Raw genomic sequence first — 57671 nt, forward strand, 5'->3', positions numbered from 1 at the left:
TAAGGCCGACGGGAGAAGCATTGTTAAGGAACTCGGCAAAATGACCCCGTAACTTCGGGAGAAGGGGTGCCTACGAAAGTAGGCCGCAGAGAATTGGCCCAAGCAACTGTTTAGCAAAAACACAGGTCTATGCAAAACCGAAAGGTGAGGTATATGGGCTGACGCCTGCCCGGTGCTGGAAGGTTAAGGGGAGAGGTTAGACGCAAGTCGAAGCTTTGAACTTAAGCCCCAGTAAACGGCGGCCGTAACTATAACGGTCCTAAGGTAGCGAAATTCCTTGTCGGGTAAGTTCCGACCCGCACGAAAGGCGTAATGATTTGGGCACTGTCTCGACAATGCACCCGGTGAAATTGAAATACCAGTGAAGATGCTGGTTACCTGCGCCAGGACGGAAAGACCCCATGGAGCTTTACTTCAGCTTGATACTGGGATTCGGTGCTGCATGTACAGGATAGGTGGGAGACTAAGAAGTAGGAACGCCAGTTCTTACGGAGTCGCTGTTGGGATACCACCCTTGTAGTACTGGATTTCTAACCTGTAGCCGTGACCCGGCTAGGGGACAATGTCAGGCGGGGAGTTTGACTGGGGCGGTCGCCTCCGAAAGGGTATCGGAGGCGCTCAAAGGTTCTCTCAGAATGGTTGGAAACCATTCGTAGAGTGCAAAGGCATAAGAGAGCTTGACTGTGACACCGACGGGTGGAGCAGGTACGAAAGTAGGACTTAGTGATCCGGTGGTATAAAGTGGGATTGCCATCGCTCAACGGATAAAAGCTACCCTGGGGATAACAGGCTTATCACTCCCAAGAGTTCACATCGACGGAGTGGTTTGGCACCTCGATGTCGGCTCATCGCATCCTGGGGCTGTAGTAGGTCCCAAGGGTTGGGCTGTTCGCCCATTAAAGCGGTACGCGAGCTGGGTTCAGAACGTCGTGAGACAGTTCGGTCCCTATCCGGCGTAGGCGTAGGATATTTGAGAGGAGCTGTCCTTAGTACGAGAGGACCGGGATGGACTGACCTCTGGTGTATCGGTTGTTCTACCAAGAGCATGGCCGAGTAGCCAAGTCGGGACGGGATAAACGCTGAAGGCATCTAAGCGTGAAGCCCCCCTCAAGATAAGATATCCCATAGCATAAGCTAGTAAGACCCCTTAAAGACGATAAGGTTGATAGGACAAAGGTGGAAGTGTGGTAACACATGTAGCTGATTGTTACTAATAGGTCGAGGGCTTAACCTAAAAGGTTTGTTTAAACTTTTTTCTGAGTTGACAATGTCAACATCATTTATTACAATGTAGAAGTATTCCTCGATAGCTCAATGGTAGAGCACACGGCTGTTAACCGTGGGGTTGTTGGTTCGAGCCCAACTCGGGGAGTTATTAACAAGAATAACCATGATATGAATGATAAAATTGTTAATTGACAAGAATTAAATTATATGTTAATATTATTAGCACGGCTCCATGGTCAAGCGGTTAAGACACCGCCCTTTCACGGCGGTAACAGGGGTTCAAATCCCCTTGGAGTCATTTGTAAGATTGATAGTTAACTAAAGTGGTGAAAGCTACTATCGGTCTTATCTTTGTGAAAAAAAGATACTCTATTGAACATTGTGCCGACGTGGCTCAATTAAACGTAAAGTGAATACGCCGACGTGGCTCAATTGGCAGAGCAGCTGACTTGTAATCAGCAGGTTATCGGTTCGAGTCCGATCGTCGGCTTTTATGGCTTTTGATTTTCAAAAGACATGGACCTTTAGCTCAGTTGGTTAGAGCAACCGGCTCATAACCGGTCGGTCCCGGGTTCGAGTCCCCGAAGGTCCACTAGAGATAATTATACAAAGGATTATCTTACAGGAAATAAAAGAATTTGGCTCAGTGGCTCAGTTGGTTAGAGCGCCGCCCTGTCACGGCGGAGGTCGTGGGTTCGAGTCCCATCTGAGTCGTTGTAATCGAAAAGATTACACGACAAAAAATACTCAATATGTATTTGTTATCGAGTCATAAAGACCAGTTAAATTGGGATCTTAGCTCAGCTGGGAGAGCATCTGCCTTACAAGCAGAGGGTCATAGGTTCGAGCCCTATAGGTCCCATTCAACCGAAAGGTTATGCCGGCGTGGCGGAACTGGCAGACGCACAGGACTTAAAATCCTGCGGGACTAATCTCCCGTACCGGTTCGATTCCGGTCGCCGGCATTATCTTTGAATTTTTCAAAGATAATCAGTATGAAAATTTCATACTATGTACGTGTAGCTCAGCTGGATAGAGCGTCTGGCTACGGACCAGAAGGTCGCGTGTTCGAATCATGTCACGTACATTAGTGCCTGTAAATGCTGAGTTTACAGGCTTTTTTCATTTTATTGACATGATCTCATATCAAAATGGAAACCCTTGTGTCAGGTGTTGTGGTGTGGTTCTTAGGAACCCCTAGATACTAGATGCAGGGATATTTTTATTTAAATGTGTCACAGATATTTTAAAAAAATCGTCCAATATATTAAAATACCACTGTTCATTTATCTATTTTAAAGAATTCATTATCATAATAATCATCAATCTGTCTTGTCTAAGAATCCAAACGCTTACCCCTCAATAATTTAAATAGAACCTTATGGTTTAACTTAAAATTAGCTATCATAATCACTATATTCAGATTTAGAAACCTATTATTCTTGTATACCATAAATAGTATGCTATAATTAATAAGTAAGGGAAAAACAGTAAGTATTTCTCTAAGGGAGTTTCTTGTGTTATTTCGATAGTCAACAATTTATTGGCTATTTTTTTCTGCCGTCATAAACCAAATAAAATTATATTTACTAGACATAACTTGTACTAGTTAGTCATAGATTTACTTACGAATACCTTCAAGGACAACTTTAATACTACCCGCTTTCTTTAGTACATATAATATATCGAGGTGATAATCATGAGTAGTTGTACTGATATACTGTTGATAAGCTCTGTAGCATGTCGAATTGCAGAATGTCTTGATGACAACGAATTAGCATTGCTTGCAGCTGACTTGTTATTTTTAAGTGATGCACTTAATGCTATTGCGGTACGTAGAGCGGTTTGTAAGGATATCTGCGAAAAGAAAGCCGCAAACACAGCGAAGAATAGTAAAGATAGTAATGCTAATAGCGGCAATAATAATAGTAACAATAATAATAGTAACAATAATAATAGTAGCGAGAATAATGGTAGTAATGATAATAGAGGTAACAAAGGTAATAAAGACGGTAATGGTAATAAAGTAGGTAAAAATAATAAAGACAGTAAAAGTAATAATGGTAATAGCGCTAGTAGCGGTAGTAGTATAAAACAAATCAGTGATGAGAAAAACGTTATTACACCGGTAAAAAGAGAACAAAGCTCCGAAATGAAGACTAGTGGGAGTAGTAATATGAAAGCTACATTCACTAAAAATGATAATTCTATGAAGATGGGCGATAATAAAATCGTTGATATGTCAGAGGATATTAATCATAGTAACAAGAAATAGAATGATAGGATGAATGCAATTTCGATTCGGACCTTTATAAATAAATTACAAGAAGGAATATGTACATAATTCTTAGAAGTATACTTATTAAGTAAATTAGATAGACATTAATTCACATCAATGTCTATCATGAGTAAAAATTATATATAAAATATTTTGCTCAAAAATAATTTAAAAAATCTGATAGCAGAGATTAATGAGTATTGGTACTGCTGCTGAGCAAATAATACCATTGATTACAGATAATACTACGGTTTCTTCATTGGTATATCGAATTAACATAGGTAGGGTAGTATCTTCACTGGTAGCTCCTGCAGGAGCTATACAGGTTGGAAAATTCAAATACTTTGCTATGAGTGGGATACTAAAGAAAGAAAATATTTCTCTCATTAAATTACTTAAGAAAGTAATACTACCAAACGAAGCACCTGCGAACTCGCTTACCATAACACCAGATAAGCTATACCAACCTAATCCACTTGCCATAGCTGTACTGGTGTTCATAGAGATTCCAGTGATAAAACTACAAATAATACCTCCAAGTAACGATCCAATTATGATACCAAAAGGAATAATAAAAACTTTAACATGATATTCTTTAATTTTCTGTATAATGCCACGATTTAATCCGATGCTGATAGCTACTAAAAACATAAGTAAATAAAGGATATAATGAGTATGTTCTGTAACAAAATTAATGATTGTTATATCAATGCCGGATAATCCATAAACAATTCCTATTAACAGGGCAATTACGGTAAGTAGAACCATAATTAGTCCTCCTTTTCTTTTAGTTTCTTTTTCATAAATAATCTGGTTAATAAGTAAACAATTAAAGTAGAAAAGACTGTTGGAATAAAAAAGTATAGAAAACTAGTTAAACCAAGTGTTGATATCTCTTGAAGAAAATGCTCTCTTTTACCAAGCATAACCCCCATAGAAAAAATAATTAAAATGGTGCATACTATTTGCATTTTTTCATTCTTTTTTTTATGTTTCTCTGGAAAAAACCTTGATCCAATGAAAATTCCAATTCCCATAATAATGAGAATATCCATAATATAGCCTCCCTTCTATAATAAAGTCCTCTTTTAGAAAAAATCAAGAACAGATAATGATATGGATAAGAATAGAGAATTTTAACCTCTCTAAAGCCCACGAATCCTAATACAAACGTATATACTATAACAAATATTTTAACTTCAAGCAAGAGAAACGAATGATACGAAAGATATAAACAGTACTTGCTTATAATTTGGTGCTTCTATATAAATTTTAAAAATGAATCCTATTAAAATTAGAACTTTGAGTACTAAGAAGTTAAAATTTAGATAAATACATCAACACTTTGACGAATTAGCGTATAAAACTACGAGAAAGTTTTGATTTTTTGATGCTTCTATCAATACTACTGGATAATTTTTATCTGCTAGGAAATAGCTATGAATCTTGACTTTATAAATTGTTTGTGATATATTAAACCGTATCCGACATTGGTACAGATTACGTGTAATGACAAAATTCCTAACAGGTTACTTACTAGATTATATTACTTGAATTTAAAACCTGCAAACAGTATGTTTACAGGTTTTTCATTATAATTAGCTGCATTAAATTTTGTATAAGTGAATGTAATTCAATTGAACTTTGGTAGGATTAGGAAATATTATCATAAATTTAAACTAGAATTAGATAATTTATTAACGAAGTCTTTATTTGACTTCTTAAGGCTTTTTTAAGGATGTTAGGCATTTAATCTCCTAAGAAAAAGTTGGTTTAATATTTCATAATATGGATGACGATACAAATAGTTAAACTAAGTTGTAAGTAAGCCAATATCAGAGGTTTCTTTGATATTGGCTTTTTTAAAAACGTAGGGACCTTTCGTCATTTTTTTATGCGAGCCAATGAATGTATAGTTCAATTCTGAGGTAGGAATAATTAAATAAGGGCTAAAAATATATAAGAGATAACATCTTGAATTATATTTTTATATAAAAAGACAGGAAGAAAGTGAGGATTGCTATGAAAATCAATCAGGAAAAGTGGAATTTGCCATCTTATATCAGGGATATCTTAACCGAGAGCAAACACGTATACTATCCACGTTCGAAGAAGGAGCTGATACATATGGCTTTTGGTGGAGAAGATGTGGACACTTATGAGGTGGCTTATGATGTACCGGGCAAGGGCAACATTGTAGAAGCAACGGTTACTCGTTGTAAAAATGGTATTGTAGTAAATTATCCGGACGACTATATGCGTAGACGTGACCCAGATTGTCTATTAGTTGCCGATAAAAATGATACAGACAAGCCTAAGTACGATGATGTTTACAATCAAGATTTTGAGCCACTTCGTCAGGAAACATTCCAATGGTTAAAAAAGCAAAAGCTTATTGTGTTTGCTTTTAAGTCCGGTGGTGAGGAATATGGTTATGATACCTTATTGGTTTCTCCAGCAAATGCGGGATTTTTTGCTTGTGCTGTTGCAGATTTACAGGGCTTTACCAGTATGCATGACATATCGGAGGACTTCAATCCAAAGGCAGTCATTTTCTTAGCACCTCCATTCCGTCATACCCATTTTGATGGTAAACAAATTGTAATTCACAATCGTTTAACAGGAATTCATGAGTTGTTTTCCTATAACTTATATCCAGGCCCAAGTGCGAAGAAGGGTATCTACGGCGTTTTACTTAACATTGGTGAAAATGAAGGTTGGACAACCGTTCACGCGTCTACTGTTAAGGTTATTACCCCATACGACAATGAAATTGTTATTATGCATGAAGGTGCATCTGGCGGTGGAAAGAGTGAGATGATCGAGCATGTTCACCGTGAGATGGATGGTCGTATTTTACTTGGTAAAAATACAGTAACTGGTGAGAAAACATTTATTGAATTATCAGAATCATGTGAATTAAGACCTGTTACCGATGATATGGCAATTTGCCATCCAAGGATGCAAAACGATAGTAAGAAACTTGTTGTTAAGGATGCAGAGCAAGGTTGGTTCTTACGTTGTGATCATATTAAGAGTTATGGTACTGCTCCTCAGCATGAAAAGATTTTTATTCATCCACAAGAGCCGTTGGTATTTTTAAATATTCAAGGTGTGCCAAATTCTACCTGTCTTGTTTGGGAACATACATTAGATTCTAATGGAAAACCTTGTCCAAACCCAAGAGTAGTTCTTCCAAGACGCTTGGTTCCGAATGTAATTGATGAGCCTGTAGAAATTGATGTTAGAAGTTTTGGTGTTAGAACACCGGCTTGTACAAAGAAGAACCCTTCTTATGGTATTCTTGGTATGTTCCATATTTTACCTCCAGCACTTGCTTGGTTATGGAGATTGGTTGCACCAAGAGGATATAACAATCCAAGTATTACTTCTTCCGAAGGTATGACAAGTGAAGGTGTTGGTTCTTACTGGCCATTTGCAACTGGTAAAATGGTGGAGCAGGCAAACCTTCTTATGGAGCAGATATTAAATTCAAGTCATACTCGTTATTTACTCATTCCGAATCAACACATCGGTGCTTATGAAGTTGGATTTGTACCACAGTGGGTAGCAAGAGAGTATATAGCTAGAAGAGGTAGTGCAAAATTTAAACCAGAGCACTTAGTAGAAGCTCGTTGTTCAATTCTAGGATATGGACTTGGATCACTTAAGGTAGATGGTCAGTACATCCGTAAGGCATTTTTACAACCAGAAATGCAGCAAGAAGTTGGTATCGAAGGCTATGATGCTGGTTCTAAGATACTTCTTGATTTCTTCAAGGAGGAAGTACAGAAATTCTTAACTCCTGAACTTCATGAGATGGGTAGAAAGATAATTGAATTATTACTTTCTGATGCTTCTGTTCAAGAGTACAATGATTTATTGCCAATGAGATATTAATAAAACAGTTATTTTACTGTTTTAATATAGGTACCCTAAAAGAGCGGGTGCAAATGGAATATTCTAAGGAGAAGCCAATCAGCTTTCGGAGGATTTCGTTTGCACTCGCTTTTAACATGATAAGGAAAGTTCGCGAATGTCTTTCCTTGTTTTAGATAAATATATTCTTTGCATTTTTAATTATAGTTCTGTTATAATCATGCTATTATAGTCTGAATAAAACAAAATAAAGTAATCTTTATCAATGGGAGTCTTATGAAAAAAATATTAGTTGTTGAAGATGATCTAAATATTAATAACATGCTGAGAGAAGCCTTAGAGGAAGCTGGTTATGAGGTGGTTCAGGCATATTCGGGTACAGAAGCCATGCTAAATGTAGGCATGACAGAGTTTGATTTAATTCTTTTGGATTTAATGTTACCGGGCATGTCAGGAGAAGAGTTTTTAAAGCTGTTCAATAAAAAAGAACGGACGCCTGTTATTGTGCTATCTGCAAAGGACGAGCTGGATAGTAAGGTGGATGTCCTATCATGCGGAGCAGATGATTATATTACGAAACCATTTCAATTAAAAGAATTACTTGTTCGTATTGAAGTAGCTCTTAGGCGAGTAAATCGAAATATAGAAAAATCGCAGGATGAAACAAATCAATGTCTTTCTCATAAAGACTTATTATTGAATCGTAGTTCTTATGAAGTTAGATTAGCAGGAAATTTGATATCACTTACCAAACAGGAATATAAGATATTAGAACTTTTACTTCTCCATCCAAACAAGGTGTTTAGTAAGCAGGAGATTTATAATTATGCATGGGAAGAATACTTTATCGGTGAGGATAAGACAATCAATGTTCATATCAGTAATATCCGCATGAAGCTAAAAAAGGTTACAGAAGACGATTATATTGATACGGTCTGGGGAATAGGATTTAAACTCAGTAAATAGTCTTTAAACTTAGTAAATACTATCTTTACCATTTCTTTAACTTTCCTTTGCGATATGTTTATAAAGATTCTTTAAGATAATACTTGAAAAGAACATTGCTTTATAACAGAAATATTGAAACAGAGAGAAAGAGGAGGAAGAGTATGAATGATATATTGTTAAGGTCATCCGTTCTAACAAAGAAGTATAAAAATTATGCTGCTGTTAATCAGGTAAACCTAACGATAAAGCGAGGTGATATCTATGGCTTTATCGGTAGGAATGGAGCAGGTAAAACTACATTTTTAAAAATGATTAGCGGACTTGCAAAACAAACCTCAGGTAATATAGAGCTATTTGGTGCGGATTGTAATAAGCAAAAGGAGCTATTTTCCAGGATTGGGGTTTTAATTGAGGCACCGGGATTATTTCCGAATATGACTGCGTTTGAAAATCTAAAGATGAAGTGTATCAGTCATGGGATTCAGGATGATAATTATATTCATGAAATTATTGAGCTTATAGGCTTAAAAGATGTAAATAAGAAAAAGACAAAAAATTATTCGCTTGGTATGAAACAGAGACTTGGAATTGGTATGGCATTGATTGGAGATCCGGACTTACTGGTACTTGATGAGCCAATCAATGGTCTTGATCCTCAAGGGATTGTTGAAGTGAGAGATACAATTCAACGGTTAAATAAAGAGCGTAATATGACAATCATTATTTCGAGCCATATCTTAGAAGAATTGTCAAAGATAGCGACAAGATATGGGATTATTGATAAGGGGGTACTCCTTCAGGAGTTAACCTGTGAAGAGCTTATGGAGCGTTGCAGTGAGCGTATACAAATTACCTTGACTGGCGTGAAGGAAGCATGTACAATTCTTGAAGAAAAATTAGGAATTAAAGATTATAAAGTGATTAATCCATCAACCATCTATGTATTTGAGCATCTAGATAATCCTGCACTCATTAATATGACACTTTGTAATAATGGGGTTTTGGTCTCGTCATTTCATGTTGCTAATGATGATTTGGAGACCTATTTTATCAATTTAACAGGAGGTGTTAGTCATGCTTAAAACAATCAAAATGGATCTGTACCGTATGTTCCGCAGTAAAAGCTTTTATGTTACTCTATTCATCACTTTCATTCTTGTTGTTGTATCGGTAATAACAATTAAGATTGTACTAAATAATGATAACCTAAAAAATATATACGATCAGGGCATGGATGTATCGGATTCTGTTATAGTTGGAATAGGTACGGGTCCGATGAACGTGGATAGTATTGAACTTACACTGGGTGACTTATTTAGTTCATCCGTTGGAGGTGCATCATTAGCTGTTGTAGCTGTCATATTTGCTATTATTTTTGTCTGCTCAGAACATAACAGTGGTTATATTAAAAATGTAATTAGCAGAAAAGGATATCGCGATTATTTTACAATTTCAAAAGCTATTTGTATGGCGATTTATCTATTGATTACCTTGTTAGGTGCTGCTATTTTAATCGGAATTTCTTCCTCCCTTTTACTCGATACTTTTAGGTTAGGTAATATAAGTGAGTTTGCATCTTATTTTTTCACCCAATATTTACTTCATTTTGCTTTAGTTATGTTGGTGATTTTTCTATGTAATTTATCTAGAAATATGGCAATCAGTATGGCGGTTGGAATCTGTATTTGTTCTGGAATGTTAGCATTATTAACTGGTCTATTGGATCGTTTGAAATTAAATATCGTTTTTTCAAACTATTTAGTCACTACTAATATGAAGTTGTTACCGATACCATATGATGCAACAATCTATACAAGAGCTATCTTGGTATCCTTAGTCGTTACAATTGTATTTGGAATTTCCAGTATTATCTTAATGAGAAAACAAGATGTGAGATAGGTAAAAATCAAATATTAAAATATCGATTAAAAGGCTTATAGAAGGGTCTTAAAACTATTGGTTGAAAGGATTAAAATAAGGACAGATAAGTGAAAAGGAGGAGAAGTTAGAGGATGACATGGATAATAGTGATTGCTTTATGTATTGCAGTTGGATATTTCATTGCTGTCCTTCAATATAAAAAGCAAATTCGTACTTGGAACCAGAATCTTTCCTTTATCTTATCTAATAATTCTAATATGCGATTAGAACAGTTAGTTCCGTCGAAGGATGTTTCGAAGTTATTGGATTTATTGAATGAGTTAATGCAAAGACATAGAAAACTTAAGGTAGAGTATGAAGTGAAGGATGAGGCATTTAAACAATTGATAACAAACCTATCTCATGACATACGCACACCGCTTACTTCGCTCGACGGATATTTTCAGTTATTAACAAAAGCGAAAGAACCTGAGGTACGGGAACACTATATTACTATCATCGAAGGTCGTATCAGACAATTGTCCGAGATGCTTGACCAATTGTTTCTCTACATGAAATTACAGAATGATTGTTATGAACTTTCCATAGAGAAATGCAATCTTAGCCAGATTCTATGTGAATGTATACTTGATTTTTATGAGCAATTTACGAACCGGGGAATTGAGCCTGTGATACATTTACCAGAAGAAGAGATGATAATGCTTGGTAACCCCTCGGCTCTTATCCGTATCCTTCAGAACATGATTAAGAATGCTTTAGAACATGGAAATGAGCATTTTCAGATTACCTTGGAGAAAGAGGAAGAAATTGTAGTTACATGTAAAAATGGCTATGCCAATGGAGAAGAAGTCGACTTTTCTTTAATCTTTGAACGTTTCTATAAAGCTGATAAAGCACGGACAAGAAGTTCTACAGGATTAGGCCTTGCAATCGCCAAAGAATTAACTGAAAAGCTTGGAGGAAGTATAGAAGCCATCAATGAAGGGACTGAGTTTTTAATTAAGGTTCATTTTCCGGTTGGTTAGAAAATTCTGTAGGAATCTAAGGTAGTCGGTAAATTAATTATTATAAAAGGTATTAGTTAAGTATTATGCCCTTTATAATAATTATGTATTAAATCGATAATATTGGTATCATAGAAATGTATTTAGATATTAATCAAATTTATACCCGAGATTGTATAATCAATTTAAGGTTTATAAGAAGAGGCTATACCAACTATATGAAAGATATCTAGTTAAGAAATAGTTTTTTAAGAAAACAAAACAGGTACAAAGTGATTTCATAAAAAAATTTTGAATATCACTTTGTACCTGTTTTCATGTTGATATAATATTATTGGCTAAAATAGCCTATTAAATCTTAGTTGACCAATTACTACAATCGATAACTTTTGTAGCGAAATTTTCATAAAAATCTGGCTCATGACAGATTAATAAGATGCTTCCTTTATATTCGCTAAGAGCACGTTTCAATTCGTCCTTTGCCTCCACATCTAGATGGTTCGTAGGTTCGTCAAGGAGCAAAATATTAGTGTCTCGGTTGATTAGCTTACAAAGTCTAACTTTTGCTTGTTCTCCACCGCTTAATACGCGTACTTGGCTTTCAATGTGCTTTGTTGTAAGTCCACATTTTGCAAGAGCAGAACGTACTTCATACTGTGTCCAGGATGGGAATTCACGCCAGAGTTCTTCAATACAGGTATTATTTTTCGCACCTGTCATCTCTTGCTCAAAGTATCCTTGATAAAGGTAGTCGCCTAGGGTTACATTACCGCTTAAGGAAGGTATAATTCCTAAGATACTCTTCATCAATGTTGTTTTTCCGATACCATTCGCACCTTTTAAGATAATTTTATCGCCGCGCTCCATAGAAAGAGTGATTGGCTGTGATAGTGGTTCATCATAACCAATAACCAAATGCTCTGTCTGGAAGATGTAACGGCTTGCAGCACGAGCTTCTTTAAAATGAAACTCTGGCTTTGGTTTTTCTTTAGCTAGCTCAATAACATCCATCTTGTCTAGTTTTTTCTGACGAGACATTGCCATGTTACGGGTAGATACACGCGCTTTATTGCGGGCAACAAAGTCTTGTAGTTCGCTAATTTCTTGTTGTTGCTTTTTATAAGCAGCTTCTAATTGTGATTTTTTCATTGCGTAAACTTCTTGGAACTTATCATAATCTCCAACATAACGATTTAATTCACCGTTTTCCATATGATAAATAAGATTAATTACACTATTTAAGAATGGAATATCATGTGAGATTAAGATAAATGCGTTTTCATACTCTTGTAAATAGCGCTTAAGCCATTCAATGTGTTCTACGTCCAAGTAGTTTGTAGGCTCATCGAGAAGTAGAATGTCTGGCTTTTCAAGAAGTAATTTACCTAATAAGACTTTAGTTCTTTGACCACCGCTTAGGTCAGTAACGTCTTTATCCAAGCCAATATCGGTAAGTCCAAGAGCTCGTCCGATTTCTTCTACCTTGGAGTCAATAATATAAAAATCATGAGCGTCTAAAAGGTCTTGAATCGTACCGAACTCCTCCATAAGCTCTGCCATCTTTTCATCGGAGGCATCCGCTAATTCATTACAGATGGAATTCATTTTAGATTCTAATTCAAATAAGAAGTTAAAAGCAGATTTTAGTACATCGCGGATTGACATTCCTTTTTCTAGTACAGAATGCTGATCAAGATAGCCAACGCGAACATTTTTTGACCATTCAATCGTACCTTCATCTGGCATAAGTTTATTGGTAATAATATTCATAAAAGTAGATTTACCTTCACCATTTGCTCCGATAAGCCCAATATGTTCCCCCTTTAACAGACGGAAGGATACATCGTGAAAAATCATTCGCTCACCAAAACCATGATTTAGGTTCGATACATTTAATATACTCATTCTGACCTCAATTCTGGCGCTTTAGCGCCTTTTTATAACAATAGTAATCTATAAACAAATTACCGGTTGAAAAATCTCGTTCATTCAACCTAAAGCTCCATATATAACGAATTCAGTAGGTGCAAAACATGTACATTATAGACGATATAGAGGCAAATTTCAAGAGATTTCTCTTTAGCAAGCTTGGGCTATAGTAACATTTTTGTTAAATTATTAAGTTTGAATTATTAAAAATTTAATGGGATATTAATGAAACCATCATTTACGGGAGATTCTAGTTGTGATAGAATGTTTTTTATTAAAGGAGATAACATATGACAATACAAGAATTTTTAAATCAATTAAGAGATAGCTTGGATGGCGAACTCCCTTACAATGAAATTGTTTCTAATATAAATTATTATAGAGATTATATGAATTCGAAAAAGGGGGAGCAGTCGGAAGAAGAAATCACTGCGGGTCTAGGTGACCCTCGTCTGATTGCAAGAACTATTATTGAAACTTATCAGATGAATCATGATAATAAAGTACATTATCAATCTTATAGCTATTCTGATGGAGGGAATTATCAATCTACGAATTCCTCAAATACTAATTATGATCGAGATAGAGACAGAAAGAAAGAACGGGACCATTCCGTATTTAAGACAATAGGTATTCAGGGTTGGCTTGGTTGTCTGGTTAGTTTAATTATTTTATTTATTGTATTAGGTGCTGTATTCTGGATTGGTGCTATTGCTTTTAAGGTATTTATAAGATTTGTACTTCCTATTATTTTAATTGTTGCAGGAATTTCTTATCTTAGCAATCGATTTAAAAAGTAATGAGGAGAAATTTAGTAATCATGAAAAATTGCAAAAAAGCAAGGCAAAGTACGAATCTCGGACTTTTCCTTGATATGAAAAAATGGAGTATTGCAAATCAGCTAATTTTAGCTTTTTGCGATACTCCATCTAAATATTGGATGATTAAAGTGGTAGAATTGTCTTTTTATATTCCTCATTTATAACTTGTGCAACGGAATTATAAATTGCAGAGAGTCCACAAAATATACCAACATAACCTGCAATGGTATGAATACTGTGTGAATCTGTAAAATTAGCTGCAGCTAATAAGAAAAATAATAATGCTAATGAACCAAATACAATACGTGATGCTATATTATGTTTCAAGGTACCGATAAACATAAACAAGGTAAAAATCCCCCACAGAAGTAGATAATATCCAAGGCTGATAGAATCAGAAGAAGCTATAGACTTGGTTGGATTCATCCAGATCAGTATGAGTGACCACCAAAAGAATCCGTAAGCTGTAAATGCGGTGGCTCCAAACGTATTATTTTTCTTAAACTCCATAATACCAGCTATTATTTGAGCTGCTCCTCCGAGAGCAAATCCCATTGCTACGGTAACAATGGATAGCGGTATAATACCTGCATTATGTAGGTTAAGTAAACAGGTTGTCATTCCAAATCCTAGCAAACCAAGTGGAGCTGGATTGGCAATCGTTGCTTTTGTTTCTGTTGACATAGTGTCCTCCCATTAAGTTGTTAAGGTGATAATTAAACATAGATTGCTATTGTAGCATGAGATTTACTAAATTGCAATTAGGAAAATTAGATTATGGCCATAGATCATAAGAAGTATAAAAAAAGTGAAAGATCTGAATCAAGGAGGGGTATATATAAAGTGAAAGAGTTGAATCAAAGAGATATATATAATGAAGATCTGAATCAAAGAGAGATATATATAAAGTGAAACAGCCAGTAGGGGAGCTACCGGCTGTTTCGTTGAGGGGAGTATAAATAATTAATAAGGGGTTATATAGCGTATCAAAATTATGTAAGCTTGCTAAGTAGTTTCCTACTTACTTCGTATTCATAATTACTGATACAATTTCAATGATACTACATAAAAAGGGAAAAATCAATAGATAAATAAATCTTTTTTTAATTTTAGAACTGCTAAATATTTCCTTAATAGAATAAAAATGAAAAAGATAGAATTGTGTATTATTTTGTAAGAGATGATAAGAAATAATAAGAAATAATAAGAAATAAGGGTTAAAATCTAATCCTCATCAATGAATAAATATCAAAAGATTAGACATACTAACTCATGTAGTTATAATAAATAATTTTTAATAGGAGGACATACTATGTCATCAGAAAATAATAGCAGAAATGCAAACAGCAATAATGCAAACAGCAATAATACAAACAGCAATAATACAAACAGCAATAATACAGGTTCTAATAAGAATTCTCAGAATTCCCAGAACGCACAAAATACTCAGAATACCTCAAAAAATTATTCTGGTAGCTCCAAGAATACACAAAACAATCAGAACTACAGATAGTTATCAATAAACAAATATTATTTTGTAGGACAGAGAGTTTCTTATAAAAAATTTTTATAAGAAATAATTGTAGTGTGTATTCTATTTATTTTGCCTAGGATGTAGTATTGTAAGACGATAAATCTTATTTTACTACATCCTAGGCATTTTTTTGTCAGTATGACACCTAAAACAATCACCATTTCAGTCGAATGGAATACTATATTGTAGAAAGTTTTTTCTTTGTATTCTATAACAAAGGCGGTGTATGGTATGTATTTTGAAGGCGTGCGGTTAGATGAAATTAGCCGTTATATTGATAGAAAGGATGCTATAATTGTAGACTTAAGAAAAAAAGAAGATTATGATAAGGGTCATATTCCAAACGCTGTTAGTGTACCATATACTTCGTCAGAGGAACTTGCAGAAAAAGTTAGATATTTTAAAGTGATTATTTTATATTGTTACCGAGGAAATTTAAGTATGTTAGCAGCGAGAGATCTTAGCGGGATACAAGGAAAGGTTTATCATATTTGCGGAGGTATTCATGCCTATCCGTATCGTTTGGAACGTTAGTGATATAATTACATTGACTGAAAGAGAAAAGAGAATTACAATGAGACCAGTGGTTTTTAGAAAATCAACGAAAGCAGTGGAATTCTCGACTGTTTTAGTTGGTTTTCTATGCGCTATTTATAGCGTATTGTTTAAAACAATTGGAGGTTAGAATGAGTCGATACGAATATATTGCTCCATGTCATTTTGGTTTGGAGGCAGTACTGAAGCGAGAAATTACGGATTTAGGTTACGAAATCGTCAGTGTAGAAGATGGACGAGTTATTTTTGCTGGAGATGAGACCGCAATCTGTAGAGCGAATATGTTTTTAAGAACAACAGAAAGAATTCTTATAAAAGTAGCGAAATTCAAAGCGGAAACCTTTGAAGAATTATTTCAAAATACAAAGGAGGTTCCATGGGAACAGTACATTCCTAAGGACGGTAAGTTCTGGGTCGCAAAAGCTACATCAATTAAGAGTAAATTATTTAGTCCTACCGATATTCAATCTATTATGAAAAAAGCTATGGTGGAAAGATTAAAGGGCGTATATAAGGTGGAATGGTTCGAGGAGAGTGGTAATGAATATCCTGTCCGTGTTACCTTTATGAAAGATGAGATTACCATTGGTATTGATACATCTGGTGTATCACTTCATAAAAGAGGATACCGTAAGCTAATATCCAAGGCGCCAATCACAGAAACTTTGGCAGCAGCACTCATTATGTTAACTCCATGGAATAAAGACTGCGTATTAATCGATCCATTCTGCGGTAGTGGTACATTTCCTATCGAAGCAGCCATGATTGGAGCTAGAATAGCTCCTGGTCTTAATCGTTCCTTTTTAGCGGAGAATTGGACGGATTTGATACCAAAGAAGGCATGGTATGAAGCAGCAGAAGAGGCAAATGGTATGATTCTTCATGACATCGAAATGAATATCCAGGGATATGACATTGATGGAGAAGTAATTAAGGCTGCAAAGCAAAATGCTGAGGTTGCAGGAGTGGATCAATACATTCACTTTCAAAAACGTTCTGTTAGTGAGCTTAGCAGTCCGAAAAAATATGGGTTTATAATAACTAACCCACCATATGGAGAGCGTTTGGAGGATAAATCAGCAATGCCTCCTATTTATCATGAGATTGGACAAGCAATGAAACGCTTAGATACTTGGTCTAGCTACTTAATTACAAGTTATGAAGATGCTGAAAAACACATTGGACGTCAGGCTGATCGGAATAGAAAAATCTATAATGGTATGTTAAAAACTTATTTTTATCAATATATGGGTCCAAAACCACCGAAACGTTAAGAGTCTAATATAAAAAAGTAAAACAAGGACTGAGGTATAAAGTTCTCCATCTTCCAATGAGAAGAGACTTTTTGCCACAGTCCATTCTTTTACTTAGATATGTTTTGTTACCCAATCTTCGATATCTTTCATAATTTCTTCTGCATTCAATTCATTTAATAACTCGTGTCTACAATCTTTATACATAATACAATCTACCTTTTGAAAACCCAAACGCTTATGTAACATAAATAATCGCTCTACATCTTTACCATAACGACTGACTGGATCTTTCGTTCCACTTGTAAAAAGGATTGGTAAATCTTTACGAACTAATTTTATTCGTTTTGGCAACCCTGCATGGTAATCTAAGTTAGCAAGATCCTCATAGAAACTTATGCTGCATTGAAATCCACAGTACGGATCATGAATATAGGCACCAACATTCGGATTATTACGAGATAACCAATCAAAATTAGTACGTTCAGAAAGAGAGGTGTAGTGTTTCGTTTCAAACATTTGTTTATTTAAGAAGGGGGAATAATGTCTTGCGCCCTTAAATTTCTTTATTGTATGTGCACATGCAATACCAATTCTCGATTTAGTTCGTGGATTAAAAGCTGTTCCTATTAAAACAGCACAATCTAAGTCTTTAAAAAATTGCAGTACATTTCTTGATACCAGAGAACCCATACTATGTCCAATTAAGATTAATTTGTTCGTACGGTTATTTTCTTTTAGATAAGTTAAGACGTTTAGAGCATCAGAGATTAATAACTTATACCCATCGTCATCCGCTATATAGCCAAGGTCCTCAAGTTTCTGATCCATACCATGACCTCTATGGTTATATCGATAAACGTCATAACCACAACTGTTTAGATAGTCAGTAAAAGTTTGATAGCGCTTATGGTGTTCTGCCATACCATGAAGTAACAATATAGTACCTTTTACAGGCTCTGTTTGGCATAACTGAGGATAAAGAACTGTTTCATATCCATCTTTTTGAACTACAATAGTACTTGTTGCTTTCAATTCAAGATCTCCTTTCTTACCTAGGAAATTAGTAGCATAAAAACATAGAATACGTACTTTGTCTACTTATTCTATTATAAGTTGATTATGAAAAAAAGGCAATAAAATCCTAGTAATTTACTTACGGATAATAATAATTAGAAGGTATAAGAGAAAAAAATGGAATGAAAAGAATTTATGTTTAATATAAAAAAATGTTAATGAAAGCGGTTTCATGCCGATATATAGATAAAGTTAATTAAATTAGCTATTTATAGTGTTAGGAGGAACAAAAGTGCCAGAAGATAGGATATTGAAGCGCGCAGCAGCTTACAGTGTTTTGCTCATGGCCTGTGTATTACTAATTCCTTTTGTACTTAAACTAGAAAAGGGAAAAGTAACGTACGCTGGTGTATTTCCTATGCTTCCAACAACGATTTCTACTATGCTTCCAATCGGTGAGAAAGAAAGTTTAAAATACCTATCACATCAAGAGGATTCTGACTGCAAACAAAATATCAAGCAGCAGATACCTGGTGGTATTTCAGAGAATTTAAAGGAAAGGCTAGGTAATAACTTTATTGTAGTAGAAAAGCCTTGTCATTTATCAAATTCTGCTATGGTTGAATTAATCGATGAGGCCGTGGATCGAAAAATCCGTTTTATTATTACAGATTCTTATGAAATAAAGATAGAAGATAACCAAATTCATCGAATGTATCAAGGTAACTATTATAAAGGAAAGCCAGAATCTGAGGCTCCAAAAGCAACAACGGTTCCTGAAAATCAAAAAGAGCAATTGGTGGAGAATCAACCTCTAACTTCTGCATCAGCAGGAAAAGAAAAAGTAGATAGCGTTACTTCAGACAATACCAAAGATACAGCCAGTAACCAAGCTTCAACGACTGGATCAAACGAAAGTTCACCGGAAAAAGAGGAATCAGAGAGTATAACTTTCACTGATTGTATAAAGAGTATTCAAATAAACAGTTATGCTTATCCTGATAATGAGAGTTTTAAGACCGAGATAACATTGGAATTAGACAAAACCTATGCTTATGTATTATTTGAGGACGATCACAACTACTATATTTCCCTAGTGCGTCCGAAAGATATTTATGATAAAATCATTGTTGTAGATGCTGGACATGGTGGATATGATTCTGGAACTTACTCAAGGGATTTCGTTTACCATGAAAAAGATATGAACCTTTCTATGGTACTAGAGCTAAAAAAATTATTAGACAAAGAGGACATTAAGGTTTATTATACCAGAACCACGGATCGTGGACTTACTCTAAATCAGCGAGTAACCCTGGCTAATGATGTGGAAGCAGACCTTTTCTTAAGTTTTCATTGTAATGCGAATGAGGAACGTGGTGTACACGGTACAGAGGTGCTTTATAATGAGAAACAAAATGATTGGACGAGGATGAATTCCAAGAGCTTTGCAACTCTTTGCCTTGAGGAAGTTTTGAATGAAATTGGTTTAGAAGATAGAGGATTGGTTCCACGTAGCAAAGATGTGTATATCGTAGGTGAAGCAAATGTACCAGTTGCATTAGTAGAAGCTGCATTTATGTCAAATCAAGGAGACCTTAACTTCTTAGCTAGTAAGGATGGAAAACAAAAGGTTGCGAAGGGTGCATACAATGCGATATTATCTGCTTATAAGGAATTAGAGCAGGAAGATAAGGGACAAAAGACAGTAATGAGATAAGTGTGAAAGAACAAAGTTCTTTCACACAGAAGTTTGTGCCTGCGTCGTCCTCGGCACAAACTTCCGGCCTACTACTAAGCAGGCATGGTTTCAAGTGTGAAGAGAATTTCTAAGGCGCTAAAAAACACCGCCTAAGAAATTCTAAAACTTCACACTGGTTCATGCTTCTTTTTTATGACAAGGAAAAGTTCGCGAAGCGTACTTTCCCTTATATATGCTTGTGCTATATCTTGTGCAGATGCGATATTTAATGGGTGTTAGATATTAGAATAGAATTTAAAAAGTAAGGAAGCTAACGATGAGAAAGATTATTTTTGCAACATCCAACGAAGGAAAAATGAGAGAAATAAGGATGATATTAAAAGACTTGGATTATGAAGTAGTATCCATGAAAGAAGCTGGAATAGATATTTCAATTGAAGAAACCGGAACAACATTTGAAGAAAATGCTATAATAAAAGCAAAGACAATTATGGAAATGACGGGAGAAATTGTTTTAGCTGACGATTCTGGATTAGAAGTTGATTATCTTGAGAAAGCTCCTGGTGTTTATTCAGCACGTTATCTAGGAGAAGATACCTCCTACGATATTAAGAATAATCATATCTTATCTTTGCTTGAAGGCGTAGCAGAAGAGAAACGTTCCGCCCGGTTTGTATGTGTCATTGCATGTGCTTGGCCTAACGGAGAAATTAAGGTAAAAAGAGCAACCATTGAAGGAAATATCGGATATGAGATAGCTGGTGAAAATGGATTTGGTTATGATCCAATTTTTGTTGTGCCAGAATACGGTTGTACTACTGCAGAATTAACTGCAGAGCAAAAGAATACAATTAGTCATAGGGCAAAAGCGTTAAATGCAATGAAGGAAGAATTATAGGTTTAGGAGAGCGCGCATGAATATACTAATTGTAAGTGATTCCCATGGAAGATATACTAATTTAGAGAGAGCTATAAAAAAAGTTTCTCCTATTGACATGCTAATTCACCTTGGAGACTATGAGGGTGATGCATCCTATATCAAAGAGATAGCTGACTGCCCAGTTGAGATGGTATCCGGAAATAATGATTATTTTACCGACATACCACGTGAAAAATTTTTAGAAATCGGGAAATACTATGTAATGTTAACCCATGGACATCGGTATGGAGTAAATTATGGGACAGAGCAACTAAAAGAAGCTGCTGTATTAAATGGCGCAGATATTGTAATGTTTGGACATACTCATCAACCATTGATTGACTTGAAAGATGATAGCCTCGCTGTCATTAACCCTGGTAGTATTACACAGCCTAGACAAGCTGGACGAATACCAACGTTTATCCTAATGGAGATTGATTCAAAAGGAGAAGCGCATTATACACTGAATTACATTGAAGATAGCCTATAAGATATCACGAAATAGCAAGTGGTATAAACTGGATGAAAAATCTTATAAAAAAAGTGTTGACATTCACCTTTTTGTCATATATAATAACTCTTGCGTCTGACAGAGAACACTTCTTAAAGATGCGCAACAGAATATGATGTGTGGTTTTATTTACCGGGGTGTGGCTCAGTTTGGCTAGAGTGCTTGATTTGGGATCAAGAGGTCGCAGGTTCGAATCCTGTCACCCCGATTGAATAGCAAAACACGCATGCGGGTGTAGTTCAATGGTAGAACACTAGCCTTCCAAGCTAGATACGTGGGTTCGATTCCCATCACCCGCTTGATGTTTGGCATAACATCGAAAACATATGCTAAATGTGCTAGTAGCTCAGTTGGATAGAGCATCGGCCTTCTAAGCCGGTTGTCGGGGGTTCGAATCCCTTCTGGCACATTTTTTCTTTCTAAAAGAAAAAATTTGTGGTGGGTATAGCGCAGTTGGTTAGCGCGCCAGATTGTGGCTCTGGAGGCCAAGGGTTCGAATCCCTTTATCCACCCTAGCAACAATGAGTTGTAAATATTAATTCTTTTTATAATAAAAGATTTTAATAGTGGGCTATCGCCAAGCGGTAAGGCACAGGACTTTGACTCCTGCATTCGCTGGTTCAAATCCAGCTAGCCCAGCTGCTAAGTGATTAGCAAAGATGGGATATTAGCTCAGTCGGTAGAGCACTTGACTTTTAATCAAGGTGTCCCGGGTTCGAATCCCGGATGTCTCATGACAGAGCTAGAAAAAATAACTCTGTGGGAAAGAGCAATAAGAATTGCTAATACATGCGGATGTGGCGGAACTGGCAGACGCACTAGACTTAGGATCTAGCGGGCAACCGTGCAGGTTCAATTCCTGTCATCCGCATTAGTTTTTCTTTGTGTATTTCCTAGAAATACATACTTTCCAAAAAAAGATGGCATGTCTTTTATATTGCCTCGGGGTGTGGCTCAGTTTGGCTAGAGTGCTTGATTTGGGATCAAGAGGTCGCAGGTTCGAATCCTGTCACCCCGATTACTTAAATATCGTAAATGGTAAGAGGCGAAAGCCTCTTTTTTTCTGCTCAGCGCTAAGTATTGGGTGAAGTTTCAATGGAATTCGTCTGATACAAGGCGCAGAGCTATTTTTTATCTTGAATAAGTATCTTAGTTTCTCTTGTTGGATAGTGAATCCTATCAATTCCAGTTATTATCTGATATAATAAAAGATGGTAATTATTTTGTAATACAGTAGTATGCCAATTAAGGAGGTTTTATTATGGCAAAAGTATATGTATTTTTAGCAGATGGATTTGAAGAAATAGAGGCTCTCACTGTAGTAGATTTACTACGTAGGGCAGGAGTTGATGTAACTACAGTATCAATAACTGAAAATAATCTTGTTCATGGGGCTCATGGAATTGATGTTATGGCCGATATATTATTTAAGGATGATTTATCAGAAGCTGATATGCTGGTTCTGCCTGGCGGTGGATTAGGCACAAGAAATTTATTAGACCATGAAGGACTTAAGGATTTACTTATAGACTACGAAAAAAAAGGTCGTTACTTAGCGGCAATTTGTGCAGCCCCATCGATATTAGGGACGCATGGATTATTGAAAGGAAAACGTGCAATCTGTTATCCGGGATTTGAGGATAAACTTACAGGTGCTGTTGTAACGAACGATAAGGTTGTCGTAGATGGGAAAATTATTACGAGTAAAGGAGCTGGTACTTCAATAGAGTTTTCTTTAGAGCTAATAAAGATTCTTTGTGGAGAGGAAGCATCCAACCAGATATTAAACGGAATCCAGTATCAGTAGTAACTAGTAGTGATAGGCCAAGGATGGCGAAAATCAGTTGTTTTAGAGCTTGTTATATTTAAGTATTCGTTATCCTTAGTACAAACTTCATATGCGCATGGTAAGTGCAGGAATGGGGGATAAGATGAAAGAAATAAAAGAGGAATACAGTTATATTGTTAGTAGGAACAAAGAATCAGAGCATAAGAGTAGAGTAAAAAAAGCAATTGCGATTTTTGCTACTTTAAGCTTTCTTGTAGGAGCGTTTCTACTGTTTGACCAATTAGCGCCACGGATTGCATTCTCAAAGGAAGAGGATACGGAATCAGTAGATCAAGCTAATGTGAAATCAGTCAGAGAGATTTCCCTATTGGATAATAAAGAAGTAACAGTGCCCGCCGCTTTAACGAAAATAGAGCCTATTACAGAAGGTACAATGGTGAATATTATATTAGATTATGCTAATGATAAAATTACTGTTAAGCCTGGTACTTCAACTAGTACAAAACTATATTTCTCACAAGATAAGATGAAGACATGGGAAAAAATGACTGGTAATAACGTTAATAATGGTCTTGATATTGATTTATCGATTTTTTTAAAAACATCCGATAATACAATTTATTTTAAAGGCGATAAAGACAAAGCTATTGCTGCGGTTACTTTACCGAAGGAAGATAAAGACTTTAAGGTAAGCTATTATGTTGAAAATGGGGCTGGTAAATTAAAATTTGAGAACCAAACAAGGCTTGTTGAATATCGTAAAGGAGCTAATGGAATATGGACTCAATGTGATAGTAACTTAGTTTTATCAAGTTATGAGATTACCGGATACACCTTACAATTCCGTCTAAAAGCAACAACAGCTGAAAGAGCAGGAAAAATTGTCAATGTTAAGATTCCAAAACGTGAGGCACCTCCAAAGATTACTATAGACTATTCAAAAATGGAGGTATCTGGACTAAAAGCTGGCTCTACCATGTATCAAAAAAATGGAGAATCAGCATTCAGGCTATTTGCACCAGCAGATTCAAAAGTAAAGACCTTAAGTCTTTATGATTTATTATTTACTTCAACCGTTGCACCAAATACTCAATTTTCAGCAGTCAGCATTGAGTTTTATACTGCAGGTTCAGACAAGAAAGTTGCCAGCTCTACTGTTGTAGTGGAGTTTCAGGCGCAGCCAGCAGCGCCAACTGGTAATGTTGTTACTTTAGACAAAACCACAGTGACATTTCCAGCGGCTACGAAGACTGCTCCTTACGAATATGTAGTTCTTCATCAGGGTGAAAATTTAGACTTATCTAAAGTAAAATGGACGAAAGTGACAACAAATAAACCATTTGAAATTAAAAAAGTAGGAAAAGCAACACCTGCACCGCATGATGTTATCTACTTTAGACTTGCATCTACTATTGATAAAGAAACTAAGGTAGTAACACCTGCTTCTGTGTACCTAAAAATTGAAATTCAAAATGTACCAATTACGAAATAAATTTAACATTTAATTTTCTTTCGTAATAACCATAGTGCAATTAAATTTGGGATAGTCATGAAAGCATTGATTAAATCAGAACTTTCCCATACGAGTTCCAATGACATTATAGAACCAAAAAATATCATAAGTATATAAACAAGGCGGTAGATATCGATTCCTTTTTTCGGGAAGAGGTATTCTACCGCTTTTTCGCCGAAATAGCTCCAACCAATTAAAGTTGCAACAGCGAAAGCGACTAAGGAGATGCGAAGCATGAATACACCAAATGGAATTTGGGCGAAAGCTGCGGTTGTTAATTCACCCATTGATAATCCCTTAATTGAATCTGGATTTTTGAGTATGGTAGATACTATGATAAGTCCAGTAAGAGCGCACATTACAACAGTGTCCCAAAAAGTTGCACTCATGGAGACTAAAGCTTGATTTTTATAACGGAGATCAAGAGAATCGGAGTGGTTTTGTGTACTTTTTGCTTTACTACTAGATGGAACGGATTCTGATATTGAACTTTCGTCTGTTATTGCAGAACCACCCGCCGCAATCGCAGCAGAACCAAGGCCTGCCTCATTTGTAAAAAGGCCCCGTGAGATGCCATACCTTGCGGCGATACCGATGGAGCCGCCTAATACTCCGCCAGTCACAGCTTTTGTTGAAAAAGCGGTTTTCACTATAGTGCTAAGAGTCGGCAGGACATAGGGAAGATTAACGAAAAGAATAATTACACAGCCTGCAACATAAAAGATAGCCATAGCTGGTACTAACTTCATACAAACATTTTGAATGGAATTAACTCCGCCGACAATGACAAGACCGATTAAGAAAGCAGCAATAATTCCAGTTAGGATTGGAGAGATACCAAGTGACTTCGTGGCATCTGTTATCGATCGAGCTTGCGTAAAACCTCCCATACTAAACGCCACGAATAAGGTGGCGATGCAGAAGATAACAGCCAACCATTTGCTATGTAATCCATATTCAAGAGCGTACATTGGACCACCACTATAGGTACCATCTGGCTTTTGTTTACGATACCACATACCCAAATAACATTCTGCATATGTAGTTGCCATTCCAAAGATACCAGTAAGCCAACACCATAGAACAGCTCCTGGGCCACCAAGGGCAACCGCAGTTGAAATTCCAACGATATTACCTGTTCCAAGGGTAGCAGCTAGCGTTGTAGTAAGAGTTTTAAAACTACTGGAATTACCATGGGCATCTGTTTTTGTGGAGACAGAATTTCGAATTCCTTTTTTTAATTCTTTTTGAATAAAACGAAGCCGGAATGTAAAATAAAGGTGAGTTCCAAATAATAAAAATAACATTGGACCGCCCCAGAGATAATGATTGATTGTTTGTATGGATTTTAGTAAATTATTCATAGATAACCTCATTTCTGCGCTGTGTTGTATCTTGCTTGCAAGACAATGTGTATCAAAAGTTTTTGATGCAAACAGACACTAACTTATAGAGGAGATTTAAAAATTATTCACACTTTTAATCATAAGTCTAAGGAAAAAAAGTTGAATAGATTACTAAGTTACAGCCATCGTAGAAATTCCTTATTCTAAGTATATGAGAACGAACTTGCCTGTATTCAAAGTCAATAAGAAATAACATAACTTACCATCATAATATTAATTTGCGTGGTAATAATAATATCAAGATAAGTGACGAAACACAAAGCATATCAAAATATGAAATGACTTTTTGAAAGTTGATTGCAAAAGTGACATCTAAGGTATCAAGCAATAATCTTTGGATTAAAGCAAGATTTAGACAGAATTGATCGCTATTAGTAGTGAGTGCAGCCAATTGAAATTAGGAAGTTTTATGAATGTCGATAAGCGTTGAAGAGTAGTTGCTTATCGTTCCAAAGAGCAGTTTAAGTCCAAGCGACTATCCCTAGTATATGGAACTGCTCGTCAACTATACAGCTTCACGGAGGTGAATTTTATGACAAGTAGCAATCAAGGAACAAGTGGCTCTAACAGAATGGCAGTGCCTGAAGCAAAAGAAGCAATGAATCGTATGAAGATGGAAGTTGCATCTGAATTAGGAGTACCTCTAACTCAGGGTTACAATGGAAATCTTACAAGTGCTCAGAACGGATCAGTTGGTGGAGAAATGGTTCGCCAGATGATTAAGAGACAAGAAGAGTCTATGAGCGGCAAATAGCAAATAGAATAAAAGGAAATAGAAAAGAGGTGTTGCAGAGTGGTATTTTTACCACTTTGCAACACCTCTTTTTTTGTTATAAATAAGGCTCAAACGAAAAAACATTCACATTATGAATAAAATATGATAGAATAAATGTATATGGGCAAATTTTTTGCCTAACATTAAAAAGAGGAGTTAAGGCATGGGAAAGTATTTTGGAACAGATGGCTTTCGTGGAGAAGCGAATAAAACGTTAACTGTGGAGCATGCTTATAAGGTTGGTCGATTCTTAGGATGGTATTATGGAAAGGATCACAAAGCAAAAGTAGCAATTGGTAAGGATACGAGAAGATCCAGTTATATGTTTGAATATTCCCTGGTAGCCGGTTTGACTGCGAGTGGAGCAGATGTTTATCTTCTGCATGTAACACCGACACCGAGTGTTTCCTATGTTGTACGTAGCGAAGGATTTGATTGTGGTATCATGATAAGTGCCAGTCACAACCCATTTCAAGATAATGGAATTAAAGTGATTAATGGCGGCGGGTATAAATTAGAGAATGAAGTTGAAAAATTAATAGAAGACTATATCGATGGAGAAATACCGGAGATACCGTTTGCCTTTGGTGAAAATATTGGTAAAACAGTGGATTACTCTATGGGAAGACACCGTTATATCGGACATTTGATTTCGCTCGCGACTCGTTCCTTTAAGGGAATAAAAGTTGGACTTGACCTTGCAAATGGGTCTGCAACGACTGTCGCAAAGGGTGTTTTTGATGCTCTTGGAGCTAAGACTTATGTGATCCATGGGGAACCAGATGGTGTCAATATTAATTCTGATTGTGGTTCTACTCATATAGAACAGTTGCAAAAGTTTGTCGTTGAGCAAGGATTAGATATTGGATTTGCTTATGATGGAGATGCGGATCGTTGTCTTGCAGTAGATGAATTAGGGCAAGTGATAGATGGGGATGCGATTCTTTATCTTTGCGGTTGTTATATGAAGGAGAGAGGCGAACTTCGTAATAATACAGTTGTTACAACAATTATGTCTAACTTAGGCCTTTATAAGTCATTAGACGCGAAAGAAATTGGATATGCTAAAACAGCTGTTGGTGATAAGTACGTATTTGAAAACATGATGGAGCATGGACATTCCATTGGTGGAGAGCAATCCGGTCATATTATCTTTAATAAACATGCTACGACAGGGGACGGTGTACTAACATCTCTTAAGATTATGGAAGTTATGTTAGAAAAGAAAGAAAAAATTTCTGTTTTATTACGTGAGTTAAAGATATATCCTCAACTTTTACTCAATATTCCAGTGGTAGATAAGAAAATGGCTAAGAATGATCCAGATGTAATGGAAGCAGCCAAAGCAGTGGAACTAGAACTTGGTGATGAGGGCAGAATCTTGGTTCGTGAAAGTGGTACCGAGTCCGTAATTCGTGTTATGGTAGAAGCTGGATCAAATGAGGTATGTCAAAAGTATGCCGATAATGTAGTTGTAGTTTTACGTCAAAAAGGTCATATAAAAGCATAAGAAACAAAAACAGCAGAAACAAAAATAATATACGGAACGAATCATGTTAATTTTCAGAGGAACGACGCAAAAAAGAAGCACCTTTTATCGGAGATAATAGAATAACTTCGGATAAGGTATATTATCGAAACGAAGAACATGTTCCGATAATCAAGTATTATCGGAGCGAAAAACATGTTCCGATAATTAAGTACTATAATATTGTCTAACGACGTCTAAAAGCGGCAAATACAGAAAAAAATATCTAGCTTTTGTCTAGGTGACATGATATAATATACTAATGTCTAGCCCTCTATACTTGGTTAGTGGGTTACGAAATGTAAACATAAGAATAAGGTGAGCGAAGTAAGCGAACACAATTATAACGTTAAAAAGTTTGGTATATGAAAGCATATACTTTGCTATATTTTAAGGAGGACTTAACAAATGAGTTTCAAGGTGGAAGATTTAGGAAAGAATATGGTAAAGCTAACAATAGAAGCGACAGCAGAGGATTTTGACAAGGCAATTGAACAGGCTTACCAGAAAAATAAGGGCAAAATGAACGTGCAGGGATTCCGTAAAGGAAAAGCACCACGTGCAATCATCGAGAAGATGTATGGTGTAGGTGTATTCTATGAGGATGCTGCTAATTTTATTATTCCAGAAGCTTATGAGCAGGCTATCGAAGAAAGTAAATTAGATGTTGTAGCAAGACCAGAAATCGACGTTGTTCAGGTTGAGAAGGGTCAGCCATTTATCTTCACAGCTGAAGTAGCAGTTAAGCCAGAAGTAACTCTTGGCGCATACAAGGGTGTAGAAGTTTCTAAGTCTGAAATCGAAGTAACAGAAGATGAGATTATGGCTGAGCTTGATAAGGTGAGAGAGCAGAACTCTAGAACAATTACAGTTGAAGATAGAGCAGTAATGGATAAAGATATCGTTACTATCGATTTTGAAGGTTTCGTTGATGGTGTAGCTTTCGAAGGTGGTAAGGGCGAAGATTATGCATTAACAATCGGTTCTCATTCCTTTATTGATACATTCGAGGATCAATTAGTAGGCAAGAACATCGGTGAGGATGTAGAAGTTAATGTTACATTCCCAACTGAGTATCATGCAGCAGATCTTGCTGGAAAGCCAGCATTATTTAAAGTAAAAGTAAAAGAAATTAAAGCAAAAGAACTTCCAGCAGCAGATGATGAGTTTGCAGGGGATGTTTCCGAGTTTAATACTTTAGAAGAATATAAAGCTGATCTTAAGAAATCTTTAACTGAGAAGAAGGATAAGGCAGCAAAGACAGCAAAAGAAGATGCAGTAGTTGATAAGGTAATCGAAAATGCAACTATGGAAATTCCAGATGCTATGGTAGATACTCAGAAGCGTCAGATGGCTGAAGATTTTGCTCAGAGATTAAAGATGCAAGGTCTTTCTTTAGAGCAGTATTTCCAGTTCACAGGTTTAAATCCAAATACATTTATGGAGAACCTTGGACCACAGGCTCTTAAGCGTATCCAGAGCAGACTTGTATTAGAAGCAGTTGTTAAGGCTGAGAATATTACAGTATCTGTAGAAGAAATTGATAAAGAACTTGCAGAGATGGCTTCCGCTTACCAGATGGAAGTTGACAAATTAAAAGAGTTAATTGGCGAGAAGGAAAAAGAACAGATCGTTATGGATATGGCAGTTCAAAAAGCCATTGATCTTGTAGCAAGTGAAGCAAAGGAAGTTTAATCAAGGCGATTCGACTCTTTGCAATTCATATGGGCTGTTGCTGAAAGCATGTTGCTAAGTCATGTTGCTGAAGCAACAGCCTGTTGTTCATGAAAGGAAAGGTGACGGATATGAGTTTAGTACCTTATGTAATCGAGCAGACAAGCAGGGGAGAGCGCTCCTACGATATTTATTCCAGATTGTTAAAAGAAAGAATTATTTTCCTTGGAGAAGAAGTTACTGATGTTAGCGCAAGCGTTATTGTAGCTCAGTTATTGTTCTTAGAGGCAGAGGATCCTGGTAAGGATATCAGTTTATATATTAATAGCCCAGGTGGTTCCGTAACAGCAGGTATGGCTATTTACGATACTATGAATTACATTAAGTGTGATGTTTCCACTATTTGTATTGGTATGGCCGCTAGTATGGGTGCCTTCTTATTAGCAGGTGGTGCTAAGGGTAAGAGATTTGCACTTCCTAATGCAGAAGTTATGATTCATCAGCCATCCGGCGGTGCTAAGGGTCAGGCTACCGATATTCAGATTGTTGCAGAGAACATCTTAAAAATTAAGAAGAAATTAAATACAATCTTATCTGAAAATACAGGGAAACCACTTGAGGTAGTTGAAGTGGATACCGAAAGAGATTATTATATGTCTGCAGAAGAAGCAAAGAACTATGGTATCATTGATAGCGTAATTGCAAGCAGATAACTTAAAGTTGATTCAAGTAAAACCTAGTATGCTTGTATAGCATGTTTGAAGAGAGGTGAACAGATTGGCAAATAGAACAGAAGATAGAAAACAGGTTAGATGCTCATTCTGCGGAAAGTCTCAGGAACAAGTTCGTAAGCTTCTTGCAGGACCAGGGGATGTCTATATCTGCGATGAATGTATTGAGCTCTGCTATGAGATTGTGGAGGAAGAATTCGATGATGATGTGGCAGAGTCTGCATCCGGCATTAACCTCTTAAAACCAAAGGAAATTAAAGAATTTTTAGATCAATATGTCATTGGACAGGAAGAAGCAAAAAAAGTTCTTTCTGTATCCGTTTATAATCATTATAAACGTGTATTATCAGAGAAAGATTTAGACGTTGAGTTGCAGAAGAGCAATATTCTGATGATTGGACCGACCGGTTCCGGTAAAACCTATGTTGCACAAACTTTAGCAAAAATTCTTAACGTACCTTTCGCCATTGCAGATGCTACTGCATTGACAGAGGCTGGTTATGTTGGTGAAGATGTGGAAAATATTCTGCTTAAGATTATTCAGGCGGCAGATTACGATATTGAACGAGCACAATACGGCATTATCTATATTGATGAGATTGATAAGATAACACGTAAGTCAGAAAATACATCGATTACAAGAGATGTATCTGGTGAAGGAGTTCAGCAAGCACTCTTAAAGATTTTGGAAGGATCCGTAGCTTCTGTTCCACCACAAGGTGGAAGAAAGCACCCTCATCAGGAATTTATTCAAATTGATACCACCAATATATTGTTTATCTGTGGCGGTGCATTTGATGGTTTAGAGAAAATCGTGGAAGCCAGAATTGGACAGAAGTCCATCGGATTTAATGCTGAAATTGCGCATGGTCAAAAGGAAAATATCGGTGATTTATTCCGCCAGGTATTACCTCAAGATTTAATAAAATTCGGTATGATTCCAGAGTTTGTGGGTCGTGTACCAGTGAATACAGCCCTTGATTTATTAGATGAGCAAGCATTAGTACGAATCCTTACAGAACCAAAGAATGCTATCACAAAGCAATACCGAAAATTGTTTGAGTTAGATGGTGTTGAACTTGTTTTTGAAGAGGATGCATTGAAAGAAATTGCAAAGCGTTCCTTTGAACGTAAAACAGGTGCGCGAGGGCTTCGTGCAATTATGGAATCTGTTATGATGGATTCTATGTTCAAGGTTCCAACGGATACCAGTGTTCTTAAATGTATTATTACAAAGGAGTCTGCTGAAGGTAAGGAAGAGCCACGCTTGGTTACTGCCGAAAACGGACAGCAGCGTAAAATTGCTCAAAAGAAGGTAGCAAAGAAAAGTAGTAATGAAATAGCTTAGTTATGAAGCTTCATAGCTAACATGAAGAAGTCTGTCGGCGAACTCTTATCAGATAGCTGGCAGACTTTTGTTAACAGTAAGTGTACCCCCTGATTTGTATGCGCGCCATGGCGTGCAGTTAGGAGCCGAGTATGCATAGTTTTGGAGGTATTAATGAGTGAATATACGAGACAACTGCCCGTGGTGGCTCTAAGAAATATGGCAGTCATGCCCGGGATGTTGATTCATTTTGATGTTAATAGAAAAGTAAGTATTGAAGCAATTGAAGCAGCAATGCTCTTAAATCAACAGGTATTATTAGTTTCACAGATTGATGCAGAGACTGAAAATCCAACAGCCGATGATTTGTACCGAGTAGGAACAATAGCAGAAATTAAACAGATGATAAAACTCCCTGGGAATGTAATACGTGTTTTGGTTACTGGTTTAGAACGAGCAACCCTAGATTCTTTAGTATCAGAACAGCCATATCTAAAAGCTCAGCTAACATCCAAGGAAGCGGAGCTTCTTAACTTAACTGAGGCAGAAGAAGAAGCAATGGTTCGTGCTCTAAGAGATTTATTCGAGGTATATACCACTGAAAATAATAAGCTAAATAAGGATATTATTCGTCAAGTGGAAGCTTCCAGAGAAATTGAAAAAATGGTGGAGCAACTCTCGATTCATATCCCTATGACATTAGAGGATAAACAACTATTACTAGCAGCAAGTGATTTAATGGAGCAGTATGAACGCCTATGTTTAATCTTAGCAGATGAAATAGAAGTTATGCGAATTAAAAGGGAACTTCAGAATAAGGTTAAGGATAAAGTTGACAAAAACCAGAAAGACTACATAATGAGGGAGCAACTTAAGGTCATTAAGGAAGAACTTGGAGAAACGAGTTCTGTTTCTGACATTATGCAGTATCTGGAGCAACTAAAAGAATTGGTTGCTAGTGATGAAGTAAAAGAGAAGATTAAGAAGGAAATCGAACGTTTTCAAAACGTTGCTGGAAGTAACTCAGAGAGTGCAGTAGCAAGAGGTTATGTTGAAACATTGCTTAGCCTACCTTGGGACAAGGTAAGCGAAGATTTTATGGATTTGGCGTATGCGAAAGAGGTACTTGAAACAGAACACTATGGGTTAAAAAAGGTAAAGGAACGTGTACTAGATTTCTTAGCGGTGCGTCAGTTAACGGAAAAAGGAGATAGTCCGATTATCTGTCTTGTGGGTCCTCCGGGAACCGGAAAAACTTCAATCGCCCGTTCAATCGCTAAAGCTCTTAATAAGGAGTATGTCCGCATTAGCCTTGGTGGTGTCAGGGATGAAGCGGAGATAAGGGGGCATCGAAGAACCTATGTGGGTGCTCTTCCAGGCCGTATTATTACTGGACTTAAACAGGCAAAGGTGAAAAATCCTCTCATGCTTCTTGATGAAATCGACAAGATGAGCTCTGACTATAAAGGGGATACTGCATCCGCTATGTTAGAGGTGCTTGATTCTGAGCAAAATTGTAATTTTGTTGACCACTACGTGGAAATCCCAGTAGACCTATCAGAAGTTATGTTTATTGCAACCGCAAATACAACACAGACGATACCGAAACCTCTACTAGATCGTATGGAAATTATCGAGGTAAGTTCTTATACAGAAAACGAAAAATTTCATATTGCGAAAAATCATTTACTTAACAAACAAATAGAGAAAAATGGTTTAAAAAAGAGTCAAATCAGTATATCAGAGAAGGCACTTAGGAAGATAATTAGCGACTATACTAGAGAAGCAGGAGTTCGTGGTTTAGAGCGTAAGATTTCAGAGGTATGTAGAAAAATTGCTAGAGAATTGTTAGAGCAGGAGTCTAAGGAGAATCAAAACCTTATCAAATCTGCAAAGAATAAGTCAAACAATAAAAATCAAAGCCATAGTGAGGTAGCAGCTGCTGTAGAGGCGGAGGAGATTAGTGTAACTACGAAACCATCGAAGATAAAGGTAACAGAGAAAAATATCACTACTTACCTTGGAAAGCCGAAGTTTCGAAATGAAATCGCAAGCCAAAAGGATGAAGTCGGAATCGTATGTGGACTTGCTTGGACTAGTGTAGGTGGAACTACCTTACAGATAGAAGTAAATTCGTTACCAGGTAAAGGTGCCTTGATACTGACAGGCCAAATGGGCGATGTGATGAAAGAGTCCGCCCAACTTGGAATCAGTTATATTCGTTCTCTAAGTAAGGAATATAAGATATCAGAAGAATATTTTCAAAAAAATGATATTCATATCCATATTCCAGAAGGTGCTACACCAAAAGATGGTCCGAGTGCAGGTATTACAATGGCTACAGCAATGTTATCTGCTATTACAGGCAAGAAGGTTCACGCAAAAGTTGCAATGACTGGGGAAATAACACTTCGTGGTCGTGTATTACCAATCGGCGGTCTAAAGGAAAAGCTGCTGGCAGCAAAGAATACCGGGATTAAGAAAGTTTTAATTCCTGAAAAGAATCGCCCAGATTTAGAAGAGTTAGAGCAAGAGATAACCGAGGGTATGGAAGTAATATGTGTTGCTACTATGGATGAGGTTTTAAAACATGCGCTTGTGTAACTGAATCATGATGGAACGATTACTGCTTAATTTTAAGTGATAGAATTTGCTATGTGATTATCTATCAGGTAAAAAGGATAAATTATAGTTATAAGGTTACTTGAAGCGAGTATCTCGGTGAATCAAAACTATTTTCTTGTATGAAATAGGTATGGTGACTAAAAGACTATAGGCTTGTCATTAATAAAGAATCGTGACAGGAATAAAGAATCGTAACAGGAATAAAGAATCGTGACAGGAACCAAGAAGTTAGGAGAAAATTATGAATGTAAACCAAGTAGATTTGGAAACGGTATGTGGAGTAACCAGTGTGTTACCAGAGAATACTCAACCAGAATTTGCTTTTGCTGGAAAATCGAATGTAGGAAAATCCTCATTAATTAACGGGTTAATGAATAGAAAGTCGTTTGCTAGAACTTCTTCACAGCCAGGTAAGACACAGACTATTAATTTTTATCATCTCAATGAAAAATTATATTTTGTGGATCTCCCTGGATATGGCTATGCAAAAGTATCTTCAGAGTTAAAAGCGAAATGGGGCAAAATGATTGAGAAGTATTTACGAACTTCTACACAATTAAAGGTGATATTCCTTCTGATCGATATTCGTCATGAGCCCTCTGCAAATGACAAAGATATGTATGAATGGATTGTTCATAATGGATTTGAACCAGTAATCATAGCAACGAAACTTGATAAAATCAATCGTAGCCAACGAGATAAGCATATTAAAATGGTACGAACTGGTTTATGTGCAGGAGCAAATACGAAGATCTTACCTTTTTCTTCTTTATCCAAAGAAGGAAAAGATGATATCTGGAGATGTATTGAACAGTTTTTAGAAGTTCCAGATACAGAAAATAAGTAATAACCAACTTAAAAGGAAGGGGCTTATGCAAAATAGAGGAGTAATCAATCTATGGAGCAAAAGTTCCTTTTTTATTAGAGTGAAAAAACATGTCCGGATAGCATATCACTGAAGTGATACGTTATCCTTCTTTCTATATATAGGATAAATTTTGTGCAATAAATTGGTATCTCAAGAGAAATAACCATTATTGATAAGGTGTGTTATGACACGGAAGTGTTAGTTATTAAAGTAATTTAGTTAGGTCCTTTCTGCGACGTAATGTAAGTAGTTACAGAAAGTACAGATTTCTTGCTAATAGTTCTTAGATTTTTTATGGAAATGTAGCGTATTAGTCTTTTATCATTGCTATAATCGCTGTAAGTGATTACAATAAATTATAGGATAAAAACGTATATAAATGTACAAATAGAATGAAGAGAGATGTGTAGCTATGCGAATGAAAGAAAACAAAGACTATTTACTTAAGGGCACCTTATGGAAAGCTATATTAATGCTAGCCATACCAATCGCCGTGAACAATTTTATTCAAACGATGTATAATCTAACAGATTCCTATTGGCTTGGTAAAATTGGTACAGATCCACAGTCAGCCATAACGGTAGTAACTCCGATTCAGAGTATCATAGTTAATTTTGGTACTGGTATTACTGTAGCTGGAGCGATATTAATATCGCAGTACTTAGGTGCCAAGGATGAAAAGAATGCAAAATCAATGGTTGGACAGCTGTTTGCTTCTTGTATGATATTTTCGGTTGTATGTGCAGCAATATGTTTTTTGTTAACTCCAGCGTTGGTTGGATGGTTAGCTGGTGGTGAGTCATTTTCTTCTATGGCAGTTACCTATTTACGAATTGTAATATTGGACATGCCATTTTTATTTACCATCAATATCTTTACTGCGGTAAATCAATCGCAGGGGGATACCGTAAGACCAATGTTTTTAAATCTACTAGGTATTGTTTTAAATATGATATTGGACCCTCTTTTTATGTTAGGATTTGGCTGGGGTGTTGCTGGTGCAGCATTAGCTACTTTATTAGCGAAGGTTCCATGTGCGATAATTGCATTATATAGCCTATGTAATAATAAGAAATCTCTTTATATAACAAAAGAAAGTTTAAAGATTCAAAAGGATAAACTTAAGTCAATTGCGAAAATAGGTTTACCTACTGCGATTGGCGGAAGTACCATGCAATTAGGATTTTTATTGATGACCTCTAGTGTAATTAAGTATGGATCTACTGCAGTTAGTGCTTATGGTATAGGAAACCGTGTCAATGGACTAGTTACGATGCCTGCGAATGCCATGGGTTCTGCGGTTGCAACAATTGTTGGACAATGTATCGGAGCAAGGGATCAGGTTAGAGCTCAAAAAGCTTATTTAATGGCAAGAAGAATTGCCGTTATTTTCTTGTTTATTGGTGGTTTGATTTTATCGCGGAATACTGTTTCAGAGCCAATTGTTCGAATTTTTAGTAATGATCCAGATGTAATTCGACTAGGTACGCAGTTTCTTCAATTGATGGCATTTTGGTGCTTTACGAACGGTATTTACACAACAACCAACGGATTGCATCAAGGATCTGGCCATACAATGATTAATATGACAATTGATGCAACTAGACTATGGGTATTCCGACTGGCAACGTTATTCATATGTGAACGTTTACTCCATATGGGAGTACAAAGTATATGGTATGCAGTTGTAGTCAGCAATGGAATTTCCGCAGTAATCTTGTGGATTATCTACAAGATGGGTGTTTGGAAAAAGCAGGTCATCTCCTAGATTTGCATTTTACCTAAGAAGTTCAAATTCGCAATACAAAATAAGTAGGCAATTTATATTCTCCATAGGTAGACCAAAAGTAGTGGCTAACCTATGGAGATATTTTTTTAAATCAGTCAAATTTCTTTTTGAATATTATAGTTTAAGAAAAAAGCATGGAAATATATCCTATTTTGTTGTATTATGAAATAAAAGGGAATAATTAATAAATACATAGTATTGCTTTAATACAAAGGCAATCTATGGGCTCTAGGAAATGTATCGAAGTACAATGATGAAAATTATTATATTTGGGGAGAAAATTATTAAAACTATTGTTATGTTCTTTGGTTTAGGAAGTTTTGTTGGGGTTTTATTAATTATCTTTAGTATCTTATATCGGAAGAGACTAAAAAGTAACACTATATGGTGGTGCTGCTTAGGCTTATGGTTATTCGTGATATGCTCTATTATGATGCTCTGTTTTGGTTTTTTTATTAGATAATTTTTGCATTGTCTGTTTTTAGAAAGCTAATGGAATAGAAAGATAAGTTAAATACTCCATAGGTAGGCCAAAGTCGTAGCTAACCCTATGGAGTTATTTTTTAATTGATGAAATCGGACTATGCGTTACCTATATTTATCGAATGATTCAATGAATAATTATTTTAATGAATAATCATTTTTTATGAATAAAAATAAATCTATTTAAATAGTCTTTATGTTGCATTGAAGAAATTTGTCGAATAAAGTATAATAAATTTAAGAAACTTTTGGTAAATTTGAGAGGGGAGTCATATGGAAACAAAAGAAAGAAAATTTATTTATGCAGAGGAAGAGAAACGCTTACTAAGGACAAATCTTACGAATTACATATGTGTTATGCTTGTACAAATCGTTATGATTGCATTATTTGCAATGGATCAAATAACCGTAGAAAAAGATAATATCAACCTTATTGCAATTGGACTTTGCTTTGCAAATATGCTTATCATTACGGTAGCATTTCTCCGATTGAAATCCTCTAATCGATTCCGTTATATTATGATGATTGGATTTTCGATCGTTTATGGATTTGTAATGGCATTAGGTGCTAACCTTTTAGTATTTATGTATATATTCCCAATCTTAATTAGTCTGATACTTTACAATGACAAACGTTGTATCATTATTTTCTCCAGTTATATGGCAATTGGAAATGTAGCACGTGTTATTATTATCTTAAATATCGAAGACATATTAATTAATAAGAGTAATTATATCTTAATAGCAGTTTTAGGTATTATCATTACTTTCGTGCTTATTTATACGACTTTATTTTCGGAGGTATTTGCAGCGGATGCTCAGGGAGCATTAAAAGAAAAACAGTTGGAACAGGAAAACATGGTGAAGGATATTCTTACGATTGCTTCGACTGTTCGTGAAGGTTCCTTATCAGCCAATCAGATGATGAATCAAGTGGAAGAAGATACAAAGCAAATGCAGTTGTCTTTGGATGAGATAAGCTCTAGCACACAGTCTAATGCGGAAAGTATCGGGCAGCAGACGGTTATGACACAATCTATACAGAGTGCAATTGAAGAGGCAAGAATACTTTCTAGTGAGATGGTTGCTGCTGCCAAAGATTCCAGTGAGGTTCTGAAAAAGAGTATGCAAGTGGTTTATGAGCTGAAAGATAAGGCGAGTCTTATTGCAAATTCTAGTGAAGATGTGGTGGATTCGATGGACCTATTACAGAATAAGACGAGAGATGTTCAGGAAATTGCTCAAATTATCTTTAAAATTTCTGGACAAACCAATCTCTTAGCGTTGAATGCATCCATTGAAAGTGCAAGAGCAGGGGAGGCTGGTAGAGGGTTTGCAGTTGTTGCGGATCAGATTCGTCAGCTGGCAGAACAAACGAAACAAGCTACAGAGAATATCAGTTCGATTATTGCAGAGTTAGACATCAATGCACAGGATGTGTCTAATAAGATTCATAGCACTATGGATGCAACTGGACAGCAAAACACATTGATACAACAAACATCAGAACATTTTGCTAAAATGAATGAGAATGTAAACCTATTATCTCAGAACGTGAAAAACATCGATGAAAGAATTTATGAATTAATGAATTCTAATGATTCTATAGTAGATAACATTAGTCAACTATCCGCAACATCAGAAGAGGTGTCTGCAAGCTCTGAGATGGCAGCAGAATCTAGCCAGAGATCAATTCAAAATGTTATTAGTGCAAAGGATCATCTTGATGAGGTTGTAAGATCTGCTGAGAGATTTGAGGCATATTTATAAGGCAATTAAACCAATTTGATGATTCAATAAAGATAAGTTCATAAGTTTATAATAGTGCAGGGCAATTGTGCATAATGAATTGCAATTACCTTTTTTAGATTTAAGAAGCTGTTTATTCTTTCTTTCCTTAATATTATAAATTATTTAAAAAAGAAGATTAGTCCGTTATTGGGATTTAATCTTCTTTTTTAAAAGGTCTTGTTTAACAATTACAAATAAAATCACTGTAACATCTTCTTACCAAGTGCAGCTAGTGCAGTCTGATCCTTGGTTCCAATTCCAAACTGAAATTGCATCGTATCAGTTCCGTAAGATTTTATAATTTTACATTGAATTAAAGTTTGATGTTTTATGCTGCATTCAGAGGAAGCCATAGATTCTACTTCCGCGTCAGTTCTAGCTTTTAACATAAGATTCGTATAGACAACTTTATCTTGTCGGTTTCTTATTTTACATGCTACAAAGTAAAGTCTTTCTTCGTTTACTGCTTTTTGCACTTCCACTTGTTTTGTGATAACAACAGCCGATTTTTTATCATCTGATACTGCCTCTGACTGAGTGTCTGCGAGTTGAAGACCATTTAAGGTTCCACGGATAAAAGCGAGTTCAACTAATCTTTTCACTTGCGGGTCATGAATTGAAGTAAAATTCTTAGTTTTTAAGTTTAAAGCAGATAATTCTTCTTCAGTAAAAGAAGAAACGCCATTATTTTTTGCAACCATTTTTTGCATTTCAAACTGACTTTTTATATTTTTATTTTTCCATTCATACATAGCGGTTTACTTCCTTTTTCGTTAATTATAACATGAAATGATAAAACCGCAATGTAAACTTATCAATAACAACCCTAGGACCAGTACTTTTGTATCTGGTCCTTTGTTAATGTATCTGCAAACTGCTCTTTAATTAAGAGAAACATCTTAAAATCTTTCAATATCATAAATAACACAGCTCGGTCTTCGAATTCCTCTCTGGTAGTTGGGAGAGGGCTTTGGCGATATTCTTCTTCAAGAGTTTTCTCTAATTGTAATAATCCTTTGGCGTTATTGGATTCTGCTAGAGAATTTGCAATGCTTTCTATAAACTGTGAAATCGGTAAAACTTGCTTCGGTACAGCGTGTAGGGATATTATTTTTTCATAAATTTCAGCAAGTATCTGTAGTTGGTGTTTACGCATCTCCATATAACGAATAAAGTATTCAGACTCCTGGAATAAAGTATTGTTCATGTTTGTATATGCATACGTAAGACCTAGGTTAATATCTTCTTTTAATGGAGTAAAACAGTGATCTTTATAATTACTTTTATCAGACTCCCTAAGAAAATAAGCCATGCGAAATAAGATCTTACGTAAATCGGCTTCAATTCGTTCTTGAACTTCTCGAATTTTTGCTACATTACTTGGCATAAATAAATTAATGAGTGTTCCAATACCCGCTCCGATAAAAAGAAGGAGGGCTTCGTTTGTTATCATGGAAATACTTATACTCTCAGAGAGAATGTAATGTGTTGCAAGTACGGAATTCATTGCAATTCCATCTTGTAATTTAACAATAGAACAGCCACCTACAAACAAAAATAGGAATAATCCAAAAGGAATTGTGGTAAATCCAAAGTTCGGAAAAAGTAAGAGTGCTAGAATAGTGGCAAACATAAATGCAACTAATCGCTTCAGTGAAATAAAAATGGTCTCTTTTTTAGTATCCTGTATGGTTAGAAGAGTAATAATCCCCGCTGAAATACTATAGTTTAATCCAATTGCATTAGCTAGTAAAATAGCAAGGGTACTTCCGACTGCAATCTTACTAACTTTGTTAAACTTTTTCATTGGCTTCTCCTTATCTTTAAAATTAAATTATATATTTTTTATCATACCATAAACTTTGATAATCGCATAGTGCGTCTCAGGTTAAGTGGATAATTCATAGCATTTTTAGTGTTAATTCTAGTTAACTTTCTCATTTTCAATTCAGTATAAATAGGTTTATTAATATCACGATGATTTTTTTTAAGTACTTGCAAAGAGTAATCAGGCCCATTAAAAGGACTAAAATATACCCAAACTATTAACAAAAGGTGAAATTTATAGTATCATTAAGGTAGGATTTCAGAGTTACAAAAATCGAAGGATTGGGAGGGGCAAGGTTACATGTTATTACGCAATTTTAAGTTGAAAAAATCAAGTGTATATGTGGTTTTTTTCTTTTCGTATATCTTAATTTTAATTGTTGCTTTAAGTTGTGGTTTTGCTTATTATGCACAGATAACGGCGAAAATTACAAAACAAACCGAGAATACGAAGCAGTTATTATTAACAGAACTCCGTACCAGTGTGGAATCAAGTACACAATACATTGAGGAATTATGCAATGAATTCACGTTTAATACGAAGCTGGAACAATTTGCGAAAGGATTACCCTCTGTTACACTGCATGAGGCAATGCAGGAGTTGACATTGCGACAAAAGCCAGGAGCCCTTCTATTCGACTATTTTCTGTACATAAAAGAAACAGATGAGATTATCACACCAAACATACGGATGAAGGCAGACAAATTTTTTGATATTATGTATTCCTTTGAGGATATAGATTATAAAGAATTTGCAGAACAATTAAAAGGAAATTATTTTAAAAATTATTTACCAATAATGAAAGTAAATCAATATGACAAAAATCCGGTGGAGATATTGCCTTTGATCCAAACATTCCCGGTTGGAACCAAGCAGAAGCCACTTGGTCAAGTCATCATATTCATTAATGCGGAAAAATTATTTTCAATGGTGGAACAGTTCCATGTTGCGACAGAATCAGATGTCTATGTCTATAATAAAAACAATGTGTGTATATTGTCTAGTTCCGGGGCCCCTGAGTTACCGGTAGAACTAGTCACTGATAAATCAGCAGGTAATAATACAAAGGACAGTATTGTATTTCGACAATTATCAGATACCTTAGGCTGGAAGTTCATCATTTCTACACCAAAGGATTTATTCTATTCCGAAAACTACGAATTTTTACTTCGGATGGTTGGGGTTGCAGTTGTGTATCTGATAATCGGTATCGTCTTAGTTTCTTTCCTCGCGGAATACAGCTATAAACCAATTCGTGAAATTCGAAAATATATTGATAAGAATACGAAAGTGGACGGAATCGTAAAAAATGAATATGAGGTTATTAAGACTACCTTAAAAGAGCAAATTACCAATGGAAGAGAATTATCAGATCTACTTGAAAGTCAAAAGCCTATTGTAAAGCGTGAGGTACTTGGTAAGTTACTGCATGGAATGGTTACCGATTATAGTAGCTTAAAGGAGCGTTTTGTTCCGCTTGGAATCACTTTTACAACGAATCTATTTTATACGGTTGCCCTTGAAGTATCTGAGGGATGTGAATTCTTTCGCATGGATAAAGCAGAAAATGATCAGAGTATGATTCTAGCAAAATTTATCTCAGAGAATGTCGGAGTGGATTTATTTCAAGAGAAATTTAACTACTACTACCTTGATATGGGGCAAAATACAGCGGTTCTATTGTTAAATCTTCGTAAGGAAGAAGAACTTGAAGAAGCAGATGAGATCGTGTATCAAAAAGTATCGGAGCTAATTCAATTTCTGAAAAAGTATTATTCTCTATATATTTATACTGGCATTAGTAAACAGCACCATACGCTAAAAGGAATTCAGCTTTGCTTTGACGAATCCAGAAAGGCACTGGAGCAACACAAGCTATACGGAGGATTTGAACCATATTGTTTCTATGAATTAGAGAATCTGGAAGCGGATTATTATTACCCGAGTGAGATGGAATATCAATTATTACGCTATATTAAAACTGGAGAAAGTGATAAAGCAAAACAATTATTACAAAGTATTCTTGATATCAATGCACGTAAGAAAAAAATTTCGACTAGTGCAGCAAGAGGACTATTATTTGAAATTTCAATCAGCTTAAAGAAGCTCTTTGATGGTGCGATGATATCAAGAGGTAAGGAGACAAGTAACCTTCTTGATTTAGATAATTATCTAAAGACACCGAATCTTTTGGTTGCATTCGATGATTTTTGTTCTTTGATTGATTGGTATCAGAAAGAACGAGCAGAGGTACCGGTTAGTAATAAAACAAAAAGATTGGTGGACTCCATAGCAGAGTTTATTGAACAAAATATTGGTGAGAACTGGCTTGACTTAAATGGACTTTCTTCAGAGTTCGGGGTAACACCTCAGTATATCTCAAACATATTTAAGAAGTATAAAGACGAGAACATTAAGGACTATATTTCGAAGCTTCGATTGGCTAAGGCAAAGGAATTATTAAGAGATACGGAACTTCCGATTAAAGAAATAGCAAATCAACTGGGTTATGTAGGTGAAATTGGGGTAATACGTTTATTTAAGAAGTATGAGGGGATTACTCCGGGAGATTATCGTAATCAGATTCATAATGTAAATTAAGAAAGCTGATACGACTTTCAGTAGTATGTATTGTAGTTCAAATATAAGAACAGAAATGTAGATTAATAAGAAAATGACTGTAAATTAGTTAGAACAGAGATGTAAACTAGTAAGTAAAGGAATGTAAACTAGTTAGAGCAGAGATAAGAAATACCTAATTTTTTGTATAGCATTTTATATACAAAGGTATTTCTTATCACTGTTTTAATTTAACAAGGAAAAACTCATAAGACATATCTTATATTTTTAGTGATTTTAAGTATACCTTTTATTGATTTTAAGAATACCTTTTATTGATTTTAAGAGTACCTCTTTATTTTTAGAATATTATATTCTGATAATAAAATCTTAAAAATAGATAATTACAGTTTAAGTATCGGGTATCAGCCTTAAACACTGGAAGTTTACGGTGTATTATCTCCAAGTTACAATAAATTTGTTAACAAATTTAAGGAGGTATGAGGTATGCAAAAACAAAGCATGGAAAACCAAGGGGAAGTTGTCCAATCGAAAAGCGTACTAAGGAGGGAAGTCACGAGGAGGCAAGCGATAAAGACAATCGGTACCGGGGGACTTTTGATTGCCTGTGCGCCTTTTTTGTTTGGAAAAACTGCATCTGCCGCTTCAGGTAAGGACAAGGAGGTTAAAGGTGTTAAGGATGTCCTTTCTTTGACAGATGTAGAATCCTTAAAAAGACTGACCAAGACAGAACGAAAGGACGGAATGATAGTTAATTTACTAGGATACTATGGGGCAGGAGATGGCGGACAAAAATCATTGGTTTATCTTTCTAAGAGTAAGGAAAAGGAGAATGGAGGAACTGTTCACCATCCAAACGATGGGGTAGGGGCATGGCATGTACTACACGATGGGATTGGACAGTTTCGTTGGTTCGGTATCTTTGATGAAAGTATTCCTGCGGATCATGCACTTGATTCCCTTGTAAATGATGAATCTTTTCATCGAATTGAAGCAAGCAGTGACTTGTTGTTGATTAAAAGACATGTCTTTCATCAAAGTAACCTGGAACTGGATTTTCAAAATCACATTATGTACACCTATGGTGCAGAGAATGCAAACAGGGATAATCCGTTCGCCGCAATGATGTTTTTCCAAGGTGTTAAGGTAGGAAGTCCGATTACTGTCACGTTACCTTATGTAAGAAATGAGAATGGTACACTGATGCAAACAGATTTCAGTGAAGATTCTGATTATCTTTATGTCGGTAACAACAAAAAGTTTGCAGAAAATGAGTGGTATTATGTTGAGACTGATGTACGTCCGATGGAGGAGGTACCAGGACGTTTACCAATCGGTGGTGGCAGCAGTGATAAAGAGATACAAAAGCTACTTCGCGTAACCAAAGTAGGAAAGAGTGCCAGTGATACCGAATATGTGGCATTTAACTACCTAAATGCATGGCCGCTTAAGTCTAAACGTAAGATTACTTACCAAAAGATAGAACCTGTATTTCATGTAAATGTAAAGAATCTAAAATTTGAGGGACAGGGTCACTCTGATACTACAGGAACCAGCCCAGTGGCTCACGAATTTTGCGTAGATTGTAACATTACGAATATTCAGGCAACAAAGGTATTCTGGCCGCTTAACCTTCGCAGATATTGTACTCAATATGAGGTCAGGGATTGTCTTTTAATAAATCCGGAAGAAGTGACTTTAGGTGGTACTGGATACTTGATACAACAAATAGGATGTCTGTATGGTAGTGTTATAAATTGCAAAGCTCATAATGTGAGACACCTTAATGATTTTACTGGATGTGCTTATTCACTCGTAGAAAATTGCCATTGTACCGGTGATGAGAATGGAGCTTTTGTTACACATGGGCAGTACGATCATGATTTAACATACATAGGAAACTCTGGATTCTTAAGCTTTGCAAACAGTGCTTTAAATGCCAAGGATTCTCATACTTGGGGTGGATTTCACAAGAGAATTGTAGTGAAAAAGCATCAGGCTCCCAGAGTGGTTTTTGAAAATAAAATGAATCGTGTAATTGATATGACATTAGAGGATTGCTATGTGTACCGAAACACGGAACGATATGGCGGCAATGGAGGTTCTGTTTGGGCAAATGTCGATGGACTTGTTATGAGAAACTGTGTGTTAATGGGGCCATTAGCATTAGGAGAGGATTCTTCCATGTCTCATCGACCAACCATAATTGAAGGATGCACCATACATATGTTAGATGGACATTACCTTACCAGACATCGCGGAAGCACCTATGAAGTAGAAAGGGACATCACTTTTAAGAATTGTGTATTTAAAAATATCGGGCAAAACTTTATTGTCAAAGGCGAGACGATTCGTTTTTATGATTGCCATTTCTATGCGGATCCAAATGCTCCAATCAGCAGGCTGAATGTGGAATCAAAACATGTAATAATATCTGGCGGTGGGTTCCATAATGTTTGTTTTGCTTTTGATAAAGGAGGTACGACAACTGAGGCTGTAGGGGATCAGAGTTTGGTGGTATGCGGTGGTGCAGTCATGGAAGGAAACAATGCAAGCGGTGCATTGATTGATATAAAAAATAATGCACGTGTAAGATTGGATTTTTCCCAAGCAGAGTTTGCTCCTGGGTATCAGATGAAAATGATATCACATACTCCGGAGGATGGAACAGTTTCTACAGGAACCTTAAGCTTGCAGATGCAAGGTACAACACTGAAAGGGACAGAACTTAGTATTTCGGAATCCTCCTTAGGAAAGGATTCCTATATCATGGTGCAGTCGTGTCTATTAAAAAATAGCAGACTTGATTTACCAAGCGGAAGTCAATGCTTAGTGATGAATAATCTGACCCTATAATAAAATGACGATAAATTAGTTATGCACAAGTATGCTTCAAGGAATGTAGGAAACAAATCGAAAATGTATAAAGATTGTATTAGGAATGGAGGTTTACATGAATAGAAAGTCAAATAAATTGCATGTAATAAATCGAGTAATAGCCTTATTAGCTATGTTATGCATTGTAACTGGGCTTTTTGGAAATCAGGTATCTGCTGCAAAAGTAACAATAGCAAAGGAATTAAAAATCGGGCAATATGTTACATTTGGAACCTATAATAAGGAGCCTATTCTTTGGAGAGTTATTGATCTGGACAAAGGGGGAAATCCATTGCTCTATGCAGAAAATATTCTAACCTATAAGGCTTTTGATGATCAGCTATGGGTTGCCAATACTGCAAAGAACTATGGAAACAATTACTGGGCATCCAGTGATTTACGAGCGTGGCTAAATGGTGTTGGTGATGAAATCGCTTATGATGCATCTGGTGCACCGAAGTCCGGGACTACAAAGGATGGGTGGAATGCCTATGATGAGGAACAAGGATTTTTAACAGAGTTTACCAAAGAAGAACAGGATGCGATTGTGTTAATGAAACATAAGCAATTGATTGATGAGGTAAATAGCACTGCATCTTCTGTTGAGAACAAGGATGCTAAATTGCACCGCTATGAGAGTAATATAAAGGATTGTTTAACAAACTATGAGGTAGCAAGATATTTAATCACAGAAGAAAAGGTATTTTTACTAGACATTAAAGAATTTTACACCTTGGTATATCAAGCTGGTTTTCCAGTAATAAAAGAACCAACAAAGAGTGCGAAAGAAAAAAATGAAGCCAAGAGTACTCTAGCATTCTCTCCCTATTGGCTTAGGACACCTCGCGCGAGTTATGCAGAAGAGACTGCAGATCCTAAGTATGGCGGGGTATCTGCAAAACCGGATGGAGCGAGTGTTCGGGTGGTGTACGGAAAAGACTACATCCTTGCAAAAGATGCTTATGATGGAAGTGTTGGTGTAATACCAGCCTTATATTTAGATAAGGATTATGTGTTATCCCAGGGGAATGGCACAGTAACTTCTCCATATCATAACCAGAGAAAAAAATAGGAGAATGAGGAATATAGCAGTATTAAAAAGATAAAGAAAGTGCCATCAGAGAATAAAAATAACTTCACTGGTGGCACTTCTCCATAGGTGAAAGATAAATTCGTTTTATTTCAAAATTCAGATGATAAAATATATCTTATTTCTATCCATCCAAGCGCAGATTTCCTATTGTGATTTCTTCTCCCGTATTGATTGCCTTCTCAAGTGCCTCCAATAATAAGACGGGACGAAGAAGGCTGTCAAAGTCCTCTGGCATCTGTCCTTTTTTAAGTGCATCCACGTATTTTTGAAAGCCTTGACGATAGACAGTTGAGATGTTTATAGGGTGAGTGATTACCTTGTCTCCGGAGTATATAGTTGCAAAGAATTCAGAAACTTCTGCAAAATGTATTGTTACTGCAAAATCCTCGTATTTAAAAAGTGCAATCAAATTACCACAGTGTACATCGGTTTTCACGCTGATTGGATTTTTACCAAAGATCGTAGTCATTATTTCAATAGCATGACCTCCATAAAAATAGATACCTCCATAAGGACTTACTAATTCTCCGGGAAAATTAAAATTTGCAGAGATAACAGATTGATTTTGGTGCAAATGTTGAAATTCTTGTTGTAAGGTGAGTACATCCGGACAATATTTGCAGGTGGAACCACCAGCGAGGAGAGTATTATTTTTTTTTGCTGCATCAATCAAGTGGATAGCTTCTGACGGAAGAATGGTAAAGGGCTTATCCACCCAGGTTGGGATACCAGCTTCAATAAATGGCAGTGCATGCTTATAGTGCAGATTACCATGTCGAAATACTACCATAACGGCATCTACATGAGAGAACATATCTATTGGGTGTTCCACAATTGTATCAATCTGACCTTCTCTGGCAACCACCTGCGTCCTTTCTTTATCAAGCCCATAAATAGAAGTTACCCGAACATCATCATAAAGATAATTACCTGCCTCATCTGGCAGGTTTGCAAGCTTCGAGAATGCCAATGCATGAGAGTTGTCGGAGCCTAGAATACCGATTCGTATCATAATGTTAACGTCCTTTCTATAGAAATAGAACAATTATAATAACCAATTACAAAAGCCTCTAATTATGTATAGAAAAGAGTCTTATGAATTAGCGTAGGGAAAATGAAGAGTGTATAATTTTATCTCTTAACTTAGATTTAGATAAACAGTCCTGATTCTATCTAAACGTTAATAAACACAATAGCAAGTACTCCTAGAAGGATACCAATTTTACCACGGTTAGATAACTTCTCTTTAAAAAATAGCGTTGAAATTATGGTAATGCCGAGGATAATACTGCCTTGTACGAGTGGAAACAGATAACTGCTGGGAATTTTCCCTGCTAAGCTTGTTAATAGCAAATTTCCAAGTAGAGAACCTGCTGCTAAGAACAAGATTGGTAATAAGTTAGTTTTTAGTTGCTTTACAGAGGATGAGGTCGTGATTTTTACCTCGCTTGCCTTTGACTTAGCAACCGGATAAGCAATAAAGTAGCAAAGAGAAGCAAAGGCAAATCCAAGGAGTATTAACCCAGAAGCTTCCGTGCCGTGTTGAAGCTGTTGATGAAGTTTTTGAACAATAGCAAGGCAACCATTACCTATAAACGTGAGAATACAATAAAAGAGCCATTGCTTTTTTTGTTTTCTATGAGTGGGGGAAACAGCTTCCTTTTTTGATTCTTTTGTAACATTAAGGAAGTAAAATGCCATCAGGAATAAAATGATAGCAATAAGGAGCGTCCACCGAAGTTCTTCTTTCAAAAAGAGAAGACCAAAAAAGGTAGGAAGCAGCATGCTAGAAGAAAAGTAGAATGCTGTGTAGGAAAGGGGGCCGCTGTTAATTGCCAGATTATAAAATAATATGGTAAAAGCAAATAAAAATCCAAAAAGAATACCAAACAAAATCGTGTTCTTACTTAGAGAAAAGGATTCCCTGGAGAACAATAAAAAGAAACTCATTCCGATACCTGCCACGAGTGTAAATACTCCATGGACCAGCATTTTTTGCGGAAGCGTATCTGCTTTCACAAACTTCATTGAGACTGATTGCAAGATGAAAAAGGTGATACTTAAAACCAAAAGTAGAGTTATCATAAAAACTCCCATCTATGCTCTTTAGCACATATTAATAAAGTTGTTTCAAAAACATTTTTCTTAAATAGTTCTTTTCATTTCTGTTAAATTTCTTCTTCCTTCTCTTTTAGCAGCGTATTCCATAGTAAGATATAATCCTCTTTTTTCTTTCTAGGAGAAGCACTTTTAATCTCTTTTGCGATGGAAGCTTCTTTAATCAGAAGATCAATTACAGTCATTGCCATTAGCTTTGCTGGTACTAGATAAGCGAGCTCTACGTCCTCTACATGAAAATCACAGCTGTGTAAATCTCCTGAAAATCCGCTGATGGTTGGTTGAATCACAGGAAGCAGATAGGATAAATCACCGGCGTCTGTACTTCCACAGAAAGGGAGATTTTCCTCCACAGTCACATTTGGAAGCAGTTGGGTAGCATTTTTTGAAAAGATACTGCTCAATCTAGTATTTTGCATCAGTGGGAGATAACCGGCAGAGTCTGTAATATCCACGTCAGTACCGATGGCATAGGAAGCACCTTTAATCGCACGATTCACTTTAGTATTCGCTGCTTTTATGGCCTCAATGGAAGCAGCTCTTACGTAGCTTTCCATCGTAACTTCACTAGGAACCGTATTTACTAAATCGCCACCTTTGGTGATAATCGGATGGACTCTGACCGAATCACAATCGCGGAAGGTTTCTCTTTGGGCGTGAATTGCTGAAATCGCGAGAGTTGCAGCATTTAATGCATTCACACCATCCCATGGGGCACCGCCTGCATGTGCTTCCTTTCCGAGAAATCGAATGTTTTTCCCTATAAATCCAGTAGAGTGGCTGTTGATGGAGATGTGAGGTTTGCTTTGATTGGTTTCACTATGTACCATAAGAGCCATATCAACATCATCAAAGACACCCTCTGCAATCATTTGCTGCTTTCCGCCAAAGTAGGAGATAAGTCCATCTTGTTTTAACTGGCTGCGATATCCAAGTTCAATATATTCTTCTGCAGGTGTAGCAAGAAAACATACATTACCATCCAGCGCGTCTTTAACTGCCGAAAGTCCAATAGCACAGCCAATCATAGCGGCAATCTGGGCGTGATGGCCGCAAGCATGTGCAGCACCGGTTTGCTTGTCTGCAAAGGGATGTTTTGGTGAGATCACAGCATCCAACTCACCCATAACAGCAATGGTAATCGGAGTAGCTGTGTAATTTTTTTCTTTCAGATATCCTCTCCATCCGGTAAGACCAACATTTGTAATATCCTCTAGACCTAGCTCCTCCCATATCTGCTTTACAAGATTGCTGGTGTTATGCTCTTTATAGCCTAATTCCGGATTGCGAAAAATTTCCTCACCAATGGAAATAATTTTATTACTATGCTTTGTAATGGCATCCAGTGCTTTGATTTTTATTAAATTCATTCATGTTTACCTCATTTCTGCACACGAATAAATGGTGTGCTTTTCTGCTCAACACAAGTTTATGATTGCGTTGCAATCATAAACTTGCTCAGTGAAAGATTTTTCTTTCACTCTATTAATATTGAAGCTCGTCTTATGGAAACATTCTTTTTACTATTTTACTTTGCCAAAAAGCTTTTCACAAATTCATCATCCGTTAGATGTGGATACATACTTTGTACTCGATGGATTTCTTCCAGTTGATTTTTTGATAATACTTCCTCTTCATCTAGACACCAGATACCTTCCATAAGTCCTTGTTCCATCAAAATCTCATGAACGCCTGGGATACAGCCAGCGAAGTTATTCGCAACATCAAAGAAGGCTCCATTACAGTCGGTTACTTCAATTGCTAAGGAGAGTAAATCGCTTGGTATCATAGATTCTGTTTGATATTTCTTAAGTTCAGAAAATTGCTTTACTACGTTATTTGTCCACAGTGACCAGTGGCCAAGTAAGCCGCCAACAAAACGTTTTTCCACTTGCTTTCCATCCATCGTAAAGCGATATGGGGTAAGCAAATCTACAACGATATTATCATCATTACCGGTGTAAAGAGCAATCTCATTACTTCTCTTTGAGGCAGCGACTCCACGAACAAGGTCAATGGTTTGATAACGGTTAAAGGAAGCACATTTGATAGCTACTACATTCGGAGTATCTGCAACAGCCCTCCAGTATTCATAGGAAAGGCGTCTTCCGCCACAAGCTGTCTGTAAGTAAAAGCCAATGACAGGTAATATGGCTGCAACAGCCTGTGTTCTTTCAATAAGGTATTCTTCACTCTCTTCTGATAAACCACCAGGGCTGAGTAAAACGGCGTCATAGCCAAGTGATTTCGCAAGTTTTGCTTCACTAACTGCTTGTTCTGTCCTTCCGCAAGCACCGGCAACTCGGATAATCGTCTTCCCGGTCTCTTGTTCGTATTTTGTGATTTCTTCTGCCGCGACCTTAAGTACTGGTTCCAATAAATTTATTTCCGGCTTTCTGATTTCAAATTGGGTAGTATGTACTGCAACTGCTACACCGCCAACCCCGGCGTGAAGATAATACTTCACTAGTTTTCGCTGACCTTCCTCATAAAAGGTTCGATCGCTATGGAGTGTGAGTGGAATAGCTGGAATTACGGTACCTTCCTTTAAATTATGGAGAGCGGTTTCCTGTCGATTCATTAGAAATTCCCCTTTCTTTCTTCAAAATGTGTTGGTTTTCCAAGAGAACGGCCACCTGATAGTATCCATTCTGCCTGCCAGTCAATTAACGTGTTGATAGAAACGGTTGGATAACCAAAAAGTTCAGTCATCTTACTGGCATTGTTTAAGTAAGCAGTAGAAGACTCTTCACCAACAAAACTTACCTCTTTACCAAGTTTCTTTGCTAATTTTAGGGCAGTTTCTTTGACACCAATGGTTTCCGGTCCTGTAACATTTAAACGGAATACAGAACTGTCGGCATGAAGTAGAAGTCTTATTGCCACTTCATTAGCATCTCCCTGCCAGATACAATTAAAGCAAGGACTCTCTAAGGAAATAGGGCGATCATTCATAATATTCTCTGCGATATCATAAAGCACGCCATAACGGAGGTCAACCGCATAGTTTAATCGGTAAATGGCAAGTTTGGTTCCATAAGTATTTGCACCGTACTCAAAGATACGTTCTCTGGAAAGGCTTGACATTGCATATTCGCCAACTGGTTCCGGATGAGTTTCTTCCGTAGCACCTCCACTATAAATTGCAACCTTTGGATAAATATTTCCAGTGGAAAATACAACGATACGGCTGTCTTTAAAGTGTTCCATAACATGAGAGGGAACGGTTGCATTCATTGCCCAGGTTTGATACTCATTTCCGTTCGTACCGAATTTTTTTCCTGCCATATAGATAATATTTTCTACTTTTGGAAGAGATGCAATTGCTCCCGGCTCCAGTAAATCAGCAGAAATCATTTCTATCTGATGGTCGCTAAGGAGCTTTTTCACAATCGGATCGCTAAAACGTGATACCGCAATAATTCGTTTGGTTATACCGGCACTCTCGCAAGCGCGTTTTGCTAGCAAGCTAAGTGTAGGCCCCATCTTACCTCCGGCGCCAAGAATCATAATGTCTCCGGTAATCTTTTTCATATCTTCAATCAGCGCACTTGACGGATTGGTCAATAAGGTATCTAATCTTTCTTCAGTCCACATAGGAACTCCTCCTTAGAATTTTCTTTCATCAAGACAGTAGATTCGTTATGTCCTAGTTTCTATTGCCTTTTGTGTAGCTTTAGTATAGAAGACTATGAAAACACAGTAAATTGCCAGTATTTAAGCCTAAGGTAACAAAGTATAAAGTTTAAACTTTGATAGGAAATCCTTAAAATTGTTAGTTCTAAGAGGTGGACATGTGGTACGTCCAGATTAATTTTTGTGAGTTTAAGATTAAGGAGTGGCAATTTTAAGTTGCGGATACAGCAGATATAATAAAAGTACAAAGCAAGCCTAAGGACATACGTTCTCACAAATACATAAGAAGATAGAACAAAAAAAGTTATTGGGTTTGAAACGAAAAAGAAGGAGGAATATCCTTATGGGGTTAAAAAGGGATAAAAGAAAAGACGGTCGAGCCAGACCCAGTAAAGAGGTGAGAGCACGGATGAGGCATCAAAGCCGTGTGTTAATAAAAAGGAACTGGGCGCTGTACTTGTTTATATTGCCTGCATTCCTGTATTTTCTAATATTTGCGTATGCACCTATGTATGGAGTCCAGATTGCCTTTAAGGACTTTATTGCTACAAAGGGATTTGGAGGAAGCCCTTGGGCAGACCCGATTTATAAACATTTCAAAACGTTTTTTAGTTCAGTTAATTTTTCGCAGATATTTATGAACACGATCACCCTTTCCTTATATTATATGGCAGTCAGTTTTGTGACACCAATTTTATTAGCATTAATGATTAATGAGGTAGGGAATAAGTATTTTAAGAAAACAGTCCAAAATATTACATACATGCCATATTTCATTTCAACGGTAGTTCTTGTCGGTATGATTGATTTGTTCCTTTCAAGAAATGGATTGTTCAATCAAATAGGAGCCGCATTATTTCATTCGGAGCCGACTATGTTCTTGATGAAGGATAGCCTGTTTAATGATATTTATGTGTGGAGTGGTGTTTGGCAGGTAACCGGATATGGTGCAGTAATTTACATTGCCGCACTAAGCGGTGTTTCACCTGAACTTCATGAAGCAGCAATTATGGATGGTGCTGGACGAATGCAGCGAATCCGACATATTAATTTACCAGCCATTATGCCAACGATTGTGGTTATGTTGATTATGACAGTTGGCGGTATCATGAACCTTTCATTTGAAAAGGTGCTGCTGATGCAAAAGGATGGAAATATGATGGTTTCGGAAGTTATCTCTACCTATGTATATAAGTTAGGTATACAAAGAGCACAGTACAGTTTATCCTCTGCAGTCGGGTTATTCAATAATGTAATTAACCTGATTCTATTGGTAACGGTTAATAAGATTTCAAGAAAAGTCAGCGAAAACTCATTATGGTAGAAAGGAGGGAGATACATGAAGCGAAAGAATAAAATGAAGCAATCAAGAGGCGACAAGATTTTTGTTATCGTTAATTATACTCTCTTAACTGTAATATTACTGTTATGTCTCTACCCTCTATGGTTTGTTATGATTTCATCGGTTAGTAATCCGGACTTAGTAAATTCAGGTAAGGTTTGGTTACTTCCAAAAGAAATTAGTTTCACAGGTTACAAAAACCTTTTTCATGACAAGAGTATTATAAGAGGTTATATCAATACCTTAATTTATACAGGCGGAGGTACCATGTTAAACCTCGCGGTTACTTTACCGGCAGCTTATGCACTGTCCAGAAAAGATTTTGTAGGAAGAAAGTTTTTTACACTTATGTTCCTATTTACCATGTTTTTCTCGGGAGGGTTGATTCCGACCTTTATGACAGTAAAAAACCTAGGTTTATATAATAGTCCATGGGTAATGGTAATACTCGGTGCAACGTCAATGACGAATATTATTATCAGCAGAACGTTTTTTATGACCAATATCCCGAATGAGCTACATGAAGCAGCACAAATAGATGGATGTGGAAACGTAAGACTCTTTCTACAGGTTGTATTGCCAATATCAACTGCAATCTGCGCGGTTATGGCATTGTTTTTTGCAGTAAACCATTGGAATGGCTATTTTACAGCATTGATTTACATACGTGATGATCGCTATAAGCCACTTCAGATTATTATGAGAGAAGTATTAATGAGAAGTAAGTTCAATGCAGAGATGTTACAGCAAGGCGGTGATTCCGCTGGTCTATTACAGGAGGAACTTAGAGCAGCAGAGCAAATCAAATATGCTTTAATTGTAATTGCATCTCTTCCGGTAATGGCAATTTATCCATTTATTCAAAAGTATTTTGTTAAGGGCGTAACGGTAGGTGCAGTAAAAGGGTAACTATAAATCCGAAACTACACAAATCGTGATATAATTTAGCCAAGAGAAATTTATTGAAAGAGGAGGATTCATCATGAAGTTTAAGAAACTTGTAGCAATGGGGCTTTGCACATGTCTAGCGGTAACTTTGTTAGCTGGATGTGGCAAAAAGAATGAGGATCAGGCAAACAATAATGTAACAGCAACTCCATCAGAGGGGCAAAGTACTCCATCCGGTGGTGATTCGGGGAAAGATGAGATGCCGGAAAATGTAAATGCAGTTGGTGTCTATCCGATTGTAAAAGAACCAATTACACTTAAGATTATGGGACGTAAGGATCCAGGAGCTACGGATTGGGGCGAACTTGAAGTATTCAAACGTTTAACAAAAATCACTAACATTAATTTTGAGTTTGAGTTATCAGAAGGTGACACCTTTGTAGAGCAGAAGAACATTGCATTAGTTGGTGGTGAATATCCAGACTTAATTTTACGTGCAGATACCTCTTCCATCACGGATGAAGAGACTTATGGTCCACAAGGAGTTTTTCTAGACTTAACGGATTTAATCGACAAATATGCTCCCAATATTAAAGCATTATTACAGGAGCGTCCTGACATTAAAGCAGCCATTACTTCCATGGATGGTAAGATTTACGGATTACCATATGCCTTCCAGACTGCTACAACGCAAGGTCATACCGGTTTCTTTGATTCTAAGTGGATGGACAATGTTGGAATAACAAAGGTTCCGGAAACAACAGATGAATTATATGATATGTTAGTCAAGTTTAAAGAAATGGATGCAAACGGAAATGGTGATCTAAATGACGAGATTCCATTTAGTTGTTCCGGATTAAATACAACAATTCGTCGTCTTTTAATCCCTGCATTTACAGGTACAGCAGAAGGCTTAGGATTTGATATTAAAAATGGTGAAGTAGTATATGCGCCAGCTCTACCAGAGTATAAAGAGTTTTTAATTTATACAAACAAGCTTTATAGTGAAGGGTTACTTGATCCAGAGTTTTCAACACAGACAAGTCAACAATGGCAGGCTAAAGTAAAAGCGGGAATGTGCGGCGTATACTCCGCTTCTCCAACCTTACTTGATCCGGAAGTGACAATAACACAGCAGTTATCACTACCTCCATTAACCAGCAGTACCAATGACAAAAAAGTTGTAATCCAGCCAGATAACTTATATCCGGCGAGAGGATTTATCACAGACAAATGTAAAGACCCAGTAGCAGCAATCCGCTTACTTGACATGTTCTATGCAACGCCTGAAAATGCGGTTGAGGGCTTCTCTGGACAGACCTTATTCCTTGGCTGGGAGGGCGAGCATTGGGAATACACAAATGGCATGAAAGATTTTTATCGCTGGATCGATCCAATCACTGGTTTTGGAGATATCAACAAATCCATCTCTGTAAATATGGAATTACCGGGTTACTTAAACTTCACTGCAGGTCCTGCCGGAAATCCTTTGATGGAGATGAAGGTAGAACAAGTGAATAATATGCAGAAACCTTATTATACGACTGCTTACCCT

General features: G+C 36.5%; 43 protein-coding genes, 16 tRNA genes and 1 rRNA gene (2 of these 60 only partly in view). 47 read left to right on the forward strand and 13 right to left on the reverse strand.

Going from position 1 to position 57671, the window contains the following annotated elements; genetic code table 11:
• From CPHY_RS01910 to CPHY_RS21555, 10 genes are all read left to right on the forward strand, one after another.
• A 23S ribosomal RNA gene (locus CPHY_RS01910) occupies positions 1-1234 on the forward strand (it extends 1682 nt beyond the left edge of the window).
• Between the two features lie 66 nt (positions 1235-1300).
• Positions 1301-1372 (forward strand) — tRNA-Asn (locus tag CPHY_RS01915).
• A gap of 81 nt (positions 1373-1453) precedes the next feature.
• Positions 1454-1525: transfer RNA gene (locus CPHY_RS01920), tRNA-Glu, on the forward strand.
• Positions 1526-1644: 119 nt separating this feature from the next.
• A tRNA-Thr gene (locus tag CPHY_RS01925) sits at positions 1645-1717 on the forward strand.
• A gap of 28 nt (positions 1718-1745) precedes the next feature.
• Positions 1746-1819: transfer RNA gene (locus CPHY_RS01930), tRNA-Ile, on the forward strand.
• 48 nt (positions 1820-1867) lie between these two features.
• A tRNA-Asp gene (locus tag CPHY_RS01935) sits at positions 1868-1941 on the forward strand.
• A 75-nt stretch (positions 1942-2016) separates the two neighbouring features.
• Positions 2017-2089, forward strand: a tRNA-Val gene (locus tag CPHY_RS01940).
• Positions 2090-2106: 17 nt separating this feature from the next.
• Positions 2107-2192: transfer RNA gene (locus CPHY_RS01945), tRNA-Leu, on the forward strand.
• A gap of 48 nt (positions 2193-2240) precedes the next feature.
• Positions 2241-2314: transfer RNA gene (locus CPHY_RS01950), tRNA-Arg, on the forward strand.
• A gap of 612 nt (positions 2315-2926) precedes the next feature.
• Complete coding sequence (locus CPHY_RS21555; protein ID WP_012198384.1) at positions 2927-3502, forward strand: DUF6774 domain-containing protein; 576 nt, start codon at positions 2927-2929, stop codon at positions 3500-3502.
• Between the two features lie 171 nt (positions 3503-3673).
• On the opposite strand, the gene CPHY_RS01960 is transcribed toward CPHY_RS21555, so the two are convergent.
• Together CPHY_RS01960 and CPHY_RS01965 are read right to left on the reverse strand one after the other, a co-directional pair.
• Positions 3674-4273 (reverse strand): lysine exporter LysO family protein, encoded by a 600-nt coding sequence (locus CPHY_RS01960; RefSeq protein ID WP_012198385.1) that lies wholly within the window; start codon positions 4271-4273, stop codon positions 3674-3676.
• Between the two features lie 2 nt (positions 4274-4275).
• A complete protein-coding gene (locus CPHY_RS01965) occupies positions 4276-4560 on the reverse strand; it encodes a hypothetical protein (protein ID WP_012198386.1) in 285 nt (94 codons plus the stop codon).
• A 967-nt stretch (positions 4561-5527) separates the two neighbouring features.
• Here CPHY_RS01965 and CPHY_RS01970 point away from each other — a divergent pair.
• From CPHY_RS01970 to CPHY_RS01990, 5 genes are all read left to right on the forward strand, one after another.
• Complete coding sequence (locus tag CPHY_RS01970) at positions 5528-7405, forward strand: DUF4914 family protein (protein ID WP_041703083.1); 1878 nt, start codon at positions 5528-5530, stop codon at positions 7403-7405.
• Between the two features lie 255 nt (positions 7406-7660).
• On the forward strand, positions 7661-8350 hold the full coding sequence (locus CPHY_RS01975) for a response regulator transcription factor (RefSeq protein ID WP_012198388.1): 690 nt from the start codon (positions 7661-7663) through the stop codon (positions 8348-8350).
• A gap of 143 nt (positions 8351-8493) precedes the next feature.
• Positions 8494-9414, forward strand: a complete 921-nt coding sequence (locus CPHY_RS01980) for an ATP-binding cassette domain-containing protein (RefSeq protein WP_012198389.1) — start codon at positions 8494-8496, stop codon at positions 9412-9414.
• Entirely contained in the window at positions 9407-10231 is an 825-nt protein-coding gene (locus CPHY_RS01985) for an ABC transporter permease (RefSeq protein WP_012198390.1), read from the forward strand. Before CPHY_RS01980 ends, CPHY_RS01985 begins: the two co-directional genes overlap by 8 nt.
• A gap of 113 nt (positions 10232-10344) precedes the next feature.
• Positions 10345-11238: a sensor histidine kinase gene (locus CPHY_RS01990; protein ID WP_012198391.1), complete on the forward strand. Its 894-nt coding sequence runs from the start codon at positions 10345-10347 to the stop codon at positions 11236-11238.
• Positions 11239-11568: 330 nt separating this feature from the next.
• On the opposite strand, the gene CPHY_RS01995 is transcribed toward CPHY_RS01990, so the two are convergent.
• Entirely contained in the window at positions 11569-13122 is a 1554-nt protein-coding gene (locus CPHY_RS01995; RefSeq protein WP_012198392.1) for an ABC-F family ATP-binding cassette domain-containing protein, read from the reverse strand.
• Positions 13123-13436: 314 nt separating this feature from the next.
• Between CPHY_RS01995 and CPHY_RS20490 the strand changes: the two genes are divergently transcribed.
• Complete coding sequence (locus CPHY_RS20490; RefSeq protein WP_012198393.1) at positions 13437-13946, forward strand: DUF1700 domain-containing protein; 510 nt, start codon at positions 13437-13439, stop codon at positions 13944-13946.
• A gap of 144 nt (positions 13947-14090) precedes the next feature.
• Here CPHY_RS20490 and CPHY_RS02005 read toward each other — a convergent pair whose 3' ends face one another.
• Positions 14091-14651, reverse strand: coding sequence for an acetate uptake transporter (locus CPHY_RS02005; RefSeq protein WP_012198394.1), 561 nt, complete (start codon positions 14649-14651; stop codon positions 14091-14093).
• Between the two features lie 628 nt (positions 14652-15279).
• On the opposite strand from CPHY_RS02005, the gene CPHY_RS02010 reads away from it, so the two are divergent.
• The 3 genes from CPHY_RS02010 (at position 15280) to CPHY_RS02025 (ending at position 17330) form a co-directional block, all read left to right on the forward strand.
• A complete protein-coding gene (locus tag CPHY_RS02010; protein ID WP_041703088.1) occupies positions 15280-15480 on the forward strand; it encodes a hypothetical protein in 201 nt (66 codons plus the stop codon).
• Positions 15481-15732: 252 nt separating this feature from the next.
• Positions 15733-16035 carry a rhodanese-like domain-containing protein gene (locus CPHY_RS02015; protein WP_012198395.1) on the forward strand — a complete coding sequence of 101 codons (303 nt, stop codon included), beginning with the start codon at positions 15733-15735 and terminating at the stop codon, positions 16033-16035.
• A gap of 152 nt (positions 16036-16187) precedes the next feature.
• Positions 16188-17330, forward strand: a complete 1143-nt coding sequence (locus CPHY_RS02025; protein WP_012198396.1) for a THUMP domain-containing class I SAM-dependent RNA methyltransferase — start codon at positions 16188-16190, stop codon at positions 17328-17330.
• A 93-nt stretch (positions 17331-17423) separates the two neighbouring features.
• Here the strand turns inward: CPHY_RS02025 and CPHY_RS02030 are convergent, their stop codons facing one another.
• Positions 17424-18344: an alpha/beta fold hydrolase gene (locus CPHY_RS02030; RefSeq protein WP_012198397.1), complete on the reverse strand. Its 921-nt coding sequence runs from the start codon at positions 18342-18344 to the stop codon at positions 17424-17426.
• Between the two features lie 274 nt (positions 18345-18618).
• On the opposite strand from CPHY_RS02030, the gene CPHY_RS20495 reads away from it, so the two are divergent.
• From CPHY_RS20495 to CPHY_RS02095, 13 genes are all read left to right on the forward strand, one after another.
• Complete coding sequence (locus CPHY_RS20495; protein ID WP_012198398.1) at positions 18619-20043, forward strand: N-acetylmuramoyl-L-alanine amidase; 1425 nt, start codon at positions 18619-18621, stop codon at positions 20041-20043.
• 298 nt (positions 20044-20341) lie between these two features.
• On the forward strand, positions 20342-20923 hold the full coding sequence (locus CPHY_RS02040) for an XTP/dITP diphosphatase (protein WP_012198399.1): 582 nt from the start codon (positions 20342-20344) through the stop codon (positions 20921-20923).
• Positions 20924-20939: 16 nt separating this feature from the next.
• Complete coding sequence (locus CPHY_RS02045; protein ID WP_012198400.1) at positions 20940-21434, forward strand: metallophosphoesterase family protein; 495 nt, start codon at positions 20940-20942, stop codon at positions 21432-21434.
• A gap of 154 nt (positions 21435-21588) precedes the next feature.
• Positions 21589-21663 (forward strand) — tRNA-Pro (locus tag CPHY_RS02050).
• 20 nt (positions 21664-21683) lie between these two features.
• A tRNA-Gly gene (locus CPHY_RS02055) sits at positions 21684-21754 on the forward strand.
• A 36-nt stretch (positions 21755-21790) separates the two neighbouring features.
• Positions 21791-21864, forward strand: a tRNA-Arg gene (locus tag CPHY_RS02060).
• A 29-nt stretch (positions 21865-21893) separates the two neighbouring features.
• Positions 21894-21967: transfer RNA gene (locus CPHY_RS02065), tRNA-His, on the forward strand.
• Positions 21968-22022: 55 nt separating this feature from the next.
• Positions 22023-22094 (forward strand) — tRNA-Gln (locus tag CPHY_RS02070).
• Between the two features lie 22 nt (positions 22095-22116).
• Positions 22117-22189, forward strand: a tRNA-Lys gene (locus CPHY_RS02075).
• Between the two features lie 57 nt (positions 22190-22246).
• Positions 22247-22326 (forward strand) — tRNA-Leu (locus CPHY_RS02080).
• Positions 22327-22398: 72 nt separating this feature from the next.
• Positions 22399-22473 (forward strand) — tRNA-Pro (locus tag CPHY_RS02085).
• A gap of 243 nt (positions 22474-22716) precedes the next feature.
• Positions 22717-23262, forward strand: coding sequence for a DJ-1 family glyoxalase III (locus CPHY_RS02090; RefSeq protein ID WP_012198401.1), 546 nt, complete (start codon positions 22717-22719; stop codon positions 23260-23262).
• 124 nt (positions 23263-23386) lie between these two features.
• Positions 23387-24736, forward strand: a complete 1350-nt coding sequence (locus CPHY_RS02095; RefSeq protein ID WP_041703091.1) for a hypothetical protein — start codon at positions 23387-23389, stop codon at positions 24734-24736.
• A gap of 2 nt (positions 24737-24738) precedes the next feature.
• Here CPHY_RS02095 and CPHY_RS02100 read toward each other — a convergent pair whose 3' ends face one another.
• Positions 24739-26121 carry an alanine/glycine:cation symporter family protein gene (locus tag CPHY_RS02100; protein ID WP_012198403.1) on the reverse strand — a complete coding sequence of 461 codons (1383 nt, stop codon included), beginning with the start codon at positions 26119-26121 and terminating at the stop codon, positions 24739-24741.
• Positions 26122-26695: 574 nt separating this feature from the next.
• Here CPHY_RS02100 and CPHY_RS02105 point away from each other — a divergent pair.
• The 9 genes from CPHY_RS02105 to CPHY_RS02145 all read left to right on the forward strand — a co-directional run bounded on the left by CPHY_RS02105 (position 26696) and on the right by CPHY_RS02145 (position 39733).
• Positions 26696-26917 (forward strand): alpha/beta-type small acid-soluble spore protein, encoded by a 222-nt coding sequence (locus CPHY_RS02105; RefSeq protein ID WP_012198404.1) that lies wholly within the window; start codon positions 26696-26698, stop codon positions 26915-26917.
• 184 nt (positions 26918-27101) lie between these two features.
• Entirely contained in the window at positions 27102-28448 is a 1347-nt protein-coding gene (glmM, locus tag CPHY_RS02110) for a phosphoglucosamine mutase (RefSeq protein WP_012198405.1), read from the forward strand.
• A gap of 426 nt (positions 28449-28874) precedes the next feature.
• On the forward strand, positions 28875-30161 hold the full coding sequence (tig, locus tag CPHY_RS02115; protein WP_012198406.1) for a trigger factor: 1287 nt from the start codon (positions 28875-28877) through the stop codon (positions 30159-30161).
• A gap of 110 nt (positions 30162-30271) precedes the next feature.
• Entirely contained in the window at positions 30272-30853 is a 582-nt protein-coding gene (gene clpP, locus CPHY_RS02120; RefSeq protein ID WP_012198407.1) for an ATP-dependent Clp endopeptidase proteolytic subunit ClpP, read from the forward strand.
• Between the two features lie 64 nt (positions 30854-30917).
• Positions 30918-32219, forward strand: a complete 1302-nt coding sequence (clpX, locus tag CPHY_RS02125) for an ATP-dependent Clp protease ATP-binding subunit ClpX (RefSeq protein WP_012198408.1) — start codon at positions 30918-30920, stop codon at positions 32217-32219.
• A gap of 153 nt (positions 32220-32372) precedes the next feature.
• Positions 32373-34802, forward strand: a complete 2430-nt coding sequence (gene lon / locus CPHY_RS02130; protein WP_012198409.1) for an endopeptidase La — start codon at positions 32373-32375, stop codon at positions 34800-34802.
• A gap of 262 nt (positions 34803-35064) precedes the next feature.
• Entirely contained in the window at positions 35065-35670 is a 606-nt protein-coding gene (yihA, locus tag CPHY_RS02135) for a ribosome biogenesis GTP-binding protein YihA/YsxC (RefSeq protein ID WP_012198410.1), read from the forward strand.
• 433 nt (positions 35671-36103) lie between these two features.
• Positions 36104-37459: an MATE family efflux transporter gene (locus CPHY_RS02140; protein WP_012198411.1), complete on the forward strand. Its 1356-nt coding sequence runs from the start codon at positions 36104-36106 to the stop codon at positions 37457-37459.
• 777 nt (positions 37460-38236) lie between these two features.
• Positions 38237-39733, forward strand: a complete 1497-nt coding sequence (locus CPHY_RS02145) for a methyl-accepting chemotaxis protein (protein WP_012198412.1) — start codon at positions 38237-38239, stop codon at positions 39731-39733.
• A gap of 221 nt (positions 39734-39954) precedes the next feature.
• On the opposite strand, the gene CPHY_RS02150 is transcribed toward CPHY_RS02145, so the two are convergent.
• Positions 39955-40506: a hypothetical protein gene (locus CPHY_RS02150; RefSeq protein ID WP_012198413.1), complete on the reverse strand. Its 552-nt coding sequence runs from the start codon at positions 40504-40506 to the stop codon at positions 39955-39957.
• A gap of 74 nt (positions 40507-40580) precedes the next feature.
• Positions 40581-41561, reverse strand: coding sequence for an aromatic acid exporter family protein (locus CPHY_RS02155; protein ID WP_012198414.1), 981 nt, complete (start codon positions 41559-41561; stop codon positions 40581-40583).
• A 321-nt stretch (positions 41562-41882) separates the two neighbouring features.
• Here CPHY_RS02155 and CPHY_RS02160 point away from each other — a divergent pair, with 321 nt between their 5' ends.
• The 3 genes from CPHY_RS02160 to CPHY_RS02170 all read left to right on the forward strand — a co-directional run bounded on the left by CPHY_RS02160 (position 41883) and on the right by CPHY_RS02170 (position 48111).
• The gene (locus tag CPHY_RS02160) at positions 41883-44183 is read left to right on the forward strand and encodes an AraC family transcriptional regulator (RefSeq protein WP_012198415.1); all 2301 of its coding nucleotides are present in this window, start codon (positions 41883-41885) and stop codon (positions 44181-44183) included.
• Positions 44184-44648: 465 nt separating this feature from the next.
• On the forward strand, positions 44649-47018 hold the full coding sequence (locus CPHY_RS02165; protein ID WP_012198416.1) for a hypothetical protein: 2370 nt from the start codon (positions 44649-44651) through the stop codon (positions 47016-47018).
• A gap of 97 nt (positions 47019-47115) precedes the next feature.
• A complete protein-coding gene (locus CPHY_RS02170) occupies positions 47116-48111 on the forward strand; it encodes a DUF6273 domain-containing protein (RefSeq protein ID WP_012198417.1) in 996 nt (331 codons plus the stop codon).
• 142 nt (positions 48112-48253) lie between these two features.
• On the opposite strand, the gene CPHY_RS02175 is transcribed toward CPHY_RS02170, so the two are convergent.
• From CPHY_RS02175 to CPHY_RS02195, 5 genes are all read right to left on the reverse strand, one after another.
• Complete coding sequence (locus CPHY_RS02175; RefSeq protein ID WP_012198418.1) at positions 48254-49144, reverse strand: Gfo/Idh/MocA family protein; 891 nt, start codon at positions 49142-49144, stop codon at positions 48254-48256.
• Positions 49145-49305: 161 nt separating this feature from the next.
• The gene (locus CPHY_RS02180) at positions 49306-50217 is read right to left on the reverse strand and encodes an EamA family transporter (protein WP_012198419.1); all 912 of its coding nucleotides are present in this window, start codon (positions 50215-50217) and stop codon (positions 49306-49308) included.
• An 83-nt stretch (positions 50218-50300) separates the two neighbouring features.
• Positions 50301-51620 carry an amidohydrolase gene (locus CPHY_RS02185; RefSeq protein WP_012198420.1) on the reverse strand — a complete coding sequence of 440 codons (1320 nt, stop codon included), beginning with the start codon at positions 51618-51620 and terminating at the stop codon, positions 50301-50303.
• 158 nt (positions 51621-51778) lie between these two features.
• A complete protein-coding gene (locus CPHY_RS02190; RefSeq protein ID WP_012198421.1) occupies positions 51779-52831 on the reverse strand; it encodes a dihydrodipicolinate synthase family protein in 1053 nt (350 codons plus the stop codon).
• The gene (locus CPHY_RS02195) at positions 52831-53847 is read right to left on the reverse strand and encodes an NAD-dependent epimerase/dehydratase family protein (RefSeq protein WP_012198422.1); all 1017 of its coding nucleotides are present in this window, start codon (positions 53845-53847) and stop codon (positions 52831-52833) included. The genes CPHY_RS02190 and CPHY_RS02195 overlap by 1 nt, the downstream gene beginning before the upstream one ends.
• A gap of 382 nt (positions 53848-54229) precedes the next feature.
• Here CPHY_RS02195 and CPHY_RS02200 point away from each other — a divergent pair, with 382 nt between their 5' ends.
• The 3 genes from CPHY_RS02200 to CPHY_RS02210 form a co-directional block, all read left to right on the forward strand.
• A complete protein-coding gene (locus tag CPHY_RS02200) occupies positions 54230-55210 on the forward strand; it encodes an ABC transporter permease (protein WP_012198423.1) in 981 nt (326 codons plus the stop codon).
• Between the two features lie 15 nt (positions 55211-55225).
• On the forward strand, positions 55226-56137 hold the full coding sequence (locus tag CPHY_RS02205) for a carbohydrate ABC transporter permease (protein WP_012198424.1): 912 nt from the start codon (positions 55226-55228) through the stop codon (positions 56135-56137).
• Positions 56138-56210: 73 nt separating this feature from the next.
• Positions 56211-57671: the 5' portion of an ABC transporter substrate-binding protein gene (locus tag CPHY_RS02210; protein ID WP_012198425.1), read on the forward strand. It continues 219 nt past the right edge of the window; the window shows 1461 of its 1680 coding nt (coding positions 1-1461); it begins with the start codon at positions 56211-56213; its stop codon lies beyond the right edge, outside the window.

The sequence above is a fragment of the Lachnoclostridium phytofermentans ISDg genome (assembly GCF_000018685.1).
Lineage (GTDB): Bacteria > Bacillota > Clostridia > Lachnospirales > Lachnospiraceae > Lachnoclostridium > Lachnoclostridium phytofermentans.

Coding starts and splice junctions, on each gene's coding strand:
- CPHY_RS02005 (WP_012198394.1), bottom strand. CDS start 14,651: ATGTCAACAGAAACAAAAGCAACGATTGCCAATCCAGCTCCACTTGGT.
- CPHY_RS02185 (WP_012198420.1), bottom strand. CDS start 51,620: ATGAATTTAATAAAAATCAAAGCACTGGATGCCATTACAAAGCATAGT.
- CPHY_RS02175 (WP_012198418.1), bottom strand. CDS start 49,144: ATGATACGAATCGGTATTCTAGGCTCCGACAACTCTCATGCATTGGCA.
- CPHY_RS02025 (WP_012198396.1), top strand. CDS start 16,188: ATGAGTCGATACGAATATATTGCTCCATGTCATTTTGGTTTGGAGGCA.
- CPHY_RS02105 (WP_012198404.1), top strand. CDS start 26,696: ATGACAAGTAGCAATCAAGGAACAAGTGGCTCTAACAGAATGGCAGTG.
- CPHY_RS02150 (WP_012198413.1), bottom strand. CDS start 40,506: ATGTATGAATGGAAAAATAAAAATATAAAAAGTCAGTTTGAAATGCAA.
- CPHY_RS02160 (WP_012198415.1), top strand. CDS start 41,883: ATGTTATTACGCAATTTTAAGTTGAAAAAATCAAGTGTATATGTGGTT.
- CPHY_RS02095 (WP_041703091.1), top strand. CDS start 23,387: ATGAAAGAAATAAAAGAGGAATACAGTTATATTGTTAGTAGGAACAAA.
- yihA (WP_012198410.1), top strand. CDS start 35,065: ATGAATGTAAACCAAGTAGATTTGGAAACGGTATGTGGAGTAACCAGT.
- CPHY_RS02015 (WP_012198395.1), top strand. CDS start 15,733: ATGTATTTTGAAGGCGTGCGGTTAGATGAAATTAGCCGTTATATTGAT.
- tig (WP_012198406.1), top strand. CDS start 28,875: ATGAGTTTCAAGGTGGAAGATTTAGGAAAGAATATGGTAAAGCTAACA.
- CPHY_RS02190 (WP_012198421.1), bottom strand. CDS start 52,831: ATGAATCGACAGGAAACCGCTCTCCATAATTTAAAGGAAGGTACCGTA.
- CPHY_RS02155 (WP_012198414.1), bottom strand. CDS start 41,561: ATGAAAAAGTTTAACAAAGTTAGTAAGATTGCAGTCGGAAGTACCCTT.
- CPHY_RS02040 (WP_012198399.1), top strand. CDS start 20,342: ATGAGAAAGATTATTTTTGCAACATCCAACGAAGGAAAAATGAGAGAA.
- CPHY_RS01985 (WP_012198390.1), top strand. CDS start 9,407: ATGCTTAAAACAATCAAAATGGATCTGTACCGTATGTTCCGCAGTAAA.
- glmM (WP_012198405.1), top strand. CDS start 27,102: ATGGGAAAGTATTTTGGAACAGATGGCTTTCGTGGAGAAGCGAATAAA.
- CPHY_RS01975 (WP_012198388.1), top strand. CDS start 7,661: ATGAAAAAAATATTAGTTGTTGAAGATGATCTAAATATTAATAACATG.
- CPHY_RS02165 (WP_012198416.1), top strand. CDS start 44,649: ATGCAAAAACAAAGCATGGAAAACCAAGGGGAAGTTGTCCAATCGAAA.
- CPHY_RS01980 (WP_012198389.1), top strand. CDS start 8,494: ATGAATGATATATTGTTAAGGTCATCCGTTCTAACAAAGAAGTATAAA.
- CPHY_RS02145 (WP_012198412.1), top strand. CDS start 38,237: ATGGAAACAAAAGAAAGAAAATTTATTTATGCAGAGGAAGAGAAACGC.
- CPHY_RS01965 (WP_012198386.1), bottom strand. CDS start 4,560: ATGGATATTCTCATTATTATGGGAATTGGAATTTTCATTGGATCAAGG.
- CPHY_RS02195 (WP_012198422.1), bottom strand. CDS start 53,847: ATGTGGACTGAAGAAAGATTAGATACCTTATTGACCAATCCGTCAAGT.
- CPHY_RS02180 (WP_012198419.1), bottom strand. CDS start 50,217: ATGATAACTCTACTTTTGGTTTTAAGTATCACCTTTTTCATCTTGCAA.
- CPHY_RS02090 (WP_012198401.1), top strand. CDS start 22,717: ATGGCAAAAGTATATGTATTTTTAGCAGATGGATTTGAAGAAATAGAG.
- CPHY_RS02200 (WP_012198423.1), top strand. CDS start 54,230: ATGGGGTTAAAAAGGGATAAAAGAAAAGACGGTCGAGCCAGACCCAGT.
- CPHY_RS01970 (WP_041703083.1), top strand. CDS start 5,528: ATGAAAATCAATCAGGAAAAGTGGAATTTGCCATCTTATATCAGGGAT.
- CPHY_RS02045 (WP_012198400.1), top strand. CDS start 20,940: ATGAATATACTAATTGTAAGTGATTCCCATGGAAGATATACTAATTTA.
- CPHY_RS01995 (WP_012198392.1), bottom strand. CDS start 13,122: ATGAGTATATTAAATGTATCGAACCTAAATCATGGTTTTGGTGAGCGA.
- CPHY_RS01960 (WP_012198385.1), bottom strand. CDS start 4,273: ATGGTTCTACTTACCGTAATTGCCCTGTTAATAGGAATTGTTTATGGA.
- lon (WP_012198409.1), top strand. CDS start 32,373: ATGAGTGAATATACGAGACAACTGCCCGTGGTGGCTCTAAGAAATATG.
- CPHY_RS02170 (WP_012198417.1), top strand. CDS start 47,116: ATGAATAGAAAGTCAAATAAATTGCATGTAATAAATCGAGTAATAGCC.
- CPHY_RS02140 (WP_012198411.1), top strand. CDS start 36,104: ATGCGAATGAAAGAAAACAAAGACTATTTACTTAAGGGCACCTTATGG.
- CPHY_RS01990 (WP_012198391.1), top strand. CDS start 10,345: ATGACATGGATAATAGTGATTGCTTTATGTATTGCAGTTGGATATTTC.
- CPHY_RS02010 (WP_041703088.1), top strand. CDS start 15,280: ATGTCATCAGAAAATAATAGCAGAAATGCAAACAGCAATAATGCAAAC.
- CPHY_RS02205 (WP_012198424.1), top strand. CDS start 55,226: ATGAAGCGAAAGAATAAAATGAAGCAATCAAGAGGCGACAAGATTTTT.
- CPHY_RS20490 (WP_012198393.1), top strand. CDS start 13,437: ATGACAATACAAGAATTTTTAAATCAATTAAGAGATAGCTTGGATGGC.
- CPHY_RS21555 (WP_012198384.1), top strand. CDS start 2,927: ATGAGTAGTTGTACTGATATACTGTTGATAAGCTCTGTAGCATGTCGA.
- CPHY_RS02100 (WP_012198403.1), bottom strand. CDS start 26,121: ATGAATAATTTACTAAAATCCATACAAACAATCAATCATTATCTCTGG.
- clpP (WP_012198407.1), top strand. CDS start 30,272: ATGAGTTTAGTACCTTATGTAATCGAGCAGACAAGCAGGGGAGAGCGC.